Below are 57671 nucleotides of genomic sequence, written 5' to 3' on the forward strand. Positions count from 1 at the left end.
AAGTTAAGATCATGTCTTGAATATTCATACGTTTCCTCCTAGATAATGAGTGTTTCAAAAGAAAAGAGACCCCGTCCCTACGTCTGCATACAGACATAGGGACGGGGTCTCCGCGGTTCCACCCTAATTGCTTCCTCTAAATAAGGAAGCCACTTTCATCATTGCTCCAGAACGCCTTCACCAGTCGGCTTCCGCTTGTCTCTCACCGTCACAAGCTCGCTTTTGGAAACGTAAAAACCGGTTACTACTCTCTTTCACAGCAACACGTTATTTAGTAATAGAATCATACTCTAATTTCAGCAAAATTGTCAAACCTCAGTCTGAAAACAAATCCAGCTGTTTTAAAAATTTCTTTGATTTAATGAAATATCCACCATATCGATCATAGTATTCATCCATGATATGACGCAATAATTTTTTATTCTCTTCTTTCATCGTAATTTGACCAAGCCGCTTCACATCCATATGTAAAAAGACCCTCAGCAATTTTGGTAAAGGATCCGGCAAACCGTAGGCCTGTGGGTCCCGCTGTTTACAACGAAAGCATAAGAGGCCACCCTCTATTATAGAAAAGGCAAAAGGACCTTCCTGGCTTCCGCACTGGATACAGTGATCGACGACCGGAGCAAACCCCGCTTTTTTGTAAATTTTTAATTCATACATCAACGTCAGGATGTTTGGATCTTTTCCTTCATTCATCCATTGAAACGTTTGAAGCAACTGTTCATAAAGAAAAGGATCCGGCTGCTTTTCCTCAATGAGTTTATCTGTCAATTCTGCGATGTAAGACGCATACGCCGTTTTTACAATATCCTCGCGAATAGACCTCAGGGATGATAACATCTCCCCTTGACTCATTGATCCTAAGCCGGACCCTGTTTGAATTAAAAATGTGCCGTGGATGAATGGTTGGGTGATTGAGGACATCCGGCTCTTTGGCTTTTTAGCCCCACGAGCCATTACGCCTATTTTACCTTTTTCCCGTGTCATCATCGTGACGATTTTATGTGTTTCACCGTAATTATTCGTCCGGATGACGACTCCTTCCACCTTGTCCATCAAATGGCTCACCTGCTCCGTTTACGAATGAAGATCATCCGTAGATATTGGTTCAGTAGGGGAAGCGAACTGTTCTTGAGACTGCTGATCTTGAGACTCCAATTCTTTCATCAATAAATATGTTTCCACACTTCCTGTTTGACTGAAAACGTTCCATGAAAGCTTGTCGCGCACAAGAAACACCGCCTTTCTTATCATCGCTAAACGAGTGTACATTCCTAGAATGCTTCCCCTGACCGAAAACATAAGGCTTAATATTTTCCAACCCTTAATATTCGTCTTCGCGATAACCGAAATCACTGAGTTGGATTTGTTTGTTTCTCCAGTCTTTCTGCACTTTGACCCAGAGTTCCAAATAGACTTTGCTTCCCAGCAGAGATTCAATATCTCTTCTAGCCCGCTTACCGATCTCTTTCAGCATACTTCCTTGCTTACCGATAATGATGCCTTTTTGAGACTTACGTTCAACGATGATGGCCGCTTGGATCTGTACTTTATCGTGTTCATTCCGAGGCTCGATTGATTCAATGACCACAGCAATGGAGTGAGGGATTTCCTCGCGAGTTAAGTGTAAAACTTTCTCTCTGATAAATTCACTGATGACAAAGCGTTCCGGATGATCCGTGATTTGGTCCTCCGGGTAGAACTGCGGACCTTCAGGCAGATGTTTTTTCAGGACGTCAAGTAAATGATTGACGTTGTTGCCTTCAAGCGCTGAAATTGGAATGATTTCTTCAAAATCAAGCTTCTCTTTGTACTGATCAATCAGTGGCAGCAGGTCATCCGGGTGGACCCTGTCAATCTTATTGATGATTAAAAAAACAGGCTGCTCGACACGCTGCAAGCGGTCCAGAATAAATTGGTCCCCTCTGCCGTATCCTTCTTCTGCATTAATCATAAAAAGGACAGCATCTACTTCGTTTAATGTATTTTCGGCAACGTTGACCATGTAATCTCCAAGTTTGTGCTTGGGTTTATGGATACCAGGCGTATCGATGAAAATGATCTGTGAGTCTTTATCTGTCATGACTCCCTGGATTTTGTTTCTTGTTGTTTGGGGTTTATCACTCATGATGGCGATTTTTTCACCGATCACACGATTCATGAACGTCGATTTGCCCACATTCGGCCGGCCGACGATTGTAATGAAACCCGACTTGAAATTCTCTGTCATAAATGTTCCTCCAATAAATATCACACATTCGTTCTGCTCTATCTTACTATATCATCTTCTCAAGTTCATTCCTAATCTCATATCAGGAAAAGCTTGGGCAGGAAAATGATCATTCCTATGATGACCGCCCCAATACTTGCTACAAGAACCGCGCCAGCCGTAATATCTTTAATCGAACCGATAATGGGGTTTTGTTCGGGATGGTAAAAATCAAGCAGTCTTTCCATAGCTGTATTGACCATTTCAAGGCTTAATACCATGCATATGATGAGAAGGATGGTCACCCATTCCCCCTTTGACAAACCGAACATAAAGGCAGCGGTGATGACTAAAAGAGCAACCAACAGATGAATGCGGAAGTTGCGCTCCGAGCTACACACTTCCTTTATCCCATTCCAAGCGAAACGAAAGCCGATTTTTTTCTTCTTATTAGGATCTTTGAAGTCCGAACTCATGTAAAATTTCCTCTTGTCTTCCGAACATCTGCTTTTCATCTTCTTCATTCATGTGATCGTAACCAAGCAAATGCAAGAAGCCATGTAGAGCGAGGAAGCCGAATTCACGTTCAAGAGAATGATTATAGTCTTCCGCTTGTTCTTTGGCCTTATCGACGGAAATGATAATATCGCCAAGCATAAGCGGCATATTCTCATCCAACACATTCATTTCGTCTTCACCAAGCTCCTGCATCGCAAAAGAGATGACATCTGTAGGTTCATCTTTTTGACGATAATTGCGGTTGATTTCCTGAATCTCCTTGTTATCCACAAAGCTGACAGAGACTTCCGCATCCCCCTTAACTTCTTCTTTTTCCCCTGCAAAACGGATAATCCGTTGAATCATATCAACAAATGCTTCATCTACTGAATTGGTTTCGTCTTGAAAATCGATGGTAATCATATTATTTTGCCTCCTTGACTAATGGTTTCGTTACCGGATATTCAATTCGCGAGTGAAAAATACCCTGTAACGTTTCACATATGGCTGTTTCCATTCTCTTCAACTCATTAAACGTCAGATTGCTGTCATCCAACTGACCATCAAGCATGCGGTCTTCTAAAATGGACGCCACAATTTTTTTAAGTTTTTCTTCTGTTGGATGATTCAATGACCGAACAGCTGCCTCCACAGAATCGCAAATACACACAATCGCCGCTTCCTTACTTTGAGGTTTAGGACCTGGGTAACGGTAATCTTCTTCTTTTGTATCCTGCTTCATTTCCTTTGCCTGATAATAAAAATACTTCAAAAGCGTCGTTCCATGGTGTTGTTCAGCAATATCGATGACCTCTTCTGGAAACTTATGCTCCTTCAACATTCTCGCACCATCATATGGATGATTGATGATTATCTCTGCACTTTGTTCAGGCTTCATGAAATCATGTGGGTTTTTCATACCCATTTGATTCTCAATAAAATAACGAGGCTGGACGGTTTTTCCGAGGTCATGATAATAGGATGCCACACGCGCAAGAAGACCATGAGCTCCAATTGATTCACAAGCCGCTTCACTTAAATTGGCTACCATGACACTGTGATGATACGTACCCGGGGCTTCCGTGAGTATTTTACGTAAGATTGGATGGTTGGGACTGGCAAGAGTCAGCAATTTTTGATCAGAAAGGACACCGAAACCAGTCTCTATAAAGGGAAGGAGACCGAGCGTCAGAACTGACGAAAGAAAGGCACCGGCAATTCCATACCCCCCATACAAAAACACTTCCGACCAGGTGTATTTTTCAAAAGAAATGAATAGAAAAAACAGGATTGCACATATATTGATAAAAGCAACCCCCACACTTGCTCGAACAATGGACAACCTTTCGTTACTTGGAGTAAGGAAATAAATCCCTGCCAACTGAGAAAGCAGCAAATACATGCCTGCTGTTGCATGAAGTGCTCCAGCTAACTGTCCGTTGAACAACAAGCAGGCCATCAAAGAATACACTACCGCCAGTACGATCGCAAAACGTTCAGAACAGAGGATCCTTACAATCATGACGCCTGTAACAGCCGGGACAAGAAAGTACAAAGGTTGTTCCATTGATCCAAACAAGCTAAAAACCTTCATAAGCGTAATGATCAATAAGGAAACAAAGGTGGAAATGAAGATAGGACGGAATGTCCAGTTTTCCTTTTTAACAGCTCTCCTGAATTCTGTGTACAAAATTGCGCCTAAAAGGAGCGCAAATATGGCCAGTCCAACGGATGGCAGTAGGTTGCGTTGTTGATCGAGCAATCCAGTCAACAAAAGATCATCATAGAGATCTCCAGTTATCATAGACCCCTCTGTCACAATCACTTCTCCCGCTCTAATCATGACTGGCTCCACAGTTGCAGCAGCGTTTTTAATGACTGCCTCTGTTTTCTCATGATCGAACAAAGCGTTTTCGACAAGAGCATAGGTCCCTATATCCGTAAGGACTGGTTTTAAAAAGGATGGTGTTTCTGAGTATTGAATTTCCAGCTCCATCCTTCTTTCCAGATCTTTAACTTCTGACCCTTGCACCCCTTCGTTAAAGTAGTTATGTAGAAGGGTTTCTAACAATCGGTGGCTTTCGTTCAACAACGATTGCTCTGCTCTCAGCAACGGCAGAAAAGCTTCTGAAGGGAGACCTTTAGAAAGTTCATCTGACAGAAGCGATTCAATCATAATTAATTGTTCGTCTTTAGTCAGGTTCCCCTCCTTACTTTTTGTTTCTTCTACCACTTCATAGATTTCATTTACCATACCAAGGCGTTCTTCTGCAATATCTTCAGAAATCGTATATTGATCCTCAACCGCCTGAGTAACTGCTCTTAGTTGCTGTTCTGTTTTTTTCTTATTCTCTATGGTAATGGGGGAACGGATCGTTTCGGGCGCTGTGCTGTATTTCTCCAGCTCGTAGGTTTGTGTGTAAACATTTGGAATAGAGAGCGCGAAAAAGAAAATAGCCACAATAAGCCCTGATAATGCCGGCAACAGCTTCGACTTATGCAGGTTAAGTTTTTGAAGCTGTAGAAGGAATCGCTCCTTCAAATCACCCCACCCCTTCCCATATAATTCCAAATAAGAACAATAAATAAGACCCAATCACTGGGCCTTACTTACTTTCCTCCTCATATGCATCAATAATCCGCTGCACAAGAGGGTGCCTGACAACGTCGGATTGATCCAAATGAATGAAGGCAGACCCTTTCACTTTAGCTAACCGCTCCTCAGCGACTCGCAAACCGGACTTCACGCCTTTTGGAAGATCCACTTGTGTGATATCTCCAGTGATAATCATTTTTGAACCGAATCCTAAACGAGTCAGAAACATCTTCATTTGTTCAGGTGTCGTATTTTGAGCTTCATCCAAAATAGCAAAAGCATCATCCAATGTCCGCCCTCTCATATAAGCAAGCGGAGCAATTTCAATCGTTCCTCTATCGATTAATCGTGCCGTATGTTCTGCGCCGAATACATCGTGCAAAGAATCATAAAGCGGCCTTAAATAAGGATCAACTTTCTCTTTAAGATCACCCGGAAGAAAACCTAAACTTTCTCCAGCTTCCACTGCCGGACGAGTCAGAATGATCCTCTTCACATCTCCATTTTTCAAAGCATTGACGGCCATAATCACAGCAAGGTAGGTCTTCCCTGTACCAGCAGGGCCAATACCAAAGACAAGGTCATTCTTCTTAATGGCTGCGATGTAATTTCTCTGACCAAGTGTTTTAACTCTGATTGATTTCCCTTTTGAGTTTTTCGTGATTTCATCTTCGAACAATGCTTCGAATTGGTTGATTTTCCCTTTTTTAGCAAGTTCCACAGCGTATACGACATCTCGTTCCGTAACAGTTAAACCTTTACGGATAATTGCAAGAACGCTGTTGAGGATTTCCTCCACGAGCTGAACATGTTCCGCTTGACCGGATACTCTCACTTGTTCCCCACGTGAAATGATCGTAACTTTCAGCTGTTCCTCAATTTGCTTAAGGTTACGGTCTTCTGTACCAAAAAGAGCTAATGCTTCTGTTGTATTATCTAATTGAATGTCCATTGTTTTTAAATCTTCTGGCATACTCAATCTCCTTGACTTACATACTTGGTAACTGCAATATTTTCATAAACTTTGTACATTAGGATTAATTTTACTTTACCATTCTCCTCACTGAGGTGCAAAACTTTTTCATCCTTTATTTCCGCATCTGGATCGAGTTCTTGTTGAAGGTTGCTCCTTGCTGAAGATATCCCTATTTTCTCGATATTTTTACGAGATGATTCATAGGCTTTTCGGTCAATGGAGAAGTAATTAATCGTTTTCATGTTCACTGGAATTCGGAACCCAAAGATACTCCAGTCTGAGGTATGAGATTCTTCCCTAAAGTTTCCTTCCCCTCCACGCCAGAACCCCCAAACAGGAATAGAGAACTTCCCAATCTTCAAATGATATTCACTTTCCACGAAACCATCCGTTAAGGAAAGCACTTGTTTCATAGGGAGATTCTGAGCGACGCGATACCATGTTTCTGCAATCACTTCCCCTTCAGAGTGTATAAATAGATCCTCCTCTTCTACCAGCTGACCCGTAGCAAGAATTTGTCCCTTTTGTACAACATCATGAACCGACACCATCGGTCGACCCTTCTTTATAAATGTTTCAATAATCATTCCTTTTTTGGCTGCTACAAGATTGGAAGGGCGAGTATTCTTCTCTATATCGTATCTCGTTTTTTCCACACCATACAAATGATAGCTCGTCCCTTGCTTTTTCACACCGATCCATAACAAATCCGGAATATCTTCTAATAACTGCTGTTGTATTTCGATAGGATCCTTCATCCCTATCGTTAGTTTTCCAGGAGAGACACCATAACTATTCAACTTACTTTCAACATCTGCTTCAAGTTCCGGTGAAAGGCCGTCCACCTTAATGGACCACAACGTATTCGCGAGCACAAAAATAATCACTACCGCTGCGATGAAGGCGAGAAGAACCGAAAGCCTCCCAACCATATGCTGGATAAGAAACGGAAGACCTTTCCCACTCTTGATGGATATTTTACAACGGTATTTCTTCCTCAATTGTCTGAAGGTTTTCCAGTCCTTTAATCGAATCGTTAAAATGACTAGAGAATCATCCAATCTTCTCATATTTGTAATATGACAGCCACGTTTCGTGCATGCTTGCAAAAATGGCTCGATCAACGGTCCCTCTACTTGTACCGTCATGATTCCCTGAAAGAAATCATGCTGGTTCTTCATCGTCTCACCCCCCTTTTGATTCCGGCAAGAATTCTACAGACTTGAGTTCACCTTCCAGTAATAGCTCTTCCTTCAGCATCATTTTCACTCCAAGGTCTTTACCCAAAATCCGAACTTGACCTTTTTTGTATTGAATTCTAACTTCTTCATCAGAAAAATGAAGGAGGCCTGTATGATTTTCTATGTACACATGAATGGACCCGATGGTTGTGATTCTAGGAAGATCCAACATGACATCAGATGGTAAATCAAAGTAACGACTGATCCAAGTCCGTATTTGCTGCTGCCATTTTGACATGTGACGCCCTCCCCTCTTTTCATTTATACGAAAAACGCACGAATTGTATCACTACAATTCGTGCGTTCTGCTTATCTTTTTCGTGGGTGGGAGCTGTGAGGCTTGCGAGCCCGGGGCGGACCGAGTACTTCAGACATTAAAATCCCTTCAGCTAACCGCTTTTTATCCCACTTTCTTGTTTTTTCTATTAGTGGACCATTTAAATTCAACTCAGAAGATATCTTTTGTTTTTTTCTTGACTCCGCTGACGTATGAGCATACATTTCCTCATCTTCTTTTTGATGTTCTTCAGATCGAAATGTCTCAACTTCAGCAAGCTTCTTCTGTTTGGTCTCGTAATAATCCCTTAACCTATCTTCTCCTGATTGATCCTTGGTTTCTGCTTCATGAAAATTCCTTGAAGGACCACTAGGGTAAGCAGGGGGAATTGGAGATGTCTTCTTTTCAGGTCTTTGTTTATTCTCATTTTCTTTTGTCATCCCGCTGAACCAACTGATAATCCCGCCAATAATAGCCGCAAGAATAAGGAAATTGCTGAAAATGAGTTCAATCAAATCTCCCATACAAACTCTCCTTTAAATTAATCAAGGACTATTTATCTTCTTCCTCTTCATCGGACATTTTCCCGAGTGTGTTCCTCATATCCGTATCCGCATTGATGTTCTGATAGTTCATATAATCCATGACACCCATTTTACCGGAACGCAAAGCTTCAGCAAGCGCCTGAGGGACTTGAGCTTCTGCTTCAACCACTTTCGCCTGCATTTCTTGTACACGGGCACGCATCTCTTGTTCTTGAGCGATCGCCATAGCACGACGCTCTTCGGCTTTTGCCTGCGCAATATTCTTATCTGCTTCTGCTTGGTCTGTTTGCAGGATCGCACCAATGTTCTTACCGATGTCAATATCGGCAATGTCAATAGAAAGAATCTCGAAGGCCGTTCCAGCATCTAAACCTTTTCCTAATACATTTTGGGAGATCCTATCTGGATTTTCCAATACTTTGTTATGATTTTCACTGGACCCGATCGTGGATACGATTCCTTCACCGACACGTGCAATGACAGTATCTTCGCCTGCACCACCGACGAGGCGGTCAATATTTGCCCTTACGGTAATACGCGCTTTCGCTTTTACTTCAATCCCATCCATCGCTACACCTGCGATAAATGGCGTTTCGATAACTTTAGGATTTACACTCATTTGAACAGCTTCCAATACATCACGGCCAGCAAGATCAATGGCTGCACAACGCTCGAAACTTAGTTCAATATTCGCTCTTTGTGCTGCGATAAGAGCGTTTACTACACGGTCAACGTTACCACCTGCCAGGTAGTGGCTCTCCAGCTGGTTTGTGTTCACATTTACACCTGCTTTATGAGCTTTAATTAGCGGATTGATTACACGGGAAGGAATAACCCTTCTTAACCGCATACCTACTAATGTAAAAATACTAATCTTCACGCCTGCAGCTAACGCACTGATCCATAGCATGACAGGTATGAATGTAAACAACACCGCTACTACAATAATTATGATACCAATGATGATGATTGGCATTAATTGTTCAAGTGTCACTTTGTTTCCTCCTCTTGTTCTACTTTTTCAACCTCACGCACAACGATACGTGAACCTTCTGTTTTTATAATTTTCACTGCTTGATGCACAGGAATGAAACCACCTTCAGTCACGACATCCAACCGTTCACCATCAAAATCCGCTGTCCCGGAAGGTCGGAGTGGCGTAATCGTTTCTCCTTCCATACCGATTAAATCCAAACGGTTTTGTGAAGATACATAACCTTGTTCAGATGAAGTGGAATCATTCAAAATAATATGACGAAAGAATCCTCTTTCCAAACCAACGAATTTAAATAGTACAATGGATACAACAATCGTTACTAAAAGAGCAATGCCTATACTCATGGCCATGTGCCCCATATCCGCTGATGAAAGCATCAATGAGGATACAATTGCAACGACCCCCGCTATCCCTGCAATACCTCCTGGTAAAAAGAATTCAGCTATCACTAACCCAATCCCTAAAATAAGGAGTATAATCGCTTCGTATCCTGCAAGCCCAGCCACAATATGACCATAAAAAAACAGGACGAGCGAGAGCGCTCCCATTGTTCCTGGTATACCAAACCCCGGCGAATACAATTCAACTACAAGACCAATACTTGCGATGGATAATAAGATCGGAATAACAACAGGATCTGTCAGGAATCTGGCAATGTTCTCGGAAAGAGTAGGGGTCTCCTCTATGACGGTTGCATCAGACAAACCAAGCACACTGAGAAGCTCATTACGGTCATCCACAATCCCTTCAGCATAGCCTACCTCTTCCGCATCCGTTGCCCCCAATGTTAAAAATTCTCCTTCAGGAGCTCCATAATCCTTTAAATCAACGGATGCATCCGCCATAGCCCGTGCATATAAAGGGTCACGCCCTGTAGACTCAGCCGCGGCTACCATAGCTGAAATCCAGGCTGATTGAGCCTTTTTATCAGCAGCTGTCCCATCAGAATTAATAACCCCGGAAGCCCCCATGGTCGCTGTCTGTTTCATGTAGATAGCATCTGCGTTTAAAGCAATGTACGAACCAGCCGAATAGGCCCTGTTCGTTACAAATGCACTATTCGGAACATCCAAATCCTGAAAGATTTGTCCGATGTCGCCTGCCGCATCCACGCGGCCTCCCGGCGTATCGATTTCAAATATGATATGATCCACACCATTTTCACGAGCTTCTTCTGTCGTTCGGGTGAGGAACGCAGCCATCCCACGCTCTACTGTATCTTTTACTGGAATGACGTAAACCGTCTGACCTTCTCCGTCTGCCTGAACAGATGATTGAAGATGGAAAAATGATAAAACGCTTCCTAAAAGGATGAGTGTGCCCCAAATACCTAGACGAAAAGATCGCTTCATCCATTTCACCTCCTTTACAGGTAGCCTACCCATCATATAATACGTTTACGAATCAAAAGCAGGGTTGGTTTCAAAAAGTTTACGACTTTTAAAAAAACCTTGAAGAGATGTTTAGTGTATGTAAAAAGGCCTCTCTTAACTAAGAGAGGCCTTTATATTTACGATAGTTGCTGAAGAACGAGCTTATTGACCTTGGTTCCGTCGGCCTTGCCCTTGACCTTAGGCATGACGGCACTCATGACTTTACCCATGTCACTCTTAGAAGTAGCGCCTACTTCCTGAATCGTCTCATCAACGACTTGCTTGAGTTCTTCATCTGTCAGCTGTTTCGGCATATATACTTGTAAAATCTCAATTTCACGTTCGAGTCCTTCTACAAGATCTTCACGTCCAGCTTCTTTGAATTCATGGAGGGAATCATTTCTCTGCTTTACCTCACGAGATAAAACAGTCAATTCTTCTTCTTCAGATAATGAGTCTTTTCCCAGTTTAATGGCTTCATTCTGCATAGAAGCTTTCACCATGCGGATCGTTGATAATCTTTCCTTATCACGAGCCTTCATGGCTGTTTTCATATCCTGGGTGAGACGGTCTGTAATTGTCATCTCTTCAACACCCTCTTTAATTACTTACGCTTTCTAGCCGCCTCAGACTTTTTCTTACGGCGTACGCTAGGCTTATCGTAATATTCACGCTTACGATATTCCGCTAATGTACCACTTTTTGATACATCACGCTTAAAGCGACGAAGAGCATCTTCAAGAGACTCGTTTTTACGAACGCGAGTTGTTTTTGACATGCTAATTTCCCTCCCTCCGAAGCAAACAAAACTGTTTCTCTTGTATGGGAACCCCCCATACCTTTGACAATTATATTATATGCATCTCATATGGTCAACTTTTTTTGAAAGATAAAGGGTCTTTAACTTCTTTAATCTCTACCTCATCATTCAAACTTACATAACTTGAACGCCCGAGATAAAGCGGAATGTTCAAATCTTCAAAGTTCGGCAAGCCATTTTCAAGAAATTTTTCTTCTTTGTAGTGGCAGCCTTCGATGTTACCGATCACCCAGTCATGGTCTCCTGTAGGAACGATTTGATGAACTCTACACTCGTAGGCAAGATAAGCACGTTCAAGCAGGGGATAATCCTCCTCCATTCTCCAAGGTTGACCGTATGTTTGGGTTTTATCCACCTCTGCACCTGAAACCGTTCCGCTGTATTGAATAAAGCCAGCATCATCAAAGGGGAGGAAGTTAATCGTAAATCGGTTCGATTTTTTCACCATATCATATGTATGCCGTTCTCTTCCTATAGCTACGCCTTACATTGGTGGAGACATAGAAAGATAGGCGTGCCATCCGGCTGCCATAAAGTTTACTTTGCCTTCGTGAAAAACTCCCACAACGGCAACCATTCCTGGATAACTATGCATTTTGACATGATCTTTCCTTTTCATTTCATCCCTCCTTTTCTATACAATCTTTCAAATCAACTCTAAAGTCAAACGATACTACCCTCACCTCCACTATAGCTTCCTATTCTTGAAGACTCAGTTTCGAAACTTTTGTTGAGTGTATGGGGGCTGCGGGGAATGACTCGCTTTCCGCAGGAGCGCGGTGAGCATCCTCGGACTGTGTCCTGTGGGGTCTCACCAAGCAATTTTTCCTCCTAGATATCCGGTTCCGGCGCCTAGCGGCTAGTGAGACTTCCCTCGCTTCTGTACGATAAGTCAACATCGAATCGCTACGCTCTCCGTGTTTCCTTTATCTCCGCCAGCTCAGTCCAGTCCATACGCCGCTGTATCGAGGCGCCTGCACACTTAAGGTAGGAGTCTCGCCATTCCCCTCCGCCCCCTCGTCATATAAGCATCTCGAAACAACCTCTGGAATAAGTCGCTTTTGCAAGTTGTCATTCGAACAGAACGAACTTCTAAGGACGCTATTCTGCATGCGAAAAGCTTGATATGGGTTGGTCTTTATACTCATAAAACATATAAAAAGAAGCCATCTCCTTTTTGAGATGGCTTCTTTTTATATGTTTTATTAATAATCAGAAGTTCCTTGTTCGCCGTTTACGATAGCGATTCCGGAGCTTGCACCGATACGGGTAGCACCAGCTTCGATCATTGCTTTTGCACCTTCGTAATCACGCACTCCACCGGAGGCTTTCACACCCATATCCGGGCCGACAGTTTTACGCATAAGGCTGATATCTTCTACCGTTGCTCCTCCACCGGAGAAACCAGTAGATGTTTTAACAAAATCTGCTCCTGCAGCTTTTGCAAGTTCACATGCTGTAACTTTTTCTTCTTCCGTGAGAAGGGAAGTCTCAATGATTACTTTCACAATAGCTTTTCCTTCCGCTTCACGTACAACTGCTTCAATATCCTGTTGAACTAGTTCGTGATTTCCTGATTTCAATTCACCGATATTGATTACCATATCTACTTCAGTCGCGCCTTTTTCGATAGCCTGCTTTGTTTCAAAAGCTTTTGTTTCTTTCGTTGTCGCTCCTAGTGGGAAACCAATCACTGTACAAACCTTCACGTCTGTTCCTTCTAGTAACTCTGCACAGTAAGAAACCCAGTGAGGATTTACACATACGGAAGCAAAATTTTGTTCTTTTGCTTCTGTACATATTTGTGTGATTTTATCTTTCAGTGTATCGGGTTTAAGCTGTGTATGATCAATCATTTTAGCTAGATTTTGTTCCATTTGTAGATCGCCCTTTCAAATTTAAGTTGTTCGTACATCTCTTCTATCTTAGCATGAAAGCGATTAAAATGCGAGTTTGCTTACGCATTTTAAGCTTCTTCCAATTTGTAGGAGAGGCTCGATAGGAAATAAAGAGGCGCTGTTTCCATTCGTAAAATTCGTGGACCCAGCCGAACTGACTTGAACCCTTCTTGTAAAAGTTTTTCCACTTCGGTTTCAGAAAATCCACCTTCAGGTCCGAAAACCACTAAAATAGCTTCTTTAGGCTTCACTGATTCGATGACTGAACTTAAAGAGGGAGACGTTTCCTGTCGTGCCTCTTCTGCATATCCAAATAAACAGTGCTCATAGCGCTCTTTTAATTCCAAAAGCTGATGGAGAGTATGAACAGGTTGTACCTTAGGAACCCTGGTTCGTTCGGACTGCTCACTCGCTTCTTTGGATATCTTTTGCAACCTCTCCACCTTTTTGACTGCTTTTTTCTGATCCCATTTAGCTACAGAACGATCAGCCTGGTATGGAATAAAAGCAGAAGCACCAAGTTCTGTCCCCTTTTGGATAATTTGTTCCAGCTTATCCCCTTTTCCAAGACTCGCTACGATTGTCACATGGACAGGAAGCTCCCGGTCTTCCTCCATCCAGGAAACAACTGTACAATAAACAACACCCTCTACCACATTCGTGATTTCGCTTAAAGCGGCACCCTTTTCTGGATGGATGGCTACGAGGTTGTCCCCTTCTCTCATTCTCATAACTCTCACCATATGATGGGCATCTTCTCCACTCACATAAAAGGTGGCTTCGTTCCAACATTCTTGTTCAACAAAGTAACGTTGCATACAATCACTCCGGTTTTTTAGCGATGATGCTTACCCAGTCTTCCATCTTGTTTGTTTCAATAATTTCAAACCCTGATTGGATTAATTGGTCCCGGACCATTTCCTTACGCCCAGAAATAATTCCACAAGTTATGAAATAACCTCCTGGCTTAACTACACGATAGGCATCATCTGTAAATTTGACGATAATCTCGGCCAGAATGTTCGACACAATTAAATCCGCTTCCCAATCTACGCCTTCAAGAAGGTCATTGAGTTTTGATGTAACTTTATCTTCCACACCATTTAAAGCGGCATTGTTCCTTGTACTAGAAACGGCTATGTCATCTAAATCATAAGCATAAGCATGCTCAGCTCCTAAAAGGACGGAAGCTACACTTAGTATTCCAGATCCAGCACCGACATCAAGTACCTTATCACCTTTTTCTAAGTACTGCTCCAAGGCCTGTATGCTAAGAACTGTCGTCGGGTGAGTTCCTGTACCAAAAGCCATTCCAGGGTCCATTTCAATAATGATTTCATCACTGGATACCGGCGTATAATCTTCCCATGTCGGTATGATGGTGATTTTTTCTGATATTTTGACGGGTTTATAATATTTTTTCCAGGCGGTTGCCCAATCTTCTTCATGAATTTCGCTGATTGTCACATTATTATGTCCAATATCTATTCCGAACTCCGTTAAATTTGATACGGTTTTTTTAATCCCGTCGACAGTTTCCCCAAGAAAACTGTTCATAGGCAGGTAGGCTTTTACATAAACCCCTTCTGCTGGATAATCGTCCGGGTTCAATTCGTAAATTTCACCCAGTTTCGTTTCCTTTCTATTCATATCCGACGGGTCTTCAATAACGACCCCGCTCGCTCCTGACTCATGTAGAATGTTCGAAACCGGTTCTACCGCTTCTGTTGTCGTATGGACACATACTTCAGACCATTTCATTGATGATCCACCCTCTTCATTATTTTTTCTAAGTATCTATGGATAGTAAACCAGACGCTCAATAAAAAGTGCCTGCACGAAAGAACGGGAAATTCCATGAACTACCCATCAACCCATCGTACAGACACCTTCCTTTTAACCTTTAGCTGTCCCCTTTAAACGCACGTTTCATACGTTCGAAGAAGTTACCGTGCTGCTCATCTGTTGCTTCATTGCCACTAATATCATTGAATTCACGAAGCAATTCTTTCTGTCGTTCTGTCAAATTCTTAGGCGTTATCACTTTCATCTTCACATGCTGATCCCCTTGGCCACGGCCATGGACGTTCGGTGCACCTTTCTCTTTCAAACGGAATGTCTTTCCAGTCTGTGTTCCGGCAGGCACTTTCAGTTTCACATTTCCGTGTACAGTTGGGACTTCAATTTCATCACCAAGTGCGGCCTGTGCAAAGGTAAGAGGAATCTCACAGAAAATGTGATCCCCCTCACGTTGGAAGAATTCATGAGGCTGTACGCGGATGACAACAAATAAGTCTCCCGCAGGGCCTCCATTGACACCTTCTTCCCCTTTTCCTTGGACACGAATTTGTTGACCATCGTCGATACCTGCTGGGATGTCCAGGTGAATTTTCTTGCGCTTCGTCACTCGGCCATCTCCGCCACAGGTGTTACATTTGTCTTTGATGATTTTCCCTGTCCCTTGGCAGTGGTGACATACACGACGGTTTACGACGCGGCCAAACGGAGTGTTCTGTTCCTGATTGACTTGACCAGAGCCTTGGCAGTGGGAACATGTTTCAGGTGAGGTTCCTGGTTTAGCACCCGAGCCATCACAAGTATCACAATCTTCCTCCATAGGAATTTCAATATCAGTGGACTTCCCGAAAATGGACTCTTCGAATTGAAGAGTCATCGTATATTGCAAATCTGCACCTTTTCTTGGTGCGTTCGGGTCACGGCGACGTCCACCGCCACCAAAGAACATATCGAAAATGTCGCCAAAGCCGCCGAAATCCTCTGCGCCTCCACCAAAACCGCCGAAGCCACCCTGGTTCGGACCGGCATGACCAAATTGATCATACTGGGCACGTTTCTGCTGGTCGCTTAACGTTTCGTAAGCTTCTTTCGCTTCCTTGAACTTTTCAGAAGCATTGTCTTCCTCACTGACGTCAGGGTGATACTTACGCGCCAGTTTACGGTAGGCTTTCTTAATTTCATCTTTTGAAGCATCCTTGGACACGCCAAGGACTTCATAATAATCACGTTTACTCACTTGTCGATCACTCTCCCGGACGCTATTACATAAGGTTTATATTAACATTGAAAATCTAGGCAGGCAAACGTCATCTTTTTACCTGTTCATGAAAAAAGTCAAAGTCAAGAAGAACCTGACTTTGACTTTTTTTCTACCTTTTCTTACTTCTTGTTCTCGTCGTCGTTCACTTCTTCATAATCTGCATCAACGACATCGTCGTCAGCTCCGCCGCCTTCTTGGCCTTGCGCAGCTTCAGCCTGAGCTTGCGCCTGCTCATAAAGCTTCACAGAGAGAGCTTGCACTTGTTCTTGAAGTGCTTCTTTCTTCTCTTTGATTGCGTCAAGATCTTCGCCTTCAAGGGCAGTCTGAAGTTCTTCTTTCGCAGATTCAGCTTTTTGTTTTTCTTCTTCACTTACTTGTTCACCAAGATCTTTGATCGTCTTGTCTGTTGTGAAGATCAGCTGGTCTGCTTCGTTACGAAGTTCAATCGCTTCACGTTTCTTCTTGTCTTCTTCAGCGTTTTCTTCCGCCTGACGAACCATTTCTTCTACTTCCTCATCAGAAAGACCAGAAGAAGACTTGATCGTGATGGATTGTTCTTTGTTTGTACCCATATCTTTCGCACGTACATTAACAATTCCGTTAGCATCAATGTCGAAGCTTACTTCGATTTGAGGCACACCACGTGGTGCTGGTGGAATATCTGTCAACTGGAAACGGCCAAGTGTCTTGTTATCTTGCGCCATTTCACGCTCACCTTGCAAGACGTGAATATCAACAGCCGTCTGATTGTCAGCAGCAGTTGAAAATACTTGAGAGTGGCTTGTAGGAATTGTCGTGTTACGTTCGATCAATTTCGTTGTAACGCCACCCATTGTTTCAATTCCAAGGGAAAGTGGAGTAACGTCAAGAAGTACAACGTCCTTCACATCTCCTTGAAGTACGCCACCTTGAATGGAGGCACCAAGTGCTACAACTTCATCAGGGTTTACACCTTTAGAAGGTTCTTTACCGATTTCTTTCTTAATGGCTTCTTGTACAGCTGGGATACGAGTAGACCCACCTACAAGAATAACTTTGTGGATGTCGCTTGCACTCATGTCTGCATCTTTAAGTGCTTGACGTGTCGGTTTCATAGAACGCTCAACAAGATCAGAGGCAAGCTCTTCGAATTTCGCACGAGTCAAGTTCATCTCAAGGTGAAGCGGACCGGCTTCTCCTGCAGTGATGAATGGAAGAGAAATTTGTGTCTGAGCAACGCCGGAAAGGTCTTTCTTCGCTTTCTCAGCCGCGTCTTTCAGGCGCTGTTTTGCCATTTTATCCTGGGACAAATCAATGCCGTTTTCTTTTTTGAATTCAGCTACCATGTGATCAATAATGACTTGGTCGAAATCATCTCCACCTAGACGGTTGTCACCGGCTGTAGAAATAACTTCAAATGTTCCATCTCCAATTTCAAGAATGGATACGTCAAATGTACCGCCACCAAGGTCGTAAACAAGAATCGTTTGATCTTGGTCTTCTTTATCAATACCGTAGGCAAGCGCAGCTGCTGTCGGCTCATTGATGATACGCTCAACTTCAAGACCAGCAATTTTACCAGCATCTTTTGTAGCCTGACGCTCAGCGTCGTTAAAGTAAGCTGGAACTGTAATAATCGCTTTATCTACTGTTTCTCCCAGGTAATCTTCAGCATAGCTCTTGATATACTGAAGAATGATCGCAGAAACTTCTTGAGGCGTGTATTCTTTACCTTCGACTTCTACTTTGTAGTCTGTACCCATATGTCGTTTGATGGAAAGAATCGTGTTCGGGTTTGTAATCGCCTGACGTTTTGCGACCTCCCCTACTTGACGTTCACCATTCTTAAATGCAACAGCAGAAGGAGTCGTACGGTTCCCTTCTGGGTTAGGGATTACTTTCGCTTCCCCACCCTCCATTACTGCTACACAAGAGTTTGTTGTACCTAAGTCAATACCAATGATTTTACCCATGGTTAAATGTCCTCCTTTACGTACTCGTTCATAAGATAATTTTTACTGGTTCACTTTTACCATTGACGGGCGGATAACCCGATCTTTCAGGCGGTAACCTTTCTGCAACTCTTCTACGACGATATTACTTTCATAATTTTCGTCTTCCACTTGCATGATCGCCTGATGCATATGAGGATCGAACTCTTCCCCTTTTGCAGGAATTTCTTCGACACCTTCTTTTTCAAGAGCTGCTTTGAATTGGTCATAAACCATTTTCATTCCACTAGCGAAGTTTTGGGCTGCATCGCCTTCCACCTCCACTTGGAGAGCTCTTTCAAAGTTATCCAGAGCCGGTATTAATTCCTCTACAAGGCTCTGGGATCTATATTTCCTGTCCGCCTCTTTCTCTTTTTGAGTACGACGGCGGAAATTATCGTAATCCGCTTGCAAACGAAGCAGTCGATTATTGACCTCTTCTTTTTCCTGACGAAGCTGTTCCAGCTCATCCGTCTCTTCGACTACTGTTTGTTCAGGTTCCTCATTTTGAGTTTCATCTTTTTCATCAATGATCTCTTGTTTGTTCTCTTCCACGACTTCCACCTCCTACTTTCCATTACACCGTTACTGACTATAACATGAATCCTTATCCTGAAAAAGTATGAGACCTAAAGAAGCAATCGGTGCATGAGTCTCTTCTTTTCCACCGTACTAATACCAGCCACGGAACGTATCTGTCATATGCTTGGATAAGACGTTCATCAATGAAAACATCCGGTTGTACTCCATGCGGGTCGGTCCCAAAAGGGCAATCGTACCCACTTGATCATTCCCGAGCTGATAACTTGCCGTAATCAGGCTGCAGTTCTGCATAGCATCAAAAGGATTTTCTTGTCCTATTCGGACTTGAATTCCTTCCTTGCCAGTCCTCAGCAAGTCAGCCATCTCACTTTCCCGTTCAATGGTTGCATACAAAGACCTGACTTTATCAAGATCCCTGAATTCGGGTTGCATGAGAATGTTTGTCTTTCCACCAATGTACAGTTTCGTAGGATGCTCATCCACGAGCGCTGCACGCAAATACTGGAAAGCTTCTTCGTGATGATCCGTATGTGTCTTCAATAGATCATTGATCTCAGAATAGAGTACTTCATGCAATTTCACCAACGGGACTCCTTGGAGCCGGCTGTTTAAAATGTTCACCATCTTTTCCAAATCTGCACCCTTGATCTCTACAGGAACGTTGAAAGCACGATGCTCTACATGTCCGGTATCCGTAACTAAAATCGCAATAGCAGACTGATCAGATAATGGAACGATCTGCAATTGTTTTAGTTTTGTTTCGAACACTTCAGGTCCTAGCACAATGGATGTGTAGTTCGTCAAATCGGAAAGAATACCTGCTGACTTCTGAACCACACGTTCAAACTCCATCATTTTATCATCGAATGCTTCCCGTATAGTCACAATCTCTTGACTGGAAAGGCGCAATGGAGAAAGAAGATGGTCGACATAGAAACGATACCCTTTTTCAGAAGGGACCCTTCCGGAAGATGAATGGGTTTTTTCAATAAAACCCAATTCCTCTAAATCAGCCATTTCATTCCTTATCGTTGCTGAACTGAATGTTACAGCATCTTTCTTAGCTATAGACCGCGAACCTACAGGTTGTGCGGTCAGAATGAAATCATCAATAATGACTTGCAAAATGAGCAATTGTCTATTTGTTAACATCGATGATCACCCCTGTTAGCACTCGTTTACAGTGAGTGCTAAATCTAATAATAAATTATCAAAAGGGGTGAGGGATGTCAACGGATAAACCTCTTTTTTTTAGTCGTTCCTCCAGATCATTCTTCTCTTTTGGAAAATGTCGATGTTGAACTTCCTTATTCCATTCCTTAAAGCACCCATTTTGATGATATGATGTCCAGTCAGTGACGTATTAAGAGATTAGATTGGAGAGGGGAATGGCTCACTGCTCTTCCAGAAGCACCGCCCCCCCTGCAAAACAAAACCTTTGAGGAGGTCACCACATTCTAAATTCGTAGAGTCTCCCCACAATTGTCCAATTTAATCGACCAACCTCTTATATGGAAGAACGTTCATAGGATTATTCATCCAATAAGAACTCTTGGAATACCTCATTACCGAGAATACGCCCCTTTGATGTGAGAGAAATATAACCAGTGTCTTCTTCTATTAAGGAGCGCTCTTTTAGTTCTGTAAGCTTGTTTCCAAAGACATCAACAAGTGTTTTTCCATACTTTTGCTGGAATAGTTCCTTCGATACCCCTTTAGTCTTTCTAAGTCCGAGAAACATTTCTTCCTCCAACTGTTCTTTAAGACCAATAGGTTCCTCATGGAGAATGGGCTTTCCATCTTCTGAGGCTTTCTTCACATAAGCAGGCAGCGGGCGGATGTTGATCGTACGTTTACCCGGGAGATACCCGTGAGCCCCCGCTCCAATTCCATAATAATATTCATTATTCCAGTATGTCAGGTTGTGTTTACTTTCAAACCCAGGCTTGGCAAAGTTACTGATTTCATATTGCACAGCTCCAGCTTCTGCTAATTTCCGCTGTAGCAATTCGTACATTTCTGCTTCATCATCTTCCTTCGCCTTGGTAAGCTTACCCTTTTTGTACCGCTGATAAAACACCGTTTTCGGTTCAATTTGAAGAGAGTAGGAAGAGTAATGAGGTAAGCCGAATTGCATCGCTTCATCTATGGTTTTTTCAAAATCTTCAACCGTCTGCCCAGGGAGAGCATACATAAGATCTATACTGACATTCGTCAGCCCTGCTTGAACGAGACGATCAATATTCGTGTAGACATCTTTTACTTTGTGTACACGTCCGATCTTTTCCAGCATATCATCATCGAAAACCTGTACTCCGAGAGATATACGATCGACGCCATACTCTTTTAACAGACGCACTTTCTCTACGTCCAAATCGCCGGGGTTTGCTTCAAAGGTATATTCTTCACAGCCAGCAATATCAAAATGGTCGTTAATCATTTGTAGAAGCTTTTCTAACTGCTTGTGGTTCACGGCTGTCGGAGTCCCGCCACCGACAAAAATGGTTCTCACTTTCGCTTTTTCTACCGGGATATAAGTGTGAATTTCTTTTTCAAGAGCTTCTAAATAGTCGTCTGCCAGACGTTCATTATAGAAAAACTTCGTAAAATCACAATAATGACAAATCTGCTGACAGAAAGGGATGTGAATATATGCGGATGGGATGTTCATGGATGTTACCACCTTTCATAAGGAAAACCGCAAGAGAGAAATCTCCTGCGGTTTCAACTGTGTTCCTTTAGCTTTAGTCTTCGTTCAAGTCAAGGACGGACATGAAGGCCTCTTGAGGAACCTCGACAGATCCGACCATCTTCATGCGCTTTTTCCCTTCTTTTTGCTTTTCAAGCAATTTACGTTTACGGGAAATGTCTCCACCGTAACATTTGGAAAGAACGTTTTTACGCATCGCTTTAATCGTCGTCCGAGCCACGATTTTATTCCCGATGGCTGCCTGGACAGGGACTTCAAATTGCTGTCTCGGAATTAATTCCTTAAGTTTTTCAGCAATGAGCTTCCCACGTTCGTAAGCGAAGTCACGGTGTACGATGAAGGACAATGCATCAATGGTATCTCCATTAAGCAAGATATCCATTTTCACGAGATTGGAGACACGGTACCCAATCAACTCGTAATCAAAGGATGCATACCCTTTCGTTTGGGATTTCAAGGAATCAAAGAAATCGTAAACAATTTCAGACAATGGTATTTCATAAACGATATTGACCCTGTTGTCATCTAAATACTGCATATCCATGAAATTGCCTCGTTTGCGTTGACAGATTTCCATGACTGGACCGACATAATCATTAGGGACCATAACCGTCGCTTTTACAAATGGCTCTTGAACCTCTTCAAGTTTCTGGTTATCCGGCATCATAGAAGGATTATCCACATTGAAGACCGACCCATCTGTAAGGGTCACCTGATAAATAACACTTGGCGCCGTAGTAATGAGGTCAATTTTATATTCCCGCTCAATACGTTCTTGAATGATTTCCATATGAAGCATTCCAAGGAAGCCACAACGGAATCCAAAGCCAAGAGCTTGGGAAGTTTCCGGCTCAAACTGAAGGGAGGAATCATTAAGTTCCAAACGTTCCAGAGCATCACGAAGGTCATTATATTTGCTCGCATCTACTGGATACATTCCACAGAACACCATCGGATTCATCTTTTTGTAACCCGGTAGTGGTTCGGATGCAGGGTTATTAGCCAGTGTGATCGTGTCACCTACACGGCTGTCGCCGATGTTTTTAATTGATGCCGTCAAATAACCGACATCCCCAACACTCAACTCTTTCAATGGAGTCGGGGTTGGGCGGAATACACCCAATTCATTCACTTCAAACTCTTTGCCCGTAGCCATCATCTTAATTTTATCTCCAAGTTTGATAGAGCCTTCACGAACACAGGTATAGGCAATGACCCCTCTGTAGGAATCATACAAGGAATCGAAAATCAGAGCCTTCGTCGGATCTTTCACATCGCCTTCAGGGGCTGGAATGTCACTCACGATCCGCTCCAGAATTTCATCAATGCCCACACCTTCTTTAGCAGAGGCAAGAATAGCGTCAGAAGCATCGATTCCGATGACATCTTCTATCTCTTGTTTAATTCGTTCAGGGTCGGCACCCGGAAGGTCAATTTTATTTATGACCGGAATGATTTCTAAATCATTTTCCAGTGCCAGATAAACATTGGCTAATGTTTGTGCTTCTATCCCCTGAGCAGCATCTACAACCAGGATCGCTCCTTCACAGGCCGCTAAACTACGAGAGACCTCATATGTAAAGTCCACGTGACCCGGGGTATCAATTAAGTGGAATGTATAATCCTGTCCATCATTGGCTTCATAAGACAATTGAACGGCATTTAATTTGATCGTGATTCCACGCTCACGCTCGAGATCCATCGCGTCAAGGAATTGCTCTTTCATTTCTCTTTGGGTTAATGCTTTCGTTTTTTCCAGAATACGATCTGCAAGTGTCGATTTCCCGTGGTCGATATGGGCAATAATCGAAAAATTGCGGACCCTTTCTTGTTTAGATTGTGCTGTCAACTTAAATCACTCCTACTGAATTCGACACAAATATCTAGGTTGATTATAGCAATACGGCCAGCATTATTCAATGTAAACCCCAACAACATCTGAATCTTATTAACCTGCCTGGATCATTTCAGACAAAACAACGATGACTCCATTGAAGGTCGAAGCTACCCCTTTTCCCATTCCTCCAGCAAGCTGCGAGATCCAGGGTGCTTCATCCTCTATTTTAGGAGGGGAGCAAAAATCATCGGATTCCGGTGTTGTTAATGCTTGCTTTTCCACCCTATGATCCGCTTCTTGCTGGGGTTTTTGAGTCGTCACAACAGCGGGGCGGTCATCCAGCTTTTCGTTCGTTTTGTCAATCCCATAAAAAGCTCCCGTCACAAAAACGATGACAACGATGAACCCCCCCACTAACCATTTCATTCTGCTCCTCCTCCCTAATCTGTAGATACTTTTTCATCTTCGAAGTAATAATCACTGAAAACTTCTGCCATGACATCAGCTGAACGATACAATTCATCTAAATGATTATAAACACCGCCGAACTCTATAAGTATGGCATTCGGATGCAGATCCTGGTTATAAATCCCATCTACCCCTGAACCCTTCTTCGTAATGACTCCTCGGCTGATCCCAGGATATTTTTCTTCAAGAAGCTGGTGAATTTTTGATGCCAGCTGCAAATTCTGTTCATATTTTGGGTGCTCAGCACCGATAACGAAAGCAAACCGTGCGTAATCCTTGCCATTGATCGATGTTGTGGTGTGCTCCTTGGAAAGGGAGTCTCTATGAAGGTCAAATAAATACTGAATGCCTCCATTCTGGCTGATGGCCTCTTCCACTACAGGACGCATTGCATCGTAAGATTGATAGTACTCCATTCCTTTTTCACTTCTTAAAGCGGCTACATCTGTTTTATCCACAATTGCTCCAACCCCTCTTTTTTCCAAACTCTCCCCAAGACGTTCTCCAATAAGGGTGATGTTTACTTTTCCATCATGGTCGGTAGATTCATCAGGTAAATGCGGATAAAAAGATTCCGTGTTGTGCGTGTGGTATATATAGACACGATCTTCACCCACTGGTTTCTCTTCCTGTTTGTCATCTTCTTCGTTCGTTTCTTCCACATCCCCTTCCTCTCCGCGGTCATCTACGATCATAGGAGGCTCAGACTCAATAGGAAGGGTGGAATAGTCCGTCCCTTTACCAGCGATGATAATTTGACTATTGTAAGAAGATAATCCTGGGATTTCCCTTCCCAGGAGGCTTCTTGGGTCATTTGGGGTAAGACTCGTAAGTAACTGAAAGGACAATGTCGTTAAACTTGGAATTCGGTTTCCTTCGGGATGGGCATCTTTAAAGGCGCGGTTTTCCATTTCAAATAGATATAAAAAAGCACTGCCTTCAAGCTTGGTGGTCCATTCCTGTATCGTACTTGAGTAAATACGATAGGTTGTTTTTGCACCTGTAAGAATACCAATCCCAATAAATAATAAAAGCAAAACGGTGACTGCGATGACGGTCCACCTAGTCCCCTGCTTCATATAACTCTTCTTGGTTTTCTTCATGATCGGGTAACGAGACATGAAAAATCCTCCCCCTCATCCACTATCTAGTAAATGGTATGAGAGAGAGGAATTTAATAGAACCTCTCTATTAAATCATTATTTAAAATAAGATTGTGCTTCTCCATCTTCTATCCCAGGATGCAAGGCCCCATTTATTCCCTTAGCAATGACATGAGCCATATCCTGGATGAAGCTGTCCACCTCTTTAGGTGTAACCATCAAATTGTGGCCGAGGGGAGTCAGTACTTCCTTAATCAGTTGCTTCTTTTCCATCTCTTCCAGTTGGCCGAACATACCCATGACCGCTTTACTCTGTTCCTCATTCGGATGATCTTCAGCCGTCAATGTTTTTCTTTCAAACGGGTTCATAGCGGGTGACAAAGCATTGGAAGGACGATCTTTTTCACGCCATTCCCTTCCAAAGTGTTTTAACACATAATCAATCGCATCACTCGTGATGGTTACGGCATCGACTACTGTTGGAACTCCAATGGATATTACAGGGATTCCGTATGTCTCTCGGCTTATTTCTTTCCGCTTGTTGCCTACTCCTGATCCTGGGTGAATCCCGGTATCAGAAAGTTGTATGGTTGCATTGATCCGATTAATTGACCGTGAAGCAAGGGCATCGATGACTAGAACGAAATCCGGTTTTGTCTGTTCAATAATCCCGTGCACCATATCACTGGTTTCAATGCCCGTTACGCCCATGACCCCTGGTGTAAAAGCAGAAACAGGTCGATAACCATCCGATACGGTTTCCGGGTGAAGCTCAAATAAATGGGTGGTTACATAAACTTCTTCTGTGACCAATGGTCCTAATGCATCCGGGGTTACATTTGCATTACCAAGGCCGACAATTAACCCACGGTCCATTTCTTTGATGCCACACTCATTCATTAATTTTCTTAACTGACCGGATAATGTCTTGGATAAATTCACCTGCAATTGATGATCCTGCTTACGGATAGCCAGTGATTCCAACGTGACATAATGCCCCGCCTTTTTCCCGATTCGCTCAGCACCTGCTTCATCCACCGTCACATACGTAATTTTAATCTCATTTTTCTCGTTTTCATGAACCTCGACCCCGTCGGTATCTGAGGATCCAGGTTCATCTTTAACATTCATCTCCTGAGCTTCAAGCGCCAGGTCCGTTCTCAACGTGTAGTCGAAATTTTCCTCCATTCACTTCAACCTCCTTAAGAAAATCTTCTCCCAAGCAGATAAAAACTATGCAAATGAAAGGAATGGTATTGAGATAAGTATTGAAAACAGCACCCTGCTCTGGTAAAATGTCTCTTGTTCGATATGAATGAGTCTTTTGTTTTTACCTAGGAGGTGAAACTATGCCTAATATTAAATCAGCGAAAAAACGTGTACGTACGAATGATGACGCTCGTTCTTTGAATGCAGCTTTCAAATCTGACATGCGTACAGCGGTTAAACGTGTAGAAAAGCTTGTTGAAAGCAACGATGTAGAGAACGCGAAAGAAGCACTTCCTACAGCTGTTAAGAAAATCGACAAAGCTGTTCAACGTGGTGCCCTTCCTCAAAACACAGGGAACCGTAAAAAATCCCGCCTAACTAAACTAGTCAACGCATTATAATTCATTCGTAATTTATGACCAACAGACGATCCTTCTTGATTGAATGGGTCGTTTTTACATGAACGAAGCCCTCCGATTCATCGGAGGGCTTCTTTTTATGTCACCATTGTTTATAACCTATTCAAGTTTGAGAAGCGATCCACTACCCCCATATCAGCACGAACATCTAAATGGGATGTAATCACGAAGAGACTGATGTATTTTGTTTAATGTTAATCAAACGATAGAGAAGCATTTCAAAAGCCAATGCTTTCTCCATTTTCCCCTGTTTCAGGTTGTAATCTGTTTCTGCCAGTTGATTCATAATTTGATCCAGTTCCTGTTGAGTGAAGGCACGCTCCCTCTTCAGCGCCATTTTAATGACGTAAGGATGGGCCTTGATATAACTTTTCATTTGATTCTGGCCATACCCTTTTTGCTTGAGGACCTTGGCTTGACTGATAATCCTGAATTGAGAAGCTAAAAGAGCCGTTAGAGCAATCGGCTCCTCATTCAGTTTTTCCAAATCCTTATAAATTCGAATGGCTCTCCCCAAATCTTTTTCCATAACGGCATCAACAAGTTTAAGCCCTGAAGCTTCTGCACTGTGAGAAAGAAGCTGCTCTGCAATTTCTCTCGTGACCACGCCGCCTTCTCCGACATACAAAGACAATTTCTCCATTTCTTTCCTAAGCGCCATAAGATTCGCGCCAATCTCTTGGGTGAAAAGTTCATGAATGTCTTTAGGAACCGTGATATGTAAATCGTTGGCTAATGTTTGAATCCATTGATCAATGTCCCATTCTTTAACCGGCTGACAATTGATAACCTCTCCATTCTTTTTCAATTGCTTGAACACTTTTTTTCTTTCATCGAGCTTTTCATAAGGAGCAATCAAAATAAGTACCGTATATTCAGCAGGATTTTGAAGGTATTCCAGTAATGAATCTGTGTCGTGTTCGAACGACAGTTTATCTGGTTTGGCCTTTAAAAAGACAGGATGATTGGCAATGACAACTTTTCCCTCGCCAAGAAAAGGAAACGTTTCAGCATCAATCATGACATCTTCAATGGGAGTCTCCTCTAAATCATATTGGGAGATATTAAACTCACGGTCCTCTTTCTTTAACGTTTTTTTAATGATTTTATTCTTATGTTCTTGAATTAAATAAGGTTCTTCTCCATATAATAAGTACACTTGTGATTGTTTTACATTGACCATAAAGTGGTTGTCCTTCCTTTATAAAAAAAGAGTACGGCGCCCCATTAAGGGGAACTCAGTGTCACCATTTTATGTTTCTTTGGAATTTCTGTCAAAATGGTGTGCTGATGCCGCCGTATGAACCATCTATATAAACGCCATTCCAAAAGCCCCGGGAGCTCTTGGAGAGGACGATGTTGTTCCTCTCTTGCGTTTAGTTTGACCGCTTACGTAAGAATTATCTGTGACAAGTCTTGCTAGGAGTGGGAAGAGTATGAATCATCGATAAAATTCGTTTTCATGCCCGGTAAATGTAGATTTTTGGTTAAAAATGGACTATACTTAGTAATTGATATAGGAGGGGTAACAGTGAACGAGTTTAAAAACGATATTCAATCCAAAACTAATGATGTGATCGACTCTGGGTTAGGGTTTGTATTTTCATTTGTTTTCTTCTTCGTCATCTTTTTCATCGGTGTTTTGTTTTCTTTTCTTGGACAGTAATGAAAGGCAAAACCGGAAGGCTGCTGTTTTCGGCAGTCTTTTTTTATTCTCTGCTCGCATTATACGGGATAAACGTTGAAAACGTTCCACTTTGCCCAGAAAAAAAGTATTGAACTGCACCGTGACGATTGGTTTGAAGCAATAAAACTCCATGTTCCGTTAATCTTTCCACCACCTCTGAATGCGGGTGTCCATAACGATTGTCCACCCCCGCAGAAATCAAACCGATTTTAGGTTGCAGCCCCTTCAATAACTCCTCTGAGGTCGAGGTATGACTTCCATGATGGGCGACTTTTAACACATCTGTCTGCCGTATCGATTTCCTCATTACGATCTCTCTTTCCACCTGTGCAGATATATCTCCTGTAAAGAACCATCGCTGACCACCAAATATGCTATTTAATACGAGCGAATTGTCGTTTGGGTCTCCGAGATCTCCATTGATTAACGGATGAATCACATCAAAATCATGCCCCCCTACTTGAACGCTCTGACCCGCACTTACTTTTTCAACGATCACTCCATTTTCGTATGTTTCAGTATGAAAAGGACTCACATAGATGCGATCAATTCTCATTTCCTCAAGTATGAAAGGCACGCTCCCACTGTGATCAGAGTCTTCGTGAGTAATAAAAAGAGCATGTATACGGTTAATGCCCCTTGACTTAAAAAAAGGTAAGATCACATCATTGGCCGTCTTTTCTTTATTTGATGTGAAAATTGACGGACCAGCGGCATCGATCATAATGACTCCCTTTCTATACGGCAGTTCTATGACAAACGCGTCCCCCTGGCCAACATCCAGCATGGTTATGACTCCTTCCTCCGAGAAATACGGCATTGAACTATAAAAAATCAAAACAAAAACAACAGCTAGAGAAGCAAGAAATGCTTTCACCTTTTCTTTTTGTTCCCATTTTTTCATCATAATGACGAAAAAAACTGCGTACAAAATAATGAAAAATGAAGGCAGTTCACCAATAACCCAGATGTAGTCAAGAGATTCAGACTGTGTGATTAACATGGAAATTATAAATTCATGCACGTTGGAAAATACAGAGGAAAGAAATAAACAAACCGTCGGTACGAGAAAGGAGAGGAGAAAAATCATCATTAGGAAAGGGATAACAAAGAATGAAAAATAAGGAACAGCGATCATATTAACCCATAAGGAAAATGGTTGAAATTCATAAAAATAATGGACCTGTAAAGCGAGGAGGGAAAGCTGGCTGACCAGTCCGATAATCGCAGACTGTTTCCACTTACTTTCATATTGCTTCAATATCGGAATCGTAAGCAGCAGACTGAACGTGACTAAAAATGAAAACTGAAAACCCAAGTGGTAAAAATAGGACGGGGACGAAATCAACAAGAATAAGCAGGTGAAGGAAAGGAGGTCAATAATGGGGATCTTTTTTTGCAAAGAAGTGGTGAGGAGAAGGAGCACGCCCATGAATCCTGCACGTAAAACAGAAGGGGCACCACCCGAGATAAACATATAAAAAGGCAGGAGGAGAAGCAAGAAGACCTTGGATTGCTTTCTTGTGGCCAGGCCTGTCCGGTATAGTAGAAAATAAACCCCGCCGAGTGTAAGACCAACGTGCAACCCTGATATGGCAAGAATATGGGACAAATTGAACTCTCTAAACCATTCTACCGTTGAAGAGTCAATAAAGGATGTATCTCCAAATATCAGAGCCTCTATCCATATATAAGTGGTAGGGGTCACCTTTTCCCTAACCGTCATTTTCAACTGTTTCCTAGTGTCGTAAAGGGAGCTGAGCCACGATTTGCCATCACACTGGATATCTGCTTCATTTTTTATGATGATTTGAGAATGAATGCCTTTGCCGGCCATATAAGCCTGATAATTAAACTGCCCTGGGTTCCTTGCCCCCTCCAAAGGTTTCCTCTCTCCTTTGATCCTGCAAACAGCTCCATGTTTCAAACTTTCTTGGACCGAATCATTCCCTTTCTCTTTCAAATAGCGAACGAGTACTTTACCAGCATCGTCTTTTAAGATGACCGAGAAGGATTGATCACTTTCTGTCAAATCAGATACAATTTTACCTTTTAAGAAATCATTATTGAGGGGTGGAGGAGAAAAAGATGAGGAATCGAGAGGAAGATGGATATACCCACCTGCGCCGAATAGAAGGAGGATGAAAAGAAATAGAAGATGTTCACGGTAACTATACAACCAGGCAAGAAAAACAAACCCAACAATGTAAAAAGCAAAACCTTCCTGGATCGCTAACACCCCGCCAAGCACAAATGCTATGACGGGAATGTGCCACGATCCCCTCAAGGAAATCATTGACTGTCCAACCTTAGAAGTTGAGCTGCTTCTTGTACGAGCCGCTCGGATTCGGGATCCCCATTCGACTCGAGCTTCTCAAGCATTTGTCGTATGAGAAGCTGCTGTTCGTCAGGAAGCGGTTCTTGATCGACAGGAACCTTTTGCATGCGGACCCCCGACTGTTGCAGCAATTCTATCGCATAGGGATCATTTTTATAATCTTCGCTATAATAAACTGCTTTGACCCCTGCCTGAATAATGGCCTTCGTACAGTGCAGACACGGAAAATGAGTCACGTAAATCTCTGCCCCTTCTGTAGCCACACCGAACTTCGAGCACTGGAGAAGCGCATTCATTTCCGCATGAATGGTACGTACACAATGTCCATCCACGACATAACACCCCTCATCGATACAATGGACACCTCCGGAGACACTCCCATTGTACCCTCCAGCAATCATACGCTTATCTCTTACAATGACTGCACCTACAGCCAGCCTCTGACACGTGCTGCGTGATTTTAATAAATAGCTTTGAGCCATAAAGTATTGATTCCAAGTAATACGCTCCATTATGTACCCCCACTTTTTTCATCAAGTTTACTCTGACCTCTGAATTCCGTCAAACTCACGGGACAGTAATCCATTCCTTCAGACCTTCGAGCGTCTTCTCACCTATCCCCGGAACATTCACGAGATCTTCCACAGAAGCAAATGGACCATTCTCTTCCCTATACTTAATAATACTAGCAGCTTTTGAAGGTCCAATTCCATTTAATGTTTCCATTTCACTTGCTGAAGCACGGTTGATACTCAATTTATCACCAGAAGGTGTATTTCCTTCACCTGATTCGTTAGACGTAGATTGCGCAGTAGTTATAGAAGTTACAAAAATCACCATTTCATCCTGTATTCTTTGCGCTAGGTTCACACTGGTCATATCTGCATTTTCTGTCATTCCACCAGCCTCTTTAATGACGTCATCTACTCTTGTGCCCTCTTTCATTGTATAAACACCCGGAGTATTCACTTCTCCTTTCACGTCAACTTTCATGGTGGCGGAAGGAGTTTTTTTCTCTTCTTCACCCTGGATGGTCACTTCCTCCACCTCGGTCCTCTCGGTCTTTCCATCATTCGAAGGATTGGAAAAATAAAGGACACCAATGACTGCTAGAACCATAATGAACCACACGTATCTTTTTAATACGCTCATGTTCTGACCTTCTTTCATAATTATGTATTTTCGGAATAAGGATATATAGGTAATCAATAAGGAGGGATTCCAATGAATTGGGGAATCATCGGCACAGGGAACATGGGAAGCATGCTCATCTCTACCCTTATTAAGAGCGGAGCCGTACCTGCTGAGAAGTTGACGATTTACAATCGGACATTAGAAAAGGCGGAAAAAATTCAAGAAGAATTTCCGAAGATCCAAGTAGCGAAGGATTTAGCCGCACTGCAGAATAGCAGTGATATCATTTTCATCTGTGTGAAACCGCATCACTACAAAAACATCATTGATGAACTAGAAGGAAAATGGACGGAAAACCAATGCCTTGTTTCCATTACCAGCCCGGTAGCTGTTGATCAGTTGGAAAAAGTTACGCCTTGTCAAGTCGCAAGAATTGTTCCATCTATAACCAATCATGCATGGTCGGGTGTAAGTCTCTTCACTTTCGGATCAAAAATAAAGCACGAAAATCGAGACTTATTAAAGCAGACATTCCAGCATATCTCCACCCCCATTGAAGTGAAGGAGGAACACATTCGTGTAGCATCAGATATCGTTTCATGCGGGCCTGCATTCATTAGTTATCTGCTCAGTCAATGGATAACAGCTGCTGGTGATGTGGCAGGCCTCCCCAAAGATAAAGCTACCTCGTTAACGGAAAATATGATGGTAGGACTAGGAGAACTTTTAGCACAAAAAATTATGACGTTGGAAGAATTGATGGAAAAGGTAACGGTGAAAGGTGGAGTTACAGGAGAGGGATTACAAGCTTTAGAAGATCACATTGGTCCTTTGTTTCAAAAAATGTTCGAAGCAACCCAAAATAAACACAAAGAAGATAAAAAACACATTCACTTATAATCCATACATTCGACAAAAGTTTCGATTATCCTGCAAAAACCCCCTTCTGTTACAGGAATATTTCATTTAACAAACTCTAATAAAAAAGAGTCCGGCATTTACGGACTCTTTCATGAATTTTATTCTTTTGTGCAAACGAACAACCATCGTTCTCCGTCTGTGGATGGTGTTTCCCTAAAGTCAGAAAATACTCCTTGCACTTTAAAACCAGATTGAGTGAGCCATGCATTTAAAACGGTATGGTCATACCCCCGCTGTTCATGAATTTCATCAAAACGATGATATTTCCCATCATTCCCAACAAAAAACGTCAAATCGTGCACAAGGCTGTTTTCCAATTCCCCGGGATCACAAAACCAAATAAAAGATAGATCATCGCGGACTTCAGCAAATGTTGCACCACTGAGATCATTGCGAATATGATCTATAGAGTGCACATCAAATAAAAACACGCCCCCCTGTGCAAGGGATTGATAAATGGAATGGAATGCCTGCTGCACCTTCTGATCATCAGTTAAATAGTTGACGACATCACAGTAACTGATGACACAATCATATGCTGATAACCCTTCTAATGTTGTCATATCCTGTTGAATCCATTCGATGGCAGCTTGAGGGTTCTTCTGTTGCGCAACGGTCAACATATCAGAAGATAAATCGATACCCGTCATTTGAAACCCTTCTTGATGGAGACGGTGGGTAATCTCCCCTGTACCACAACCTACATCAAGGATCCTTTGACCCTCGGAGTGATATTGCTGAAGCATTAGCTTCGTAAATTTCACCCATTGTTCGTAGGGGGCATCCTGCATAAGGAGATCGTACACACGCGCCATATCCCCATAGCTCATTTTAGCTTTCTAACCCTTCTACAGCGACCGTATCCGCGTCGCCCCATAGTCTTTCCAGGTTGTAGTAATGGCGTTCATCTTTGTGGAAGATGTGGCAGACAATGTCATTAAGATCTACAAGGACCCAGCGTGCTTGCTCAAATCCTTCCATCCGCTTCACTTCTATCCCGTGTTCTTCCGCTTGACTCTTCAATTCTCTCGCAATTGCCTGCACCTGGCGTTCATTGGACCCTTCACAAATCAAGAAATAATCCGCGATTAAAGAAACTTCTGACATATCTAAAACAACAATATCCTGTGCTCTTTTTTCATCGCATGCTAGTGCTGCTAAATTTACTAATTCTTTACTTTCCATGGGTTTCCTCCCTATTTCATCTCTATCTTTTCCATGATCAATTGATCATATTAAATCATTATATGCATGAAACGTGTCCGGATAAACGGTCCTTTCCTTACCAACAAGAAAATTGATGGTATTCTTCAAAGCTAGGGCACATGCTTCATCCAGGTTTTCTTCGGCTTTCTTCCGTACGTGGTCCACTCCAGGAAACTCACGGCCGGGTTCTATATAATCAGCTAAAAACACGACTTTATCCAACTTAGACATGTGTTTTTTCCCTGTTGTGTGGCTGCTGATGGCAGATATGACGTCCACATCCGCAAGCCCAACCTCTTGTTCGAGCATTAAAGCCCCTACAGGTCCATGCCAAAGCTCATGATGATAATCCAATAAATCCTTTGGCAGTCGACGGTCACTTTCAATCCAACGCTTCATGAGCTCCAGAGGTTTATACTTCGCATAGTCATGGAAAGCAGCTGCCAATTCCGCCTTTTTAACATCTACATGGAACCGCTCGGCAAGTTCAACAGCCTTGTCTGTTACCCTCACTGTGTGTTCGTACCGGGAGGCTTTCAAGGCAGGACGAACATATTCAAGCGCTTCTTCACGACTCATTATCATACAGGTGATGCTCCTTTATAAAAGTATCTACAACTTCAGGCACTAAATAGCGAACGCTTTTCCCTTGTAAAATACGGTCGCGTATCATGGTAGAAGATACATCAACTGACGGGATATCAACAAAATGGACGGGAATTTCGTTATTCCACCCATACCCAGGTCTTTTAACCCCAATGAATTGGACCAATTCCGAAAGATCTTCGACTCGGTGCCACTTCGGTAAATGCTCTACCATGTCCCCTCCAATGATGAAGAAGAACTGAATCTCAGGATATCTCTTTACCAAATCAGTCATGGTATCGACTGTGAAAGATGTTCCCTTCCGGACTAATTCAACATCACAAACTCGGAAATGTGGATGGTCCTTGGTTGCCGTCTGCACCATAGCAAGTCGCGTCTCAGGATTAGTTGAAGACTCTTGTTTATGTGGAGGGATATAGGAAGGCATGAACCATACTTCATCAAGGTCCATGGCTTCACGGGAAAACTCCCCCATAATTAGATGACCTTGGTGAAGAGGGTCGAACGTACCGCCAAGAATTCCGACTTTTTTCATTGACCTTCCCCTTTATGGTAATTCGATTTGTTTATTTTCTTTGGACTCTTTATAAAGGATGATGGTATTTCCAATCACCTGGACAATATGAGCATCGGTTGCTTCCACAATCTCATTCGCAACAACATCATTATCTTCAAAGCAGTTTTGCAGAATGCTTACTTTTATCAGTTCCCTTTTTTCGAGAGCTTCATCAATCTGTTTGGTCATATTTTCATTCACGCCAGCTTTTCCGACTTGAAAGATCGGCTGTATATTATGGGAAGCCGCTCGTAAATGCTTTTTCTGTTTACTTGTTAACATTCTATACCCCTTTCAATTTCTGTTCGAATTCATTGAGCAATAGCGAAGACTCAGGCTCGGTGTCTGTCCATATTTGAAAGGCATAAACAGCTTGCTGCAACAGCATTTCATGTCCAAAATGGAGACGCGCCCCCTTTTTTTCCGCTTCGTTTAAAAATTTCGTTTTCATAGGACGGTAAACAATATCGCTTACAACGGTTCCTTCTGTCAAGTGGTCTAATGATACAATCATATGATTATAATCAGGGTTCATCCCGACCGTTGTTGTTTGGACTATTAAGTCATAGTCCTTGAGTGTGTTTTTCGCCTGCTCCAGTGTCAGGGCACTAGAATACACCTTTGAAGGTATATCCTGAATGAGGTCCTCGGCTCTTTTCATGGTCCGATTGGCTATGTCTACGCGATCGATATCAGATCTGGTAAGTGCTTCAAATATTCCTCTTGCCGCTCCTCCACTTCCCAACAATAAGGCCTTTGCATTTTTGTGGAAAATATCCGGGAAACGATTTTTCAGAGAATGGACGAAGCCTATTCCGTCTGTGTTATATCCAATCCATCCTTGATCAGTATGATGAACAGTGTTCACAGCGCCCAAGTGTCGGGCGCTATCATCCAGACCATCAAGGTATGGGATGATTTTCTCTTTATATGGCACGGTTACATTGAAACCATCCAGCCCTTTTTCCTTCAATAAATTGACTTTTTCATCAAACTCATCCGGCTGAATCTCCAAGAGTTCATATTTTCCTTCAATCCCCTGTTGCTCCATAAGTTTTTCATGAATCCATGGAGACATGGAATGACCAATCGGGTGGCCGATCAACCCTAGTTTGTACAAATGATCCCCTCCTATATGAGTGATTCTCTCAAGGACACCTTCACTCCTTCCGGGACGTGTGCTGTTACCGTGATACCACCTTCTGGAACAGTCACCCAGCCGAGCCCGGAAAAGACAATATCCGTTTTGTCTTCTTTAATTTTTAATGTGTGACCTTTCAACGGAGGGAGCTTATGGATTGTATCCTGGTCTGGTGGTGTTAATAGTTCTCCTAAATGATTTTCATACAATTCATCGGCTTTTTCCAACTTTGTACGATGAATGTTTAATTCATTAGAAAAGTGACACACGAAAGAACTCCTTTCGCCTGTCTCAAAATCAAGTCGAGCGAGGCCGCCTACAAAAAGCGTCTGCTCTTCATTTAACTGGTAGACTTTCGGCTTGACTTCTTTACGTGGGGTAATCAGCTTCAAATCCTTATCTGATACATAGTGAGCCATCTGATGGCGCTGAATGACACCTGGTGTATCATAAAGGGAACTCTTTTCATCTAATGGTATATCGATAAAACCTAAAGTTGTACCAGGGAAATAAGATGTCGTAATAGCATCCTTAACGCCAGATGTATTTGAAATAAGAGTGTTGATAAACGTTGACTTGCCAACATTGGTCGTCCCCACTACATAAACATCTCCATCTTCACGGTGTTGTTCGATGGCTTGGGATAGTTGCTGAATTCCCTGGTTTTTCTCGGCCGAAATTAAGAACACATCTTCAACCTCTAACCCATTCTCTTTTGCTGAACGTTTCAACCAATGTTTGACCTTCCCATGGTTTACGGACTTTGGAAGTACGTCCATCTTGTTCCCTACAAGTATGACAGGATTGTTTCCAGTCAACCGCTTCAATCCTGAAATAAAGCTTCCATTAAAATCGAAAATATCTACAAGTTGAACGACCAGCCCTTTTGTATCACTGATTTGGTTCAGCATTTCAAGGAAGTCATCATCCTGAAAGGGAACATCCTGCACTTCGTTATAATGTTTCAGGCGGAAACATCTCTTGCATATGATATCTTCCCTTTCCAGTGCTGAGGCAGGGGCATAGCCTGCTTCTTCCGGGTTTGTCGTTTGAATGACGGCTCCGCATCCTTGACATTGTATTTCAGCCATCACTGATCTCTCCTCTGCCATGTAATCTTTCCTTTTCTTCGCATCCAATTTAAAATTCTTCTTTCAATCTTTCTGTTGAATTTTGTAATAAATCCATCTGTTTCCACGATAGGAACAACTAAGATGGTATGGAATCCAGCGGAATTCCCACCCAGGACATCAGTGAGCAATTGATCTCCAATTACAGCAACTTCATCCTTTTTCAACTTCATCTGTTTCTGAGCCTTCTTGAAAGCCTTTGACAATGGCTTCCTTGCACTATGGATAAACCTCGTATTCAATGGCTCGGAAAAAAGCTTGACTCTAGCTTCATTATTATTAGAAGCAATCGTAACCTGGATACCGTGATCGCTCATTTTATTAAACCATCTCTTGATGTCTTCTGTGGCATCCGGTTCATCCCAGGCAACAAGGGTATTATCTAAGTCGGTGATCACACCTTTGATTCCTTTTTCTTTTAACTTGTCCGGGTCGATATCAAAAACGCTCGGCACATGTTCATCAGGTAAAAAGTTTTTTAACATCTATACAGTTCATCTCCTCATACAACGGCAAAATCTCCTTCACCATCATATACAAAATCGAAGCATGTTTCAAAAAGACTTACGGTAAGAACAAAAATCGTTCGACAAATCCCGACAAAAATAGGTTGTGGATAAGTTTATTCACATATTCCACACAGTAACTTCTTTGTTATCACTCACTTAAACCTCTTTTTGCAAAAAGTTATCTACAATTTTATGTAGATAACTTCCATATTGTGGCGAAATTAGGGTCGTGATAAGGTAAGAATACATTAAAAATTCGAACGTTCAGTGATTCAAATGAAGCGGGAGGTGACTGTCACATGTGTGACAGCGGCATGAAGCAATTATCAGATTCCCTACTAATACAATCTTACCACAAAGCCATAGAACTCAATCTTTCAGATGAGTTCATTGAACAAATCAGGAGAGAAATAAACACGCGATCCATCCAGCATCTTCTTGAAAAGCATATTTCACATGTAGGCTGAGATTTACACTTTATGACAAATTGTTAGTCTCTACTCGAGAAATACTCGTCCATCCAGCAGAGGGCGAGTTTTTTTTATGACTTTTTTATTTGGATAAATGATGTCTTTCTTCTTATTTATAAGGACAGACTAAATAAAGCCTATCGCCGCATATCCCCGGTATGCTACAGTTGAATAATGAACCTTTTTTTGATTACAATTGAGTGAACACATGGTTACGAACACCCAAAAAATCCAATTAAAAAATAGAAGAAAGTTACGTCAAAGGAGGAACATACCACATGTTGGTGGCTGTATTATTGCCCTTTATCATTGCTATTTTTATCCCAATGTTAAGTAAATGGAAAGAAAAGGTTCACACAGGATTTTTCGTTACGATTGTACCTGTGTTGATTTTTATTTATTTTGCCCGCTTTTTAGGTACTGGTTTCGAACCAGTCGTCCATGAGTACTCCTGGATTCCATCCCTTGATATGAATATGGTCTTTCATCTGGATGGACTGAGTTTACTTTTTGTTTTATTAATCAGCGGAATCGGCGCCCTAGTTGCCTTCTATTCGGTTTTTTACCTACATAAATCGGAGCAACTGGGACATTTTTATGTGTACTTCCTCATATTTATGGGCTCTATGCTGGGAGTTGTATTATCTGATAACGTATTTGCCCTTTACAGCTTTTGGGAATTCACTTCCCTCTCATCTTTCTTATTGATCGGATTTTGGAACTATAAGAAAGAATCAAGATATGGTGCATTAAAATCGATGCTCATTACGGTTTTTGGTGGGTTGAGTCTTTTGGGTGCTCTAGTCTTTATGAGTGTGTTGACGAACACGTCAAGTATACGAGGGATGATAGATCAACAACAGTTGATTCTTAACCATGAATATTTCCCATTGATACTGATTCTATTACTACTGGGCGCTTTTACAAAGTCTGCTCAATTTCCATTCCACATCTGGCTACCAGATGCTATGGAAGCACCGACACCGGTCAGTGCTTATTTACACTCGGCAACTATGGTAAAAGCAGGCATCTATTTGGTTGCCCGCTATTCCCCTATGCTTTCCGCCAATGAATGGTTTTTTATCATTGTATCAATTGCAGGGATCGTAACATTATGCTGGGGTTCTTATATGGCTGTAAGACAAACTGACTTGAAAGGAATCTTAGCCTTCTCCACAATCAGTCAGCTTGGAATGATTATGGCTATGCTTGGCTTCGGTACAAAAGCAGCAATCTTCGGCGCTGTATTCCATATTTTGAACCACGCTACGTTCAAAGGCAGTCTATTTATGGTAGCCGGTATTGTTGACCATGAAGCAGGGACAAGGGACATCAGGAAACTTGGCGGGCTGATGACGTTTATGCCTATGACAGCCACGCTTGCATTATTTGCCTCGTTCTCAATGGCTGGGGTGCCCCTGCCGTTCTTAAACGGGTTCTATAGTAAAGAGATGTTCTTTGAATCTTCGCTGCACTTGGAAGCAGCTAGTACCGGGATCGCCGGAATACTGCAAACCAGTGTACCTTACCTAGCTGTTTTAGGAAGTATATTTACCTTTGTATATTCCATGTACTTTTTCTTTGGAAGTTTCCGTGGTCCATCACATTTGAATGAACTACCTAAAAAACCTCACGAAGCCCCCATCGGAATGCTTATATCACCGATGGTTCTAGTCGCTGGTGTCGTCATTATTGGCTTATTCCCAAGTTTGATTAATGAGCCTTTTATTGCCCATGCGGCTGAGGCTGTCAAAGGGGCAGCTTTAGAAGAGAAACACATATATTTCTGGCATGGATTTATTCCGCCATTCATTATGTCCCTTACTGTTCTCGTCTTTGGAAGTATCCTGGCTCTATCCCGAAAAGTCTGGTCGCCCGTTTACAACATTGTGCCGGGAGTTCTAAGTATGAACAAAGTTTATGACGGCGCCGTTGATCGTGTAGAACGATATTCTACAACCATCACCAAAGGATACATGAATGGTTCCCTTGGACGATATGTCCGATTAATCCTAGCGGCCATCATTGTCATTTCATTCGCCTTCATGGCCATCACAGGTGGATTCACAGTGGATGCTTCGAATGTTGCTGAGATTACGGCTCCAGAAATACTAGTGGCCGTGACAATGGTCATTGCAGCCATAGGTACCGCTCTAACCAATAATCGAATAGCGGCCATCCTCATTCTTGGGGTCGTAGGTTATGGGTTATCAATGCTTTTCGTCCTATACCGCGCACCTGACCTAGCTCTAACTCAATTAATCATAGAAACTGTAACCGTCGCTTTGTTCTTGCTTGTCTTTTACCATTTACCAAAGCTACGTAAAAAAGATGAACCCGCAAGTACGAAGGTGCTTAATCTTGTTATTTCTGTCGGTTTCGGCGCATTAATGACAATGGTAGCCATTTCATCTCACAGCAGTAAGTTCTTTGATTCAATTTCTGAATACTTTACAGACAATTCTTACAAACTCGGCGGCGGAGATAACATTGTAAACGTCATCCTCGTTGATTTTCGTGGATTGGATACATTGTTTGAAATTGTTGTACTTGGAATTGCTGCCATGGCCATTTACGGATTGATCCGCTTGAGAAAGAACAAGGAGGAGGAATAATACATGGAAATTATTATGGCCGTTTTAGCCGGCATTCTCTTTACTACGGGTGTCTACAACCTCCTTCAAAAGCAATTGTTACGAATCATCATTGGTACAGGACTCATTTCACATGGAGCCCATCTGTTCATCCTTACAATGGGAGAGTTGAAAACAGGGGCACCGCCTGTACTAACTGAAGGAGTAGAAAAGTACACGGATCCGCTCCCACAAGCATTGATTTTGACATCAATCGTCATAAGTTTCGGTGTGACAAGCCTGCTACTTGTATTGGCTTATCGTGCTGCAAAAATTAACGGAACTGATAATATGGAGCAATTAAGGGGTAACGATTATGAGTAATTTAGCTGTATTGCCTATTCTGCTGCCTTTATTAGCAGGCATCTTCTTAGCTTTCATACACACAAAAACAAAATTAGTTCGGAATTTATCCAAAGCATTTGCAATCATTAACCTCCTCGTGGTCGGGATCATCTTCCTGCAAGTGAGAGGAAATGGAAACATTGTTCTTGAAATGGGGAGCTGGGAAGCCCCCTTCGGCATTGTGCTTGTCGCTGATTTACTTGCAATGACTTTGGTTCTGACTACAAACATTATTGCTGTAGCGAGTGTTTTCTTTGCACCTCAATCCTTATCAGAAAAAGAAGAATCCTTTTACTTCTATACGTTTTTCTTCATGTTGATCTCAGGAGTGAGCGGTGCATTTTTAACGGGTGACTTATTCAACCTCTTCGTATTTTTCGAAGTACTCTTGATGGCTTCCTATGGATTGATTGTACTTGGGAATGGGAAGGCACAACTTAGGGAATCCATCAAATATGTGCTGATCAACTTATTTTCTTCCATGTTATTCGTCACAACGATTGCTTTCCTATATTCGGTTGTGGGAACAGTCAACATGGCTCAGGCTGCTCAGCGCGTTCAGGAAGTGGACCAACAGGGGATTCTAACGACCATTGCTATTTTGTTCTTTTTTGTATTTGCAACAAAAGCGGCCGTCTTTCCTCTTTATTATTGGCTGCCACGACCGTATATATCTCCGAATCCGGTCGTATCCGCTTTATTCGGAGCGTTGTTAACTAAGGTAGGGGTTTATTCGATCTTGAGGACGTTCACCCTGATATTTAATCAAGAGGTTGCTTTGACGCACACCCTTTTCATCTACTTAGCAGCATTGACGATGATTTTCGGAGTAGTTGGTGCTCTTTCAACCAACAATATTAAGCTGATTGTCGCGTACAATATTATCCCAGCCGTAGGCTTCATGCTTATGGGAATAGGAATCTTTACAGAGGTTTCGATAAGCGGGACCATTTATTACCTTGTTCATGATATGGTAATCAAAGGAGCACTCTTTATCCTGGCGGGAGCTACTGCCTATGTAGCCGGGACATCGGATCTCCGTAAAATGGGTGGATTGATCCACCATTATCCCGTTCTCGGATGGCTTATGTTTCTAGCATCCTTGGTACTGGCTGGAATCCCACCTTTCAGTGGTTTCATAGGAAAGCTATTATTATTACGAGGCGGATTAGGTGAAGAGGAAATCTTCATCGTCATCACCGCTCTCATCTCAAGCCTACTGATCCTATTTTCGATGATCAGAATATTCATCAGAGGATATTGGGGAGAAAAAATGGACATTCCTGTTCCAGAGCGGGAAAAGAAAGGAAAACGAATGGCTCTTCCTGCTGCCGGGCTGCTTACGGTTTCCATTCTCCTCGGTGTGGGTGCTGAATGGTTCTTCCCGACAATAGAAACCATCTCTCAATACATGATGGATCCAGAACTCTACATTGATTCTGTGTTAAAGGAGTAGAAGCTGATGCCTTTACAAATCGTAATGAACATCATCATCGCTATGATGTGGATGTTCCTGAGTGAAACATACAATTTCACAACCTTCTTTGTCGGTTATATCTTAGGAATCATACTCCTCTTCGTCCTGCAGCGTTTTGTACCAGATTCATTCTATATGAAACGGGCGTGGAAGTTTTTCCTTCTCATTCTCTTGTTTATACGAGAGCTTTTCTTGTCCAACATCGACATTGTCAAGCATGTTTATAAGCCAAAAATGGATATGCAGCCAGGGATATTCGCACTTCCGATTGATGTGAAAACAAACTTTGAAATCACTCTTCTCGCCAACTTGATCTCATTGACTCCCGGAACCCTATCTGTTGTAGTTAGTGAGGATCATACGAAGATCTTCATTCATGCAATGGATATGCCGGATGTTCAGGAATCTGTGAGTGAAATTAAGAATTCATTCGAGAAGCGTATCATGGAGGTGACCCGTTAAATGGAAGACATCCTCAATATGACGCAAACATGGATACAAATATCAGCGATCATTGCAGTTGTCGCTGTAGCAATCTCTGTGATTCTTCTTTTGTATCGCGCAATCCTTGGACCGACAAACCCGGATAGAGCGGTTGCCCTTGATATTATAGGAATAAATCTCATGGCTTTAGCAGGACTAATCGCCGTCCTGCTCGTAACAACAAGATTTAATGACGTGGTCCTGCTGATTGGAATACTACTCTTCATCGGTACGGTCGCACTGGCGAAATTCTTAGAAAAGGGTGTTATCATTGAGCGGGACATGGATTAATTTAATTTTCGACATCACTATATGTCTATCTCTATTGATTGGTGCCTTTTTCCTTATCTCTGGCTCCCTGGGAATTTTGCGTTTTCCTGATGTGTACACAAGACTTCATGCGGCGACAAAAAGTTCGACCCTCGGAGTTTCAGGAATCATGATCGGTGCATTTTTGTTTCACTACGTAGAACATGACATCGTAAGTGGTAAGCTGCTTCTCGGAATATTCTTCGTCCTTTTGACTGCTCCGGTATCGGGACATATGATTTCAAGAGCTGCCTACCGGGCTGGTGTTCCTCTTTGGGAAAAGAGTGTTAAGGATGAATACGCTGAAGTATTAAAAAAAGAGCAGAAGCGACAAGCACCAGATTCATAATACGACATGCCTCCATTCCAATGGGGGCATTTTTTTACCTTTATGAACATTATTTTTAACGACAGACAAGCACAGACGACATCACAAGGACATAAGTATGTTGTAGGCATTCGCCTAATCCTTGAGGAGGTGCGTCCTATGAGCAGTCTCATCGCTTCCATCCTTTATTTTTTCAAAGAGTCTCTCTTCTTCATGTCTTATGTAAAAAACCAGGCTTTTCCGAATCCCCTGCCTCCAGAAGAAGAAGCTAAACAACTCCAATTGATGGCAGAAGGAAGTCATGAAGCCAGGAACAAACTGATTGAACACAATTTACGACTTGTCGCACACATTGTGAAAAAGTTTGAAAACACGAAAGAAGATTTTGAAGACCTTATTTCTATCGGAACCATCGGTTTAATTAAAGGAATAGAAAGTTATTCGACAGGGAAAGGAACGAAACTTGCCACTTATGCCGCACGTTGCATTGAGAACGAAATCCTCATGCACCTCAGGTCGACGAAAAAGATGAGCAAGGATATTTCACTGCAAGACCCGATCGGCCATGATAAAGAAGGAAACGAATTGAACCTTCTTGATATTCTTCAGGCTGATGTTACGGATATTGTGGAGGAAATCCAACTTCATATGGAATTGGAGAAGATTAAAGATTTCATTACTGTATTGGATGAGCGGGAAAAAGAAGTGATTATCTTCCGCTATGGACTAAACCAGACAGAAGAAAAAACGCAGCGGGAAATTGCCAAAGAGCTGGGTATATCTAGGAGTTATGTATCAAGAATCGAAAAGCGAGCATTAATGAAAATTTTTCATGAATTCTATAAGCAGAGCAAACAAGGGAAGAATGGATAAAAAACAGCCACTACCATCTTATGAGAATGGAGTGGCTGTTTCATTCAGTCCTTTATGAGTTGTCTTTTCCATTTTCTGATTTTCAAAGTCATGAAGAAAGCTGTGAAAAGGGTCAGACCAATGACCGGATATAAAAACAAATAAGTCTTTGTACCGTATTCATAAAGGCTGATCAATGTACCTATATAGAGATAAGTGCTCATGATCAATAGCGTCATCACGAACCGTTTAAAATCCATTACTTTTTTCTTTAATTCTTGGGAAGTATCCAAAACGGTCCACCTCCTACTATGAAGATCTTAACATATGAGAATCATAGTGTCGGTGGGAATAAATGTCACTCGTAGTTTTTAACCATTTCCATAATCATGACAGCCGCATTTTCTGCAGCTTTCGGTAGAAACTGATCAAATGAAATGGAAGATTCCTTACCAGCGATATCAGACAACGCGCGAATGACAACAAAGGGTGTTCCATACTTATAACAAACCTGGGCGATCGCAGCAGCTTCCATTTCTGCTGCAATCATCTCAGGAAATTTGCCTCGAACGAAATCCACCCTGGATTCCTCCTGCATAAAGGAATCACCTGTGGCAATGATACCTTTCGCTGCTTTAGCATCTGTCTTTTCAACAGCAGTCATCGCTTGTTTCACTAGTTTTTCATCTGCTGTATACATGTCGGGCATGCCCGGGACTTGTCCATATTTATATTCAAAAGCTGTCACATCGACATCATGGTGTGTCACTAAGGATGAAATAACCACGTCACCCACTTCAAGATTTTTGGCAAAACCTCCAGCGGATCCAGTGTTGATGACGGCGTCAATTTCGTATTGTTCATGAAGAATAGTCGTTGCCATCGCTGCATTAACTTTACCAATGCCTGATTTTAATAAAACAACTTTCTTCCCATGCAAAAGGCCATCAACAAAATGACTGCCCGCTACCTCTTTCTCTGAGGCTACTTCCATATTTGCTTTTAATAATTCAACTTCTTCATCCATAGCACCAATAATTCCAATGGCCATAACTGAACTCCCTCTCTCAACCGTTTTTATTTTTTAGAATCTCAAGTTTGACTGGTTTATACCCTTGTCCATCGATCCAGTCAATTTGCACCCGGAGGTATCCGGTCTTATTTTTGTCAGAGACTGTCGCCTTAGCTTTTTGATGGTGACCTCTGTTACTTACATCCCAATAGATGATATTGTCCTCAGAAAGGCCGACAGCGCTTCTGATTGCCTGTTTTAACTCTTCATAGTCCTGCGTACCCGATTGGTAGGTAATCCCATGTTCACCGTTCGTTTCCATCTCTGTAGGGATAACCGGCCAATCCTTTGTGATCACGCGTTCTACATTAGGGTCATCACTTTTCTCAATTTTCAATCCTTTTTCGTCTTCAATCGGTTTCAGTTCTTCAAATTCTTCAATGGAAACCTGTTGTTTATCTGATTGCTCCTCTGTATCTTTTACTTCTTTATCTTCTTTGTCACTCTTCTTGCCGGTTTCTGCCGAAGCATCTTCATTTGAACCTTGTTCTTCCTTTGTGACCTGTGGACTTTCTTTATCCTGAGCTTGTCCTTTTTGTTCCTCTCCACCAAAGACCATTATTCCAATGAGTAACAACATGAAAACACCGCCTGCCCCTACAAGCCAAGTCAACATCTTCGTACCACGACGCTTTTTCTCGTAACGACCTGAACGGGAATACGGGGATTGTTTGTTCGACATGATCTTCTGCCTCCTTTTTACTCGCCGTTTATTATACATGAAGTTTTGACTCTTACCAATGCTTTCTTTTTCCTATCTCATTTCCCGGGCTATATTCCAAACCTCACTCTCGCTCCCGTTTGTGGAAGACTCAGTTTCGAGACGTTTGTGAGGTGGGTTGGGGCTGCGGGGGATGACTCGCTTTCCGCGGGAGCGCGGTGAGCCTCCTCGGACTGGGTCCTGTGGGGTCTCACCATGCACTTTTTTCCCGCAGGAGTCTCGCCATCCTCCTCCGCCCCCTTGCCGTATAAGTATCTCGAAACCACTTCTGGAATAGTTACTTTCTCACGTTGGAATTCGAACGTAACGAACTTCTAAGGATGCTACTCTGCATAATAAATGCTTGTCATAGATCGCTTTGACTAATCACACCAGGATAATGGAAGTACATCCAAATTGTTACAGGGGTTCGTTCCTCCCTTACATCGAAAGGGGTGGTTGGGAAGCTGCGAGACTCCCGTGGGAGAAAGGAGATCGGCGAGATCCCGCAGGGCGTAGCCCGAGGAAGCTCGCCACTCCCCCCACAGGAAAGCGAGTAGCTTCCCAGCCATCCCCGACGCCCAATAAGGTAACGGAACCCTAAAACATCTCGAAACTGAGTCTTCCACAATCCTGCCATATACTTTAAGATGAGCCGTATGTAGGCATAAAAAAGACAGGGGGAACCCCCTGTCTTTTTTATTATTCAACTGTGATGATTTTTACGTCGATCTCTCCGCCTGGTGTCGCGACTTTGACTTTGTCACCTACAACATGTCCAATTAAGCTTTGAGCCATTGGAGAGTCATTTGAGATTTTGCCTTCGAATGGGTCAGCTTCTGCACTTCCGACAATCGTGTATGTTTCTTCATCTCCATCCGGAAGCTCTTGGAACGTTACAGATTTACCCATTGTCACTGTGTCGGGATTCGCATTATCATTTTCAATGATGACTGCATTTCGAATCATATTTTCCACTTGTGTAATGCGTGCTTCTACAAATGCTTGTTCATCTTTAGCTGCATCGTACTCTGAGTTCTCAGATAGGTCTCCGAAACCACGAGCGATTTTAATCCGTTCGACTACTTCTTTACGTCGCTCAGTTTTTAAGTGATGCAATTCTTCTTCTAACTTTTGTTTACCTTCTTCCGTCATATAATAACTTTTTTCTTCTGCCATGGTCCAAATACACTCCTTTAAATACAAGAAAAAATGATGTCCTTAATATAGGAAATGAGCAGTACGACTGTACGCTCATTAAAGATAATTAACTATACTTTACCCGAGGACATTATGATTTAGAACTACTAGTGAAAACTATGCCAGATTTTTGGTAGTATTTCAACTATTTTCTTTCGTCACTGTTTGTCCTTTTTCGTAGAGAACCGTTTGGATCTTCGTTGCCATAAGATCAATGGCCACGTGGTTTTGTCCACCTTCTGGGATAATAATATCCGAGTACCGTTTCGTCGGTTCTACGAATTGCAAGTGCATAGGACGAACGACGTTGATATATTGTTCGATGACAGAGTCAAGTGAACGGCCTCTCTCATTAATATCTCTCATTAATCTACGGATAATTCTTACGTCTGCATCTGTATCTACAAAAACTTTTATATCCATGAGATCTCTGAGACGTTCATCTTCCAGGACAAGAATCCCTTCAACGATAATTACTTCTTTAGGTTCGACATGAATGGTTTCATCTGAACGGGTATGCATCTTATAATCATAGACCGGTTTTTCTACAGGCTTTTGTTCAAGCAATTGTTCCAAATGCTCAATGAGAAGGTCATTATCGAAAGCTAGAGGATGATCATAGTTTGTTTGTAACCTCTCCTCGAACGGTACATCACTTTGATCTTTATAATAATAATCCTGTTCTAGCATTAATAACGTCTTATCTGTAAAGCGCTGGATGATCGAACGAGTGACACTCGTTTTCCCTGATCCTGATCCTCCCGCTACTCCAATCACTACTGGTTTATCACTCATGCTCCTGGGTGCTCCTTTCATCCATTTCATTCTTATCTAATTATTTGTGCTTATGTTTCTTTTTCGTAATTGCAACCCCGTCTCCGATGGGCACAATGGTTGTATTATAATCAGGATGCTGGACAAGCCATTCATTAAATCTCCGGATCTTACCAGCGATCTTCGCCATTCTTGGGCTTGCTTCTGAATCGTCAGCCACTAACCCTTTAAATAGTACATTATCAGAAAGAATGACGCCTTGATCGGATACCATCGGGGAATACAGATGGAAAAATTCTTCATACTTCCCCTTCGCTGCATCGATAAATAATAAATCAAACTGACCATCTTTTTCAATGGTAGATGCTACCTCTAGCGCATCGCCGTGTATGACATGGATCTGTTCCTCTGCGTTCATAGCCTTAATATTCTTCAAGGCTTCTTTATATCGCTGTTCATCACGTTCGACCGTTATTATATGACTACCTGGGCAAGCTTCCAGCATTCGAAGCGCTGAATAACCAATAGCTGTGCCAATCTCCAGGATTTTTTTTGGTTGGTGGATCCTGAGAAGCTGCATGAGAAAATCGATTCCTAACGGTTCCATGATTGGTACGCGCTGTTTTTCTGCTTCGGATTCCATTTTCTTTACATCTTTGGAAGGCTCTGAAAGCAATGACTGCAAATATTCTTCTTGATTCACCGAGTTTCACCCTTCCATTCATTTTTACATCCGGTTTACAACCCCACTATTTTAACATAAAAAAAAGAAGGAATGCGAGTATCTTTTTGCATTCCTTCTAAAAACATGTTAATTAATATACTTATCTTTCAGTTGGTTATGTTCTTCCAGTGAACTCGCGTAATGGATCTCTCCACTGCTATCAGCAAGGAAATAGAAAAACTCATGCTCTTCTGGTTTCGCAGCTGCCTGAAGAGAGTTCTCATTGAAGTTTGAAATCGGCCCGACTGGCAGTCCGGTTATATAATAGGTATTATATGGAGATTCGATTTCAAGGTCTTCATACAGGACACGGTCTTTATGTTCGCCATGGGCATAAAGCACGGTGGGGTCTGTTTGAAGCTTCATATCTTTACCTAGACGATTTTGAAACACGCCGGAAATCATTTTACGGCTTTTTTCTGTACGTGCTTCGTTTTCGAGAAGAGATGCCATCGTGACGAGGTCATGCACATTCTCAAGCCCTTCAAGGTTCCCCATCTGATTGACGTAAGGAAGGACCACAGCCTGTGTCTTATCCAGCATTTTCTTCACAACCTGATCGATGGTTGGATCTTCGACATAGACGTCATAGGTCGCAGCAAACAAATACCCTTCTAATGGGTGTCGGATTTCTTCATTCAATATATCCTCTGTCAATAGCTGAGGATATTCAGACATCTTTTCTTTCACATAAGATTCATTATTCACTTTTTCCATGAACTCTTCCTTAGTAAATGGTAAGTCTTCTGCGTAAACTTCAGCGATCTGCTCCAGGTTACGCCCTTCAGGGACAGTCACTTTGTACACAGGTTCTTTCACCAGCTTACCTGATTTTAAGGTCTCAATAATTTCATTCAGTGTCATGGAAGATGTGAACTGATAATTTCCCGCTTGGAAACCAGATTCATTCTTAAATTTTGTATAAAAACGGAAAATCAAGTCGTTTTTGATGATATCATTCTTTTCAAGGATACTTGCTATCGAAGATGTTGAAGATCCTAAAGGGATATCGACATTGATTTGTTTATCATTCCCTGGCTCTACAGGCTCTAAAGCAGACTTCACGTATAAATAGCCAGAAACTCCGCCGATCAAAAGAGCAAGAATCAGGACCGTGAGAATGATTGACACGATTTTCCTCACTTTACTTGCTTCCTCTATTCTATTTTTCAATCTTTTTTTATATTGATTTTTAAAGTCAGAATTAGACAAACGGACTTCCCCCTTTCATCCGGTTCATTATACTATAAAGTGAAAGAATCTTTCTACATATTCCCTTAATTTTCTACAAGGACTAGCGTATTCCGAGGTTTTGCTACAAGCGTTCGTGAGTCAAGTCGAAGAAATGTAGTGTTCCATCTTAAGGTATAATAAAAGCCTGCAGCTGATCGCTGCAGGCTTTTGGCATTACGTCAAATCTTCATCTGTCAACGTGTTCAACATTTCTTCAACCATTTCCCATTCATCATCGGATTCGATTTGGAAGAGAGCAAGGTCATCCTCTTCGTTCCCTTTTTCTTCGTAACGGAATGCGAAGACTTCTACTTCTTCGCCATCCTTTTGTTCAGCAGGGACCACTGCAATGTAAGAATGTCCGGTTTGTTCTACATCAAAGGTGAACAACACTTCAAATAAATGCTCTTCCCCATTTTCATCAGGAATGATGATACGTTCTTCTTTTTCTAGTGCCATATTAAAACGTCCTCCTTATTGTTTCGAATCCAAGTAACTTTGCAAGATCATGACAGCGGCCATTTTATCAATGACTTTTTTCCGTTTTTTCCTGCTGACATCTGCATCCAGCAGCACGCGTTCAGCTGCCATTGTTGTTAAGCGTTCATCCCAAAGGTGTGTTTGGAGATGAAATTCTTCTTCCAGCCATGAGGCGAAAGTCTGGCTCGCTTCTCCTCTTGGGCCGACCGTACCATTCATATTCTTTGGAAACCCTACGACTGCTTCCGTCACGTCATGGTCACGTATGACTTCTCTTAGCGGCTCTTTAGCCGTATTGTAGTCCTGCTCGTCCCAACGGAGTGTGGTGAGGCCTTGGGCCGTCCAGCCCAAAGCATCCGAAATGGCGATGCCAATCGTTTTTTCGCCCACATCCAATCCTATTTTTTTCATTCAATGCCCTCTTTATTCTCTTTGATGTAAGATTTAACCAGCTCTTCAATCAACTCATCCCGCTCAATCTTGCGGATTAAGTTTCTGGCATCCTGATGACGAGGAATGTATGCAGGGTCGCCTGAAAGCAAATATCCGACAATCTGGTTGATCGGATTGTACCCTTTCTCTTGTAATGCTCCGTAAACAGATAGAAGTACGGATCGGACATCTTGATCAAACGGTTCTTCAGAGAAGTTGAACCTCATCGTTTTATCCATTGAACTCATTACAGTCACCTCGCACTTTGTAGTATTTACTCTATTATATACCTAATTCTTCGATAGGAAAAACTAGGCGTTTTGACTTGCGTATTCCTTGGCATATTCAAGTGCCTCTGGAATTTTAGAAGCGTCTTTACCTCCCGCTTGGGCCATGTCAGGACGACCTCCACCGCCGCCTCCACATCGTGTAGCTGCTTCTTTAATCAATTGACCTGCATGGTATCCTTTTTCTACTAAATCCTTCGATACTCCTGCAATCAATTGAACTTTATCTCCATTCGGAGCCGCTAGAAGGATCATTCCGGAGTCAAGTTTCTGTTTCAGATCATCAACCATGGTTCTGAGAGCATTCATATCTTTTACATCCACTTGCTTAGCAAGAACCTTCACACCGTTAACTTCCTCCACTTCATCCAGGATGTTGGAGGCTTCCATGTTCGAAAGTTTCGCACTTAGCGATTCATTTTCTTTTTGAAGGTCTTTCATTTCTTTATGAAGGACTTCTATTCGTTCTGGAACCTGATCGGGCTTAGTCTTCAGCTGCTCACCGGCTTTTTTCAGCAATGCCTCTTTGCCATTCATATACATATACGCATCCTTAGCTGTGACAGCCTCGATCCTTCTGGTGCCAGCACCAATTCCGGACTCTGAAATAATCTTGAATAAGCCGATCTCGGCGGTGTTCATAACATGACAGCCCCCGCACAGCTCAAGGCTGTAATCGCCAACCTGCACAACTCTGACTGTGTCGCCATATTTCTCACCGAATAAGGCCATCGCTCCCTTGGCTTTGGCTTCTTCAATAGAATTAATCTCAATGGAAACTGGCATGGACTGCCATACTTTTTCATTAACGATGGCCTCAATTTTCTCCATCTCTTCGTTCGTTACAGAACCAAAGTGAGAAAAGTCAAAGCGCAGGCGATCTGGAGCTACGAGAGAACCGGCTTGATTCACATGTTCGCCAAGCACATCTTTTAAAGCTTGATGCAGAAGGTGAGTCGCTGTATGGTTTTTAACAATAAAGGAACGTCCACTTTGATCGACTTCTGCCTTCACTGCGGCTCCTTTTTCTATAGAACCTTGTTTAATCACCGCTTCATGCATATGCTGACCATTGGGCGCTTTTTGGACATTGGTGACTTCAACGACAGCAGATTCCGTTTTCAGGAAACCACGGTCAGCGATTTGACCACCACTCTCCGCATAGAAAGGTGTCTGCGATAGGAATAGATAAACCGTGTCGCCCTCTTCGGCATATCCATTGAACTCTTTCCCTTTAATCAGTTCCACAATTTCCGTTTCAACTTGAAGGGTATCATAACCTACGAATTCACTGTCGACATGAACGTCACCCAGCACACCATCCTGAACTTGCATAGAGTCCGTCTTCTGACGGGCGCTGCGCGCGCGCTCCCGCTGCTTTTGCATCTCATTTTGGAAACCTTCTTCATCAATAGTGAAGCCAGCTTCCGCTACATACTCTTCCGTCAACTCTTTAGGGAAGCCATACGTATCATATAAACGGAAGACTTCCGTTCCGGGGAACACGTTACTTCCCTTCTCTGTTTCCTGTTTGATGATGCTGGAAAGAATCTGCAACCCATCATTCAATGTTTCGTGGAAACGTGTTTCTTCTGTCTGAATGACGTTTTGAATGAATGCTTCTTTTTCTTTCACTTCCGGATAAAAGTCAACCATGATTTTAGAGACTTCAGGAACCAGTTTATACATGAACGGTTTGTCAATTCCGATCTGCTTGGCAAAGCGTACCGCTCTACGAAGCAGGCGGCGCAGAACGTAACCACGTCCTTCATTCGAAGGCAGGGCTCCATCACTGACTGCGAAAGTAACGGTTCTCATATGGTCTGCAATTACTTTGAAGGAAGCATCTGTATCAAAACTGTCCTCATAATTTTTATTCGCCATTTTTTCCGTTGCTTTGATAATTGGAAGGAATAAATCTGTCTCAAAGTTCGTTTCTGTTTCTTGAATAACACAAACGATACGCTCAAGTCCCATCCCTGTATCAATGTTTTTCTTAGGAAGTGGTGTATAAGTATCATCAGGGTTGTGATTGAATTGAGAGAAGACAAGATTCCAGATTTCTAAATAGCGCTCATTTTCTCCGCCAGGGTATAATTCCGGATCACTTGTATCATTCCCGTATTTCTCTCCACGGTCATAAAAGATCTCTGTATTCGGCCCACTTGGCCCTTCTCCGATATCCCAGAAATTTTCCTCAATACGGATAATGCGCTCTTCATCCAGACCGATTTTATCTTTCCAGATTTGGTAAGCCTCATCATCTTCCGGGTGGACGGTAACAGACAGCCTTTCCGGGTCGAACCCAATCCACTGGTCACTCGTAAGGAATTCCCAGGCCCATTCCATTGCTTCTTCCTTGAAATAATCTCCAATTGAAAAATTACCGAGCATCTCAAAGAAAGTGTGGTGTCTCGCCGTGAATCCTACGTTTTCGATATCATTCGTACGGATGGATTTCTGAGCGTTTACAATTCGAGGGTTTTCAGGAATGACGCGGCCATCAAAATATTTTTTTAATGTGGCCACTCCACTATTGATCCATAGAAGTGTAGGATCTTCATGAGGGACAAGTGACGCACTTGGTTCTACGCTATGTCCTTTTTCTTTAAAGAAGTCAAGAAACATTTGACGGACTTCCGCTGATGTTAATGATTTCATTTGTTAATAACCTCCTCAATTTCTTCAATAGTATAGAGACCGTTCCAGACGAAGAGGAACAAAAAAACCCCGTCCCTGCCTTTAATTCGGCAGGGACGGGGTTTCGTTTCCGCGGTACCACCCTGGTTATAGACAATCAAGTCTATCAGCTTGAATGCCTGTAACGTGGCATGACTCCGGCGGGAATTAACCGCACTCTGGAATAGCTTTCAACAACCTTCATGCAATGCGTTTTTCAGCCTGGAACGCACCTCTCTGAACATGAGAAAATCGCCTACTTTTTTCCTTCATCGTGTTCTTTCGTCCTTATAGTCTTTGCTAAGCGTAATTATAGATAACTGATCTTCATCTGTCAATGTTTAACCTTCCTGTACGGATTTCAGAGGCTACTACTTTTAAACAGGTCAACACAGGAACGGCTAAAATCAGTCCAGGGATCCCTGCCACTTCTCCGCCAACCAGTAAGGCCAGGATGATGAACAAGGGGTGGATATGGATACTCTTCCCCATGATGTATGGAGAGAGGAGGTTTCCTTCGACCAGTTGAATGACCAGGATGACAGCTAATGTAAAAAGGAGAGTATTCACACTGACAGTAAGAGCAACAATGACCGCAGGACCCGCTCCAAGAAGAGGTCCAAAATTGGGGATGATATTCGTAAGTCCGGCAATTAATCCTAAGACTAAAGGGTAAGGTAAATCAATGAACCAAAACCCCGCGGTAGCTAGTACACCAACGAATAAACTAATCAATAGCTGCCCCCGGATATAGCCTCCAAGAGAATCATTCAATTCTCTGACCAACCGCTTGGATTCCTCATGCCATTTGGAAGGGAGTAGTAAAACCAGAGCTTTCCCGATGCTCTTATAGTCTTTGAGAAAATAAAACGTCATCACAGGCACAACAGCTAGCAGAACAATCATATTAAAGATTCCGCTAAGACCAGCGAGCAGCGCCAAGACTCTTCCGCTTACCCATTCTTCAAAGCTTGCAAAGCGTGCATCCACTTCATGATGCAGACCATCCGGCAATTTTTCTGTTTGCGCATAAAGCTGCTTGGTCCAATTCTGATAGGATTCAACCAAGGAAGGCAAGTGTTCATTTAAAAGCTTTAATTGATCCAGCAAACGTGGAATACCCTTATATAAACCAAAGGCCGTCAAGGAAAAGAACAGCACAAAAATGACAAGTATGCTGACTGTGCGGGACAGGCCAAGGTCCTCGATCATGTGCACGAGTGGATGCAGCAAAAGGGATAAAACGAGAGCAAGCAAAAACGGCAGCAGCACTTTCCCCATGACAATTAGTACACCGTCATAATAAGGGAACAACCAGGCTAACAGTAAGAGAGAAAGTAAGATGATAAAAAAGATGGTGAATCTCCGTAACCATTTCGAGGAGCGATCACTCATGAATCATCAAGATCCTTGCTGATAAAAAATATCATTCAAAGAGCTTAGACTGCCATCTTCCTCAATTTGGTTGATATTTATTTTCCCATCTTCAATCGTTAACTCCAGGCAGCAATTCCAACAGTAGTATTGTTCGTTACCAATTTTTCCTAGGTTCTTATTATTGCAGTTCGGACATCTCATCGGACATACTCCTTTTTTTACCAAATAGTATGTCCACGAAAATGAGATTCATACATTACTTGAGTTGTTCCATCACCCACACAATCCCTTCATCCACTTGTTCTTCAGAAGGGCTGGTATGTGGCGTGTGCTCGAGGATAAAATATTTGTCCCTGCCCTTTGCCAGCAGTTCTAAAAATGGAGCCATGTCAAAAGCAGTGTCCTGCTTTTCAAAGTCCGGATGAATCGGAGTCCAAATATATCCCTTCTCCGTAAAACGGACATTATGCATATGTACGACTTTCGTAAATGGAAGAAGCGGTTCTACATACTCTCTCCAATTGTTTTCAACTGCAATCCTATAATCCCCCATATCAATACAGATACTCAGACCATATTTCCCCCAGAGATTCATAGGGAAGTCGTACAAGTACTGAATACCTGCAGGTGATTGATTTTGACCGAGTTTTGGTTCACAAACGATCGGAACCCCATATGTATCCTGCAAGTGCTTTAAAAACTGCAGTCCTTCCTCTATCTTTTCAACCACAGCCTCCGTCTCACCTTTGAAATAGGGAAAATGGACAAGAACATAGGAAGCCCCTGATTGCGCTGCTTCCCTGACTTCTTCTACAAACAACTTCCTGGCGACAGATGGTTCCATTTTTACTTCCTCCAGAAGATCATACTTGCTGTTTTCTCTGAAGTGAGGAACATGAATACCAAAACTAACCTGGTTCTCTCTAGCTAGATGTAAAAAGGAGAGATAGGAATCCCTGTCCCCAAACTCTCCTATTTCCACATGAGGCAAACCTTTACCAAACAGCTCTGGAAGACGGTCACGATTAGACAAGATGGTACTTCCAGACATCCCGATAGAATGAGCCAAAACGTTCCCTCCTACATAAAATCGTATGGTGACAACTGTTCTTCCTCTTCTTCTGTGTTCACTTCAGGAGCTGATTCTTCCTGCAGTTTCTCTTTCAACTGTGTGTATCTCGTATTCGTATCGGTCGTGCGCACACCATCAAGGAAAGCTTCCCGATCACCGCAAATAATAAGAGACTGTTTAGATCTTGTGATAGCCGTATAAATCAGATTCTTTCTCAGCATCCGGCGATAGCTTCGTACGATTGGCAGAATAACAATAGAAAACTCACTGCCCTGAGATTTATGGATGGATGTACAATACGCGTGCATGATACTGTTCAAGTCCTTTTTTGGATAGACGACTTCTTTTCCTTCAAAATCGATCACTACCTGCTCGACACCATCGACGTTTTCTTCCGCTCGAAAAATGGCTACGATTTCTCCTATATCTCCATTGTAAACCCCATCTTCAGGCTGATTCACTAACTGGATGACCTTATCCCCTTTTCGATAAGTAACCTCAAAATGTTTCAAATCACGTTTTTGTTTATGTTTCGGATTAATCGTCTGCTGGATGCTTTCATTCAACTTGTGGATCCCTACATCTGTTCGATACATGGGAGCAAGCACTTGAATATCCTTCAAGTCATTCCCCTTGTCCAACGCTTTTTGAACAATGTTTGTCACGAGATCACTTAGTTGATGTTCTCTTGCTGGGATAAAGTTGAAATCATGGTCTTTTTCTAGGGAGGCAGAAGTGCATGCATCGTTTTTTATTTCATGAGCGA

Annotated in this window: 67 protein-coding genes (2 of these 67 cut by a window edge); 11 read left to right on the forward strand and 56 right to left on the reverse strand. The window is 42.4% G+C overall.

The window, feature by feature from the left end; translation table 11 throughout:
* The 29 genes from glyQ to gpr form a co-directional block, all read right to left on the reverse strand.
* Positions 1–28: the beginning of a glycine--tRNA ligase subunit alpha gene (glyQ, locus tag GLW00_RS13905; protein ID WP_160915060.1), read on the reverse strand. Its footprint begins 860 nt before the window's first position; only the first 28 of its 888 coding nucleotides appear in the window; its start codon is at positions 26–28; its stop codon lies beyond the left edge, outside the window.
* 287 nt (positions 29–315) lie between these two features.
* On the reverse strand, positions 316–1062 hold the full coding sequence (recO, locus tag GLW00_RS13910; protein WP_160915062.1) for a DNA repair protein RecO: 747 nt from the start codon (positions 1060–1062) through the stop codon (positions 316–318).
* 18 nt (positions 1063–1080) lie between these two features.
* A complete protein-coding gene (locus GLW00_RS13915; protein ID WP_326314458.1) occupies positions 1081–1275 on the reverse strand; it encodes a YqzL family protein in 195 nt (64 codons plus the stop codon).
* Positions 1276–1327: 52 nt separating this feature from the next.
* Positions 1328–2233, reverse strand: coding sequence for a GTPase Era (gene era, locus GLW00_RS13920; protein ID WP_160915064.1), 906 nt, complete (start codon positions 2231–2233; stop codon positions 1328–1330).
* A gap of 77 nt (positions 2234–2310) precedes the next feature.
* Positions 2311–2688: a diacylglycerol kinase family protein gene (locus tag GLW00_RS13925; protein ID WP_160915066.1), complete on the reverse strand. Its 378-nt coding sequence runs from the start codon at positions 2686–2688 to the stop codon at positions 2311–2313.
* Positions 2663–3133 (reverse strand): rRNA maturation RNase YbeY, encoded by a 471-nt coding sequence (gene ybeY, locus GLW00_RS13930; protein ID WP_202412505.1) that lies wholly within the window; start codon positions 3131–3133, stop codon positions 2663–2665. Before ybeY ends, GLW00_RS13925 begins: the two co-directional genes overlap by 26 nt.
* Position 3134: 1 nt before the next feature.
* Positions 3135–5252: an HD family phosphohydrolase gene (locus tag GLW00_RS13935; RefSeq protein ID WP_160915068.1), complete on the reverse strand. Its 2118-nt coding sequence runs from the start codon at positions 5250–5252 to the stop codon at positions 3135–3137.
* Between the two features lie 64 nt (positions 5253–5316).
* Positions 5317–6279 (reverse strand): PhoH family protein, encoded by a 963-nt coding sequence (locus GLW00_RS13940; RefSeq protein ID WP_160915070.1) that lies wholly within the window; start codon positions 6277–6279, stop codon positions 5317–5319.
* A gap of 2 nt (positions 6280–6281) precedes the next feature.
* Positions 6282–7463 (reverse strand): sporulation protein YqfD, encoded by a 1182-nt coding sequence (yqfD, locus tag GLW00_RS13945; protein ID WP_160915071.1) that lies wholly within the window; start codon positions 7461–7463, stop codon positions 6282–6284.
* A 4-nt stretch (positions 7464–7467) separates the two neighbouring features.
* Entirely contained in the window at positions 7468–7761 is a 294-nt protein-coding gene (yqfC, locus tag GLW00_RS13950; protein WP_160910986.1) for a sporulation protein YqfC, read from the reverse strand.
* Positions 7762–7832: 71 nt separating this feature from the next.
* Positions 7833–8324: a YqfB family membrane protein gene (locus GLW00_RS13955; protein WP_160915074.1), complete on the reverse strand. Its 492-nt coding sequence runs from the start codon at positions 8322–8324 to the stop codon at positions 7833–7835.
* A 28-nt stretch (positions 8325–8352) separates the two neighbouring features.
* Complete coding sequence (gene floA, locus GLW00_RS13960; protein WP_160915076.1) at positions 8353–9339, reverse strand: flotillin-like protein FloA; 987 nt, start codon at positions 9337–9339, stop codon at positions 8353–8355.
* Positions 9336–10694 carry an NfeD family protein gene (locus tag GLW00_RS13965; protein WP_160915078.1) on the reverse strand — a complete coding sequence of 453 codons (1359 nt, stop codon included), beginning with the start codon at positions 10692–10694 and terminating at the stop codon, positions 9336–9338. Before GLW00_RS13965 ends, floA begins: the two co-directional genes overlap by 4 nt.
* Positions 10695–10852: 158 nt before the next feature.
* Positions 10853–11299: a GatB/YqeY domain-containing protein gene (locus GLW00_RS13970; protein ID WP_146812806.1), complete on the reverse strand. Its 447-nt coding sequence runs from the start codon at positions 11297–11299 to the stop codon at positions 10853–10855.
* 20 nt (positions 11300–11319) lie between these two features.
* Positions 11320–11493, reverse strand: coding sequence for a 30S ribosomal protein S21 (gene rpsU, locus GLW00_RS13975; protein ID WP_008638284.1), 174 nt, complete (start codon positions 11491–11493; stop codon positions 11320–11322).
* A gap of 94 nt (positions 11494–11587) precedes the next feature.
* A complete protein-coding gene (locus GLW00_RS13980) occupies positions 11588–12010 on the reverse strand; it encodes a flavin reductase family protein (RefSeq protein ID WP_335808485.1) in 423 nt (140 codons plus the stop codon).
* A 9-nt stretch (positions 12011–12019) separates the two neighbouring features.
* Positions 12020–12154: a PNPOx family protein gene (locus GLW00_RS20730; protein ID WP_237417525.1), complete on the reverse strand. Its 135-nt coding sequence runs from the start codon at positions 12152–12154 to the stop codon at positions 12020–12022.
* Positions 12155–12740: 586 nt separating this feature from the next.
* Positions 12741–13412 carry a deoxyribose-phosphate aldolase gene (gene deoC, locus GLW00_RS13985; RefSeq protein ID WP_160915081.1) on the reverse strand — a complete coding sequence of 224 codons (672 nt, stop codon included), beginning with the start codon at positions 13410–13412 and terminating at the stop codon, positions 12741–12743.
* An 89-nt stretch (positions 13413–13501) separates the two neighbouring features.
* A complete protein-coding gene (locus tag GLW00_RS13990) occupies positions 13502–14251 on the reverse strand; it encodes a 16S rRNA (uracil(1498)-N(3))-methyltransferase (protein WP_160915083.1) in 750 nt (249 codons plus the stop codon).
* Positions 14252–14255: 4 nt separating this feature from the next.
* Positions 14256–15194 (reverse strand): 50S ribosomal protein L11 methyltransferase, encoded by a 939-nt coding sequence (prmA, locus tag GLW00_RS13995; RefSeq protein WP_160915085.1) that lies wholly within the window; start codon positions 15192–15194, stop codon positions 14256–14258.
* Between the two features lie 142 nt (positions 15195–15336).
* Positions 15337–16467 carry a molecular chaperone DnaJ gene (gene dnaJ / locus GLW00_RS14000; protein WP_160915087.1) on the reverse strand — a complete coding sequence of 377 codons (1131 nt, stop codon included), beginning with the start codon at positions 16465–16467 and terminating at the stop codon, positions 15337–15339.
* 143 nt (positions 16468–16610) lie between these two features.
* Positions 16611–18443 carry a molecular chaperone DnaK gene (gene dnaK, locus GLW00_RS14005; RefSeq protein WP_160915089.1) on the reverse strand — a complete coding sequence of 611 codons (1833 nt, stop codon included), beginning with the start codon at positions 18441–18443 and terminating at the stop codon, positions 16611–16613.
* A gap of 42 nt (positions 18444–18485) precedes the next feature.
* Entirely contained in the window at positions 18486–19016 is a 531-nt protein-coding gene (grpE, locus tag GLW00_RS14010; protein WP_160915091.1) for a nucleotide exchange factor GrpE, read from the reverse strand.
* Between the two features lie 117 nt (positions 19017–19133).
* Positions 19134–20156 carry a heat-inducible transcriptional repressor HrcA gene (hrcA, locus tag GLW00_RS14015; RefSeq protein ID WP_160915093.1) on the reverse strand — a complete coding sequence of 341 codons (1023 nt, stop codon included), beginning with the start codon at positions 20154–20156 and terminating at the stop codon, positions 19134–19136.
* Between the two features lie 379 nt (positions 20157–20535).
* A complete protein-coding gene (gene hemW, locus GLW00_RS14020; protein ID WP_160915095.1) occupies positions 20536–21675 on the reverse strand; it encodes a radical SAM family heme chaperone HemW in 1140 nt (379 codons plus the stop codon).
* A 73-nt stretch (positions 21676–21748) separates the two neighbouring features.
* The gene (gene lepA / locus GLW00_RS14025) at positions 21749–23563 is read right to left on the reverse strand and encodes a translation elongation factor 4 (RefSeq protein ID WP_160915097.1); all 1815 of its coding nucleotides are present in this window, start codon (positions 23561–23563) and stop codon (positions 21749–21751) included.
* Positions 23564–23662: 99 nt separating this feature from the next.
* A complete protein-coding gene (locus GLW00_RS14030; protein ID WP_160915099.1) occupies positions 23663–23977 on the reverse strand; it encodes a hypothetical protein in 315 nt (104 codons plus the stop codon).
* 14 nt (positions 23978–23991) lie between these two features.
* On the reverse strand, positions 23992–25140 hold the full coding sequence (spoIIP, locus tag GLW00_RS14035; protein ID WP_160915101.1) for a stage II sporulation protein P: 1149 nt from the start codon (positions 25138–25140) through the stop codon (positions 23992–23994).
* Between the two features lie 78 nt (positions 25141–25218).
* Positions 25219–26310 (reverse strand): GPR endopeptidase, encoded by a 1092-nt coding sequence (gene gpr, locus GLW00_RS14040; RefSeq protein WP_160915103.1) that lies wholly within the window; start codon positions 26308–26310, stop codon positions 25219–25221.
* Positions 26311–26471: 161 nt separating this feature from the next.
* Between gpr and rpsT the strand changes: the two genes are divergently transcribed.
* Positions 26472–26732, forward strand: a complete 261-nt coding sequence (gene rpsT, locus GLW00_RS14045; RefSeq protein WP_160915105.1) for a 30S ribosomal protein S20 — start codon at positions 26472–26474, stop codon at positions 26730–26732.
* 181 nt (positions 26733–26913) lie between these two features.
* Here the strand turns inward: rpsT and holA are convergent, their stop codons facing one another.
* The gene (gene holA, locus GLW00_RS14050) at positions 26914–27933 is read right to left on the reverse strand and encodes a DNA polymerase III subunit delta (protein WP_160915107.1); all 1020 of its coding nucleotides are present in this window, start codon (positions 27931–27933) and stop codon (positions 26914–26916) included.
* Positions 27934–28281: 348 nt separating this feature from the next.
* On the opposite strand from holA, the gene GLW00_RS14055 reads away from it, so the two are divergent.
* The gene (locus tag GLW00_RS14055; protein WP_089654323.1) at positions 28282–28416 is read left to right on the forward strand and encodes a YqzM family protein; all 135 of its coding nucleotides are present in this window, start codon (positions 28282–28284) and stop codon (positions 28414–28416) included.
* Between the two features lie 43 nt (positions 28417–28459).
* On the opposite strand, the gene GLW00_RS14060 is transcribed toward GLW00_RS14055, so the two are convergent.
* The 3 genes from GLW00_RS14060 to GLW00_RS14070 are packed head-to-tail and all read right to left on the reverse strand — an operon-like array spanning position 28460 to position 31927.
* Positions 28460–30733, reverse strand: coding sequence for a DNA internalization-related competence protein ComEC/Rec2 (locus GLW00_RS14060; RefSeq protein WP_160915108.1), 2274 nt, complete (start codon positions 30731–30733; stop codon positions 28460–28462).
* Positions 30730–31287: a ComE operon protein 2 gene (locus GLW00_RS14065; protein WP_160915110.1), complete on the reverse strand. Its 558-nt coding sequence runs from the start codon at positions 31285–31287 to the stop codon at positions 30730–30732. Before GLW00_RS14065 ends, GLW00_RS14060 begins: the two co-directional genes overlap by 4 nt.
* Before the next feature lie 55 nt (positions 31288–31342).
* Positions 31343–31927, reverse strand: a complete 585-nt coding sequence (locus GLW00_RS14070) for a helix-hairpin-helix domain-containing protein (RefSeq protein WP_160915112.1) — start codon at positions 31925–31927, stop codon at positions 31343–31345.
* Between the two features lie 72 nt (positions 31928–31999).
* On the opposite strand from GLW00_RS14070, the gene comER reads away from it, so the two are divergent.
* Entirely contained in the window at positions 32000–32809 is an 810-nt protein-coding gene (gene comER, locus GLW00_RS14075) for a late competence protein ComER (RefSeq protein ID WP_160915114.1), read from the forward strand.
* 119 nt (positions 32810–32928) lie between these two features.
* On the opposite strand, the gene GLW00_RS14080 is transcribed toward comER, so the two are convergent.
* From GLW00_RS14080 to GLW00_RS14115, 8 genes are read right to left on the reverse strand one after another with little or no spacing between them, the layout of a single operon-like run.
* The gene (locus GLW00_RS14080) at positions 32929–33660 is read right to left on the reverse strand and encodes a class I SAM-dependent DNA methyltransferase (protein WP_202412506.1); all 732 of its coding nucleotides are present in this window, start codon (positions 33658–33660) and stop codon (positions 32929–32931) included.
* A 1-nt stretch (position 33661) separates the two neighbouring features.
* Positions 33662–34015: a ribosome silencing factor gene (gene rsfS / locus GLW00_RS14085; protein WP_160915116.1), complete on the reverse strand. Its 354-nt coding sequence runs from the start codon at positions 34013–34015 to the stop codon at positions 33662–33664.
* Between the two features lie 45 nt (positions 34016–34060).
* Positions 34061–34621 carry a bis(5'-nucleosyl)-tetraphosphatase (symmetrical) YqeK gene (yqeK, locus tag GLW00_RS14090; RefSeq protein ID WP_160915118.1) on the reverse strand — a complete coding sequence of 187 codons (561 nt, stop codon included), beginning with the start codon at positions 34619–34621 and terminating at the stop codon, positions 34061–34063.
* A complete protein-coding gene (locus GLW00_RS14095) occupies positions 34605–35177 on the reverse strand; it encodes a nicotinate-nucleotide adenylyltransferase (RefSeq protein WP_160915120.1) in 573 nt (190 codons plus the stop codon). The genes yqeK and GLW00_RS14095 overlap by 17 nt, the downstream gene beginning before the upstream one ends.
* A 12-nt stretch (positions 35178–35189) precedes the next feature.
* Entirely contained in the window at positions 35190–35480 is a 291-nt protein-coding gene (yhbY, locus tag GLW00_RS14100; RefSeq protein WP_160915122.1) for a ribosome assembly RNA-binding protein YhbY, read from the reverse strand.
* 1 nt (position 35481) lies between these two features.
* Positions 35482–36318: a shikimate dehydrogenase gene (gene aroE, locus GLW00_RS14105; protein ID WP_160915124.1), complete on the reverse strand. Its 837-nt coding sequence runs from the start codon at positions 36316–36318 to the stop codon at positions 35482–35484.
* Positions 36319–36329: 11 nt separating this feature from the next.
* The gene (gene yqeH / locus GLW00_RS14110; protein ID WP_202412507.1) at positions 36330–37430 is read right to left on the reverse strand and encodes a ribosome biogenesis GTPase YqeH; all 1101 of its coding nucleotides are present in this window, start codon (positions 37428–37430) and stop codon (positions 36330–36332) included.
* Positions 37430–37954: a YqeG family HAD IIIA-type phosphatase gene (locus GLW00_RS14115; RefSeq protein WP_160915128.1), complete on the reverse strand. Its 525-nt coding sequence runs from the start codon at positions 37952–37954 to the stop codon at positions 37430–37432. The genes yqeH and GLW00_RS14115 overlap by 1 nt, the downstream gene beginning before the upstream one ends.
* A gap of 338 nt (positions 37955–38292) precedes the next feature.
* On the opposite strand from GLW00_RS14115, the gene GLW00_RS14120 reads away from it, so the two are divergent.
* From GLW00_RS14120 to sigK, 8 genes are all read left to right on the forward strand, one after another.
* A complete protein-coding gene (locus GLW00_RS14120; RefSeq protein ID WP_160915210.1) occupies positions 38293–38445 on the forward strand; it encodes a sporulation histidine kinase inhibitor Sda in 153 nt (50 codons plus the stop codon).
* Between the two features lie 281 nt (positions 38446–38726).
* The gene (locus GLW00_RS14125) at positions 38727–41063 is read left to right on the forward strand and encodes a Na+/H+ antiporter subunit A (RefSeq protein WP_160915130.1); all 2337 of its coding nucleotides are present in this window, start codon (positions 38727–38729) and stop codon (positions 41061–41063) included.
* Between the two features lie 3 nt (positions 41064–41066).
* Positions 41067–41405: a Na(+)/H(+) antiporter subunit C gene (locus GLW00_RS14130; RefSeq protein ID WP_160915132.1), complete on the forward strand. Its 339-nt coding sequence runs from the start codon at positions 41067–41069 to the stop codon at positions 41403–41405.
* The gene (locus GLW00_RS14135) at positions 41398–42882 is read left to right on the forward strand and encodes a Na+/H+ antiporter subunit D (RefSeq protein ID WP_160915134.1); all 1485 of its coding nucleotides are present in this window, start codon (positions 41398–41400) and stop codon (positions 42880–42882) included. The genes GLW00_RS14130 and GLW00_RS14135 overlap by 8 nt, the downstream gene beginning before the upstream one ends.
* A 6-nt stretch (positions 42883–42888) precedes the next feature.
* Positions 42889–43365 carry a Na+/H+ antiporter subunit E gene (locus GLW00_RS14140; RefSeq protein WP_160915136.1) on the forward strand — a complete coding sequence of 159 codons (477 nt, stop codon included), beginning with the start codon at positions 42889–42891 and terminating at the stop codon, positions 43363–43365.
* Complete coding sequence (locus GLW00_RS14145) at positions 43366–43677, forward strand: Na(+)/H(+) antiporter subunit F1 (protein ID WP_160915138.1); 312 nt, start codon at positions 43366–43368, stop codon at positions 43675–43677.
* Entirely contained in the window at positions 43658–44044 is a 387-nt protein-coding gene (gene mnhG / locus GLW00_RS14150; protein ID WP_160915140.1) for a monovalent cation/H(+) antiporter subunit G, read from the forward strand. Before GLW00_RS14145 ends, mnhG begins: the two co-directional genes overlap by 20 nt.
* Positions 44045–44182: 138 nt before the next feature.
* A complete protein-coding gene (gene sigK, locus GLW00_RS14155) occupies positions 44183–44896 on the forward strand; it encodes an RNA polymerase sporulation sigma factor SigK (protein ID WP_089654342.1) in 714 nt (237 codons plus the stop codon).
* A 44-nt stretch (positions 44897–44940) separates the two neighbouring features.
* Here sigK and GLW00_RS14160 read toward each other — a convergent pair whose 3' ends face one another.
* The 15 genes from GLW00_RS14160 to recD2 form a co-directional block, all read right to left on the reverse strand.
* On the reverse strand, positions 44941–45168 hold the full coding sequence (locus tag GLW00_RS14160; RefSeq protein WP_160915142.1) for a YrhC family protein: 228 nt from the start codon (positions 45166–45168) through the stop codon (positions 44941–44943).
* Between the two features lie 65 nt (positions 45169–45233).
* The gene (gene mtnN, locus GLW00_RS14165; protein WP_160915144.1) at positions 45234–45926 is read right to left on the reverse strand and encodes a 5'-methylthioadenosine/S-adenosylhomocysteine nucleosidase; all 693 of its coding nucleotides are present in this window, start codon (positions 45924–45926) and stop codon (positions 45234–45236) included.
* Between the two features lie 16 nt (positions 45927–45942).
* The gene (locus tag GLW00_RS14170; RefSeq protein WP_160915146.1) at positions 45943–46629 is read right to left on the reverse strand and encodes a YrrS family protein; all 687 of its coding nucleotides are present in this window, start codon (positions 46627–46629) and stop codon (positions 45943–45945) included.
* Between the two features lie 720 nt (positions 46630–47349).
* Positions 47350–47826: a transcription elongation factor GreA gene (gene greA / locus GLW00_RS14175; RefSeq protein WP_160915148.1), complete on the reverse strand. Its 477-nt coding sequence runs from the start codon at positions 47824–47826 to the stop codon at positions 47350–47352.
* A 162-nt stretch (positions 47827–47988) separates the two neighbouring features.
* Complete coding sequence (udk, locus tag GLW00_RS14180) at positions 47989–48642, reverse strand: uridine kinase (protein WP_160915150.1); 654 nt, start codon at positions 48640–48642, stop codon at positions 47989–47991.
* Positions 48643–48682: 40 nt separating this feature from the next.
* Positions 48683–49264, reverse strand: coding sequence for an O-methyltransferase (locus GLW00_RS14185; RefSeq protein WP_202412516.1), 582 nt, complete (start codon positions 49262–49264; stop codon positions 48683–48685).
* 168 nt (positions 49265–49432) lie between these two features.
* Positions 49433–50557, reverse strand: coding sequence for an endolytic transglycosylase MltG (mltG, locus tag GLW00_RS14190; protein ID WP_160915154.1), 1125 nt, complete (start codon positions 50555–50557; stop codon positions 49433–49435).
* Between the two features lie 195 nt (positions 50558–50752).
* Positions 50753–51037 carry a DUF1292 domain-containing protein gene (locus tag GLW00_RS14195; RefSeq protein WP_089652614.1) on the reverse strand — a complete coding sequence of 95 codons (285 nt, stop codon included), beginning with the start codon at positions 51035–51037 and terminating at the stop codon, positions 50753–50755.
* Between the two features lie 15 nt (positions 51038–51052).
* The gene (gene ruvX / locus GLW00_RS14200; RefSeq protein ID WP_146812767.1) at positions 51053–51469 is read right to left on the reverse strand and encodes a Holliday junction resolvase RuvX; all 417 of its coding nucleotides are present in this window, start codon (positions 51467–51469) and stop codon (positions 51053–51055) included.
* Positions 51466–51738 carry an IreB family regulatory phosphoprotein gene (locus GLW00_RS14205; protein ID WP_160915156.1) on the reverse strand — a complete coding sequence of 91 codons (273 nt, stop codon included), beginning with the start codon at positions 51736–51738 and terminating at the stop codon, positions 51466–51468. The genes ruvX and GLW00_RS14205 overlap by 4 nt, the downstream gene beginning before the upstream one ends.
* A 63-nt stretch (positions 51739–51801) precedes the next feature.
* Positions 51802–54438: an alanine--tRNA ligase gene (gene alaS, locus GLW00_RS14210; protein WP_160915158.1), complete on the reverse strand. Its 2637-nt coding sequence runs from the start codon at positions 54436–54438 to the stop codon at positions 51802–51804.
* Between the two features lie 345 nt (positions 54439–54783).
* On the reverse strand, positions 54784–55851 hold the full coding sequence (locus tag GLW00_RS14215; protein ID WP_160915160.1) for an AI-2E family transporter: 1068 nt from the start codon (positions 55849–55851) through the stop codon (positions 54784–54786).
* A 6-nt stretch (positions 55852–55857) separates the two neighbouring features.
* Positions 55858–56034, reverse strand: coding sequence for a YrzR-like zinc ribbon domain (locus GLW00_RS20545; RefSeq protein WP_202412508.1), 177 nt, complete (start codon positions 56032–56034; stop codon positions 55858–55860).
* A gap of 55 nt (positions 56035–56089) precedes the next feature.
* Positions 56090–56902: a TIM barrel protein gene (locus tag GLW00_RS14220; protein ID WP_160915161.1), complete on the reverse strand. Its 813-nt coding sequence runs from the start codon at positions 56900–56902 to the stop codon at positions 56090–56092.
* Positions 56903–56913: 11 nt separating this feature from the next.
* On the reverse strand, positions 56914–57671 hold the 3' end of the coding sequence (gene recD2 / locus GLW00_RS14225) for an SF1B family DNA helicase RecD2 (RefSeq protein WP_160915163.1). It continues 1570 nt past the right edge of the window; only the last 758 of its 2328 coding nucleotides appear in the window; its start codon lies off the right edge, out of view — the gene reads right to left on this strand; it ends in the stop codon at positions 56914–56916.

The organism is Halobacillus litoralis (assembly GCF_009856445.1).
In the GTDB taxonomy this organism is placed as follows: domain Bacteria; phylum Bacillota; class Bacilli; order Bacillales; family Halobacillaceae; genus Halobacillus; species Halobacillus litoralis.

What these genes read in the sequence shown, in the direction of transcription:
- GLW00_RS14185 (WP_202412516.1), bottom strand. Translation starts at nt 49,264, where the DNA reads ATGGAATCCGAAGCAGAAAAACAGCGCGTACCAATCATGGAACCGTTA.
- hemW (WP_160915095.1), bottom strand. Translation starts at nt 21,675, where the DNA reads ATGAACATCCCATCCGCATATATTCACATCCCTTTCTGTCAGCAGATT.
- GLW00_RS14060 (WP_160915108.1), bottom strand. Translation starts at nt 30,733, where the DNA reads ATGATTTCCTTGAGGGGATCGTGGCACATTCCCGTCATAGCATTTGTG.
- GLW00_RS14115 (WP_160915128.1), bottom strand. Translation starts at nt 37,954, where the DNA reads ATGTTAAAAAACTTTTTACCTGATGAACATGTGCCGAGCGTTTTTGAT.
- GLW00_RS14140 (WP_160915136.1), top strand. Translation starts at nt 42,889, where the DNA reads ATGCCTTTACAAATCGTAATGAACATCATCATCGCTATGATGTGGATG.
- GLW00_RS14080 (WP_202412506.1), bottom strand. Translation starts at nt 33,660, where the DNA reads ATGAGCTATGGGGATATGGCGCGTGTGTACGATCTCCTTATGCAGGAT.
- sigK (WP_089654342.1), top strand. Translation starts at nt 44,183, where the DNA reads ATGAGCAGTCTCATCGCTTCCATCCTTTATTTTTTCAAAGAGTCTCTC.
- yqfD (WP_160915071.1), bottom strand. Translation starts at nt 7,463, where the DNA reads ATGAAGAACCAGCATGATTTCTTTCAGGGAATCATGACGGTACAAGTA.
- GLW00_RS14170 (WP_160915146.1), bottom strand. Translation starts at nt 46,629, where the DNA reads ATGTCGAACAAACAATCCCCGTATTCCCGTTCAGGTCGTTACGAGAAA.
- rpsU (WP_008638284.1), bottom strand. Translation starts at nt 11,493, where the DNA reads ATGTCAAAAACAACTCGCGTTCGTAAAAACGAGTCTCTTGAAGATGCT.
- GLW00_RS20730 (WP_237417525.1), bottom strand. Translation starts at nt 12,154, where the DNA reads ATGAAAAGGAAAGATCATGTCAAAATGCATAGTTATCCAGGAATGGTT.
- rpsT (WP_160915105.1), top strand. Translation starts at nt 26,472, where the DNA reads ATGCCTAATATTAAATCAGCGAAAAAACGTGTACGTACGAATGATGAC.
- GLW00_RS13925 (WP_160915066.1), bottom strand. Translation starts at nt 2,688, where the DNA reads ATGAGTTCGGACTTCAAAGATCCTAATAAGAAGAAAAAAATCGGCTTT.
- ybeY (WP_202412505.1), bottom strand. Translation starts at nt 3,133, where the DNA reads ATGATTACCATCGATTTTCAAGACGAAACCAATTCAGTAGATGAAGCA.
- GLW00_RS14065 (WP_160915110.1), bottom strand. Translation starts at nt 31,287, where the DNA reads ATGGAGCGTATTACTTGGAATCAATACTTTATGGCTCAAAGCTATTTA.
- GLW00_RS14130 (WP_160915132.1), top strand. Translation starts at nt 41,067, where the DNA reads ATGGAAATTATTATGGCCGTTTTAGCCGGCATTCTCTTTACTACGGGT.
- prmA (WP_160915085.1), bottom strand. Translation starts at nt 15,194, where the DNA reads ATGAAATGGTCTGAAGTATGTGTCCATACGACAACAGAAGCGGTAGAA.
- deoC (WP_160915081.1), bottom strand. Translation starts at nt 13,412, where the DNA reads ATGGAACAAAATCTAGCTAAAATGATTGATCATACACAGCTTAAACCC.
- GLW00_RS20545 (WP_202412508.1), bottom strand. Translation starts at nt 56,034, where the DNA reads ATGAGATGTCCGAACTGCAATAATAAGAACCTAGGAAAAATTGGTAAC.
- GLW00_RS14030 (WP_160915099.1), bottom strand. Translation starts at nt 23,977, where the DNA reads ATGAAATGGTTAGTGGGGGGGTTCATCGTTGTCATCGTTTTTGTGACG.
- GLW00_RS14195 (WP_089652614.1), bottom strand. Translation starts at nt 51,037, where the DNA reads ATGGCACTAGAAAAAGAAGAACGTATCATCATTCCTGATGAAAATGGG.
- GLW00_RS14120 (WP_160915210.1), top strand. Translation starts at nt 38,293, where the DNA reads ATGAAGCAATTATCAGATTCCCTACTAATACAATCTTACCACAAAGCC.
- yqeK (WP_160915118.1), bottom strand. Translation starts at nt 34,621, where the DNA reads ATGATAATGAGTCGTGAAGAAGCGCTTGAATATGTTCGTCCTGCCTTG.
- GLW00_RS14070 (WP_160915112.1), bottom strand. Translation starts at nt 31,927, where the DNA reads ATGAGCGTATTAAAAAGATACGTGTGGTTCATTATGGTTCTAGCAGTC.
- GLW00_RS13970 (WP_146812806.1), bottom strand. Translation starts at nt 11,299, where the DNA reads ATGACAATTACAGACCGTCTCACCCAGGATATGAAAACAGCCATGAAG.
- ruvX (WP_146812767.1), bottom strand. Translation starts at nt 51,469, where the DNA reads ATGAAAAAAATAGGATTGGATGTGGGCGAAAAAACGATTGGCATCGCC.
- alaS (WP_160915158.1), bottom strand. Translation starts at nt 54,438, where the DNA reads ATGAAATCATTAACATCAGCGGAAGTCCGTCAAATGTTTCTTGACTTC.
- GLW00_RS14205 (WP_160915156.1), bottom strand. Translation starts at nt 51,738, where the DNA reads ATGAGTTCAATGGATAAAACGATGAGGTTCAACTTCTCTGAAGAACCG.
- holA (WP_160915107.1), bottom strand. Translation starts at nt 27,933, where the DNA reads ATGGTCAATGTAAAACAATCACAAGTGTACTTATTATATGGAGAAGAA.
- spoIIP (WP_160915101.1), bottom strand. Translation starts at nt 25,140, where the DNA reads ATGTCTCGTTACCCGATCATGAAGAAAACCAAGAAGAGTTATATGAAG.
- gpr (WP_160915103.1), bottom strand. Translation starts at nt 26,310, where the DNA reads ATGGAGGAAAATTTCGACTACACGTTGAGAACGGACCTGGCGCTTGAA.
- GLW00_RS14135 (WP_160915134.1), top strand. Translation starts at nt 41,398, where the DNA reads ATGAGTAATTTAGCTGTATTGCCTATTCTGCTGCCTTTATTAGCAGGC.
- yhbY (WP_160915122.1), bottom strand. Translation starts at nt 35,480, where the DNA reads ATGTTAACAAGTAAACAGAAAAAGCATTTACGAGCGGCTTCCCATAAT.
- dnaK (WP_160915089.1), bottom strand. Translation starts at nt 18,443, where the DNA reads ATGGGTAAAATCATTGGTATTGACTTAGGTACAACAAACTCTTGTGTA.
- udk (WP_160915150.1), bottom strand. Translation starts at nt 48,642, where the DNA reads ATGAGTGATAAACCAGTAGTGATTGGAGTAGCGGGAGGATCAGGATCA.
- comER (WP_160915114.1), top strand. Translation starts at nt 32,000, where the DNA reads ATGAATTGGGGAATCATCGGCACAGGGAACATGGGAAGCATGCTCATC.
- GLW00_RS13990 (WP_160915083.1), bottom strand. Translation starts at nt 14,251, where the DNA reads ATGCAACGTTACTTTGTTGAACAAGAATGTTGGAACGAAGCCACCTTT.
- GLW00_RS13955 (WP_160915074.1), bottom strand. Translation starts at nt 8,324, where the DNA reads ATGGGAGATTTGATTGAACTCATTTTCAGCAATTTCCTTATTCTTGCG.
- GLW00_RS13940 (WP_160915070.1), bottom strand. Translation starts at nt 6,279, where the DNA reads ATGCCAGAAGATTTAAAAACAATGGACATTCAATTAGATAATACAACA.
- mtnN (WP_160915144.1), bottom strand. Translation starts at nt 45,926, where the DNA reads ATGGCCATTGGAATTATTGGTGCTATGGATGAAGAAGTTGAATTATTA.
- GLW00_RS14125 (WP_160915130.1), top strand. Translation starts at nt 38,727, where the DNA reads ATGTTGGTGGCTGTATTATTGCCCTTTATCATTGCTATTTTTATCCCA.
- hrcA (WP_160915093.1), bottom strand. Translation starts at nt 20,156, where the DNA reads ATGTTAACAAATAGACAATTGCTCATTTTGCAAGTCATTATTGATGAT.
- rsfS (WP_160915116.1), bottom strand. Translation starts at nt 34,015, where the DNA reads ATGGAAAGTAAAGAATTAGTAAATTTAGCAGCACTAGCATGCGATGAA.
- era (WP_160915064.1), bottom strand. Translation starts at nt 2,233, where the DNA reads ATGACAGAGAATTTCAAGTCGGGTTTCATTACAATCGTCGGCCGGCCG.
- yqeH (WP_202412507.1), bottom strand. Translation starts at nt 37,430, where the DNA reads ATGGCTGAAATACAATGTCAAGGATGCGGAGCCGTCATTCAAACGACA.
- GLW00_RS14215 (WP_160915160.1), bottom strand. Translation starts at nt 55,851, where the DNA reads ATGAGTGATCGCTCCTCGAAATGGTTACGGAGATTCACCATCTTTTTT.
- yqfC (WP_160910986.1), bottom strand. Translation starts at nt 7,761, where the DNA reads ATGTCAAAATGGCAGCAGCAAATACGGACTTGGATCAGTCGTTACTTT.
- GLW00_RS13915 (WP_326314458.1), bottom strand. Translation starts at nt 1,275, where the DNA reads ATGTACACTCGTTTAGCGATGATAAGAAAGGCGGTGTTTCTTGTGCGC.
- greA (WP_160915148.1), bottom strand. Translation starts at nt 47,826, where the DNA reads ATGGCAGAAGAAAAAAGTTATTATATGACGGAAGAAGGTAAACAAAAG.
- GLW00_RS13965 (WP_160915078.1), bottom strand. Translation starts at nt 10,694, where the DNA reads ATGAAGCGATCTTTTCGTCTAGGTATTTGGGGCACACTCATCCTTTTA.
- GLW00_RS14145 (WP_160915138.1), top strand. Translation starts at nt 43,366, where the DNA reads ATGGAAGACATCCTCAATATGACGCAAACATGGATACAAATATCAGCG.
- GLW00_RS14095 (WP_160915120.1), bottom strand. Translation starts at nt 35,177, where the DNA reads ATGAAAAAAGTCGGAATTCTTGGCGGTACGTTCGACCCTCTTCACCAA.